Here is a 56,278-nt window from a genome sequence, read left to right as displayed (position 1 = left end):
GCCGGCCGCTGGCGGACGATCCGGCGTTTGCGGCACGCATGGCGCGCGTCGAGATCGATCTGGAGAACATGAAGACCACCAACCTGCGCGTCATCGCGGCGGTGGCGGGCGGCGGCGTACCGGGCGCGGAGAGTTCGATGCTGAAGATTCGCGGCACCGAGATCCGCCAGGAGATCTCCTCGCTCACGCGCCGCGCGATGGGAGCGTATGCGCAGCCGTTCGTCGAGGAAGCCTTGCACGACGGCTTCGAGGGCACGCCGGTCGGCCCCGACGAAGCCGCGAGCGCCGCTTCGCTGTACTTCAACAACCGCAAGCTGTCGATCTTCGGCGGTTCCAACGAAATCCAGAAGAACATCATTTCCAAAATGATCCTGGGACTGTAAGGGGCAAACGCCATGAATTTCCAGCACACCGAAGACCGCCGCATGCTGGCGGATACGCTGAACCGGTTTGTCAGCGAGCAATACGGCTTCGCGACGCGCGACCGGATCGCAGGCTCGCCTGAAGGGTTCAGCGCCGAACTGTGGACCCGCTTCGCGGAACTCGGCATCATCGGCGCGTTGTTCGATGAAACGCAGGGTGGTTTTGGCGGCGGCGGCTTCGATATCGCCGTCGTGTTCGAAAGCCTGGGCCGCGGCCTCGTGGTCGAACCGTTTCTCGATACGCTGATCGTCGGCCAGGCGATTGCACGTAGCGGCGGCGATGCGCAGAAAGCCCTGCTTGCCGAGCTGATCGACGGCTCGCGTCTGGTTGCGCTCGCGCATGGCGAGCCGGACAGCCACTACGAACTCGCGCGCGTCACGACGCGTGCGCAGCGCAGCGGGAACGCGTGGCGATTAAACGGCGCGAAGGCGGTGGTTCAGCACGGTGAGACCGCTTCGCTCTTTCTGGTCTCCGCGCGCACGGCTGGCGCCGACGACGCCGAAGACGGCATCACGCTCTTTCTCGTCCCGCGCGACGCCGCGGGTGTCAGCGTGCGCGGCTATCGCAAGATCGACGGCGGCCGCGCGGCCGAGGTCACGTTCGACAATGTCACGCTTGACGATGACGCATTGCTCGGGACCGGCGGAGAAGGATTCGCGACGCTCGAATACGCAATCGCCTGCGGCGTGCTCGCGTTGTGTTCCGAAGCAGTCGGCGCGATGGACGTCGCGAAAGACTACACGCTCGAGTATCTGCGCACGCGCAAGCAGTTCGGCGTGCCGATCGGCAGCTTCCAGGCATTGCAGCACCGGATGGCGGATCTGCTGCTCGAGATCGAGCAGGCACGTTCGGCGGTGATCAACGCCGCGGCGGCGTTGGGGGCTGCGCGTACGGTGCGGGAACGGGCGGTTTCCGCGGCAAAGTACAGTATTGGGAGGATCGGCGCGCGGGTCGCCGAAGAGTGCATTCAGTTGCATGGCGGTATCGGCATGACGTGGGAGCTGCCGCTTGCCCACTATGCCAAGCGATTGGTCATGATCGATCATCAGCTTGGGGATGAGGATCATCACCTTGAGCGGTTTGTCGTTCTCGGGAGAGGGTGAGGCCCGGTCTCCAGCCTTCTCCGCGTAAGCGGCGCCATGGCGATTGCGCACGGTGGCGTCGCCCTCGTCCCCTCGACATCGTAGGCCTAGCGAATTTCTCTGGCCACGGTCTGCAACCGCCTGAAAGCGCGAAACCGTGCCTCGTGCAATGCCGCAATGTCACCCGTGTGCGGCTCGTAGATCTTACTGATCTGCGACATCCTGGCCATCGCCGAGCGCACGTCGTCGAATAGGCCGCCAGCCACGCCGCCCAGCATCGCCGCGCCCAGCAGCACGGGCTCTTCCGCCTGCGTGGCAAGCACCGGCTTTCCCGTCGCATCGGCGAGTAGTTGCCGAACGAGATCGAGTCGCCCGGCGCCCCCACTGATCATCACGCGCTCGATTGGTGCACCGGCCACCGCCTGCGCTTCGATGATCTGCCGAAGGCCGTAACCGATACTGCAAATGCCGGCAATGTAGAGCGCAACCAGGCTGTTCAGGTCGCTTTCCATTCCAAGACCGGCAATCACGGCTCTTGCGTGGGGGTCGGCCAGCGGGGCGCGGTTTCCGAGGAACTCCGGGACGACATGCAGGCCATTTGCCAGCAACACCGTTCCTGATAGTCCGCCCGCCGTCTCCTCTGCGAGACCGCCGAGCATCACCGGCAGGGACCGGCCCTCGTGCTCCGCGCGACGTCGGGCGTCGGGGGCTGCGGGGTGCATGGAAAGCAGTCGTTCGATCGCCGCGCCGGCCACCGATTGCCCCCCCTCGTTGAGCCATGCATCCGGCACCATCGCCGAAAAATAGGGCCCCCACACGCCCGGCACGAAGACCGGACTCCGGGTCGTGGTCATCGTGCACGATGAGGTGCCGAAAACGTAGGCGAGGCAGGATTCGGGCTCACCATCGGCGCCAACCGTGCCGATTCCCCCCGCATGGGCATCGATCACACCTGTGGCAACCGGCGTTCCGGCGCGCAGGCCGAGCTCGGCGGCGGCGTTTGCCGTCAAGCCGCTTCCCAGCGGCGTACCCGGGTCGACGACGGTCTGGCCGATGCGCGCAAAGGCCTCGTCCGCCAGCACGCCGAGGCCGACGCTTCGGAAGTAGCTCTCGTCCCAGCGCCGTTCGTGCGCCAGATAGGTCCATTTGCAGGTGACCGTGCAGGTCGATCTGGACAGATCCCCGGTCGCGCGCCAGGTCAGGAAGTCGGTCAGATCGAAGAATTGCCATGCCGCCGCGAAGACGCTCGGCCTGTTCTCGAGGAGCCACAGCAGCTTCGGTGTCTCCATTTCCGGCGAGATCTTGCCGCCGACAAACTTCAGCACCTCGTGGCCCGTCGCGTTGATGCGCTCCGCCTGCGTCACGGCGCGGTGGTCCATCCAGACGATGATGTCGCGTTCGGCTTGCTCCGAGGGGCCCACGGGCAAGGGCTGGCCGCCCGCGCCCAGCACGACGAGCGAACAGGTGGCGTCAAACCCGATGCCGGCGACCTGATCGGGCGACACTGCCGCCTGCGACAGCGCGTCCTTCACGGCATGGCAGACGGCGTTCCAGATCTCGCCGCTCGACTGCTCGACGATGGAGCCGCTCGCCTGGAACAGGGTGATGTCATGTTTTGCCGAGGCCACCATGCGGCCGGCAAGGTCGAAAATTCCGGCCCGGGCGCTGCCCGTGCCCACGTCCACGCCGATGACATAACGCGGGCTGTCTGTCGCGTCGGGGGTTGGGTTGTCCGAGGTCATAGCTTACTGTCTGCTCACTGTCTGTTAGGGGAGGCGTTTCAGGTCGACGGGGAGCCACACTACCGCGCCCGCGTCTGTCACGCGTTTCAGAGATCGACGTTGTTTGGAAGAATCACAAGATCGCGGATGGTCACGTTGGGCGGCCGCGTCAGCATGAAGAGCACCGCATCGGCGACCTCTCTCGGCTGCATCAGGCTGCCCGAGGCGAGCGCTTCGTCCATCTTCGCCTTCGGCCAGTCGTCGAGCAGCGCCGTCACGACCGGACCCGGGGCCACCGCGCCGACCCGCACGCCATGCCTCGCGAGCTGGCGGCGGGTCGTGTGAACGAAGGCCTGCACCGCGAATTTGGACGCGGTGTAGATCGGCTCCCACACGACCGGGACGATCCCCGCGATGGAACTGGTGAAGATGATGTCGCCCGATTTCTGCGCGACCAGGTGCGGCAGCACAGCGTGGACCGATCGGAACGCGGCATTGACGTTCAGGTTCAGCACGCGATCCCACTCGTCCGGATTTCCGTCCAGCACGTCGCCGCCGACGTAGGCGCCGGCATTGGCATGGAAGATGTCGAGGCCGCCGGCAAGTTCGATAATTTTCGGCAGCAGCGCAGACACCTCCGACGGCTGCAGCAGATCCACGACCAGTGGCAGAGCGTTTGGCCCCAGTTCCGCGCAGAGTTGCTCGAGCCGGTCTTTTGCACGGTCGATCAGAACCACCTTCGCGCCTTCCGCGACCAGGACGCGCGCGCACTCAAGGCCGATACCCGATGCCGCACCCGTGATGGCGGCAACCTTTCCCTTTATGGATTCACTCATTCACTGTTCTCCCATGCAATAGGGTTGCTGGATTGCTCGAATTACGCGCGACCATGCGAGACACGCGACTGCCGGGCGAGCGAGTCGACGATCACCGCGATCGCCAGCACCGCGCCGGTGATCATGAAGCGCAGCGAGGACGACAGGTTCAATAGCGTCAGGCCGCTGGCAATCGACTGGATCACGATAATGCCCAGCACCGCCGAATACGCGCTGCCGCGACCGCCGAACAGGCTGGTGCCGCCGATCACGGCTGCGGCGATGGCGTTCAGGTTCACGTCGCCGCTGCCGGCCTGCTGGCTGGCGGACGCGAGCCGTGCCGCGGTCAGCACGCCGCCGAGCGCGGCGAGACTGGCGCACAGCACGAAGGCGCTGGTGTAGATGGCGCTGACATTGATGCCCGCCCGCCTTGCGGCCTCGTGATTGCCGCCGACCGCGTTCATCGACCGGCCCCATCGCGTCCTCTTAAGCGCATAGTCCATCGCGACCGCGAGGCCCAGGAAGACGCCGAACATCAGCGGAACGCCTCGTCCCCGGTTAAGGTAGGCAACCACCACCTCCAACAGTATGGTGATGGCGAGGCTGCGCACGAGCAGACTGCCCACCGAGGGCGCAGAAAGATTGGACGCCCGGCGGCGCTCGCGCGTGCGCAGCCCGACCACCAGAATCACGGCACCCGGTACCAGCGCAATGAGATACGAAACGGCGGCGGGGATGATGATGAGTTGCCCGAGATTCACCATCGTCGAGCCGTAGGGCAGGTTGATCGACCCGGTAGCGCCGAGGACATAGAGCTGCATCCCGAGGATCGCGAGCAGCCCGGCCAGCGTCGCGACGAAGCTCGGCATGCCGAGCCGGTTGAGCAGCAGCGCGTACACGGCGCCGACCACTGCGCCCACGGCGACGGCAGCGACGATGGCCAGCAGCACCGGCCAGCCATGATTGACCCAGAGCATCCCTACCAGGGCCGAAGCGAAGCCACTCATCGACCCCACCGACAGGTCGATTTGTCCCACCATCAGCACGCAGACGATGCCCAGCGAGATCACGCCGACCGTCGAGCAGTCGAACAGCAGATTCACCAGGTTGTCGGCCGAGAGGAACACCGGGTTCAGGCTGGTGAACACGGTCCAGATGATGACCAACCCCGCGATGACCGGCAGCGATCCCAGATCGCCCGAACGCACCCGTTCGACGAAGGCGGCAACCGTGCCGCCGATCCCGGCGGCGTGCTTGACGCGGACATCGCTGCGGTCGAGCAGCGTGGACGGCTGCGAAGGGTCTTGCGGTTCAGGCTGCGGGGCGCCTTGAATTTCATTGCTCATGATCGTTCCTTTGTCCAGGCGCCCGGTTCGGCCAGGCGCCGGCCGGCGCGGCGCGACACCGCGTTCTCGGTGGCGCCGGTGATCGCGGCCACCAGCTCCTCATTCGACGAGTCGGGATAGAAGACGCCGTTGTTGCGGCCGAGCCGCAGCACGACGATCCGGTCCGCCACGGCGCGGACGTCCTCCATGTTGTGGCTGATCATGATGACCGCGTGGCCGCGGTCGCGCACCCGCTCGATCAGGTTCAGCACCTCCGCGGTCTGGGCCACGCCCAGCGCCGCCGTCGGCTCGTCGAGCATGATCAGCTTCGGGTCCAGCAGCAGCGAGCGAGCGATCGCCACGGTCTGACGTTGGCCGCCCGACAGCGAGGCGACCACGTCGCGCACGCTCGGGATGCGCGCCGACAGTTCGTTCAGAAGCGTCCAGGCGCGCACTTCCATGGCGACCTCGTCGAGGCGGAGCGGATTCAGCTCGCGCCCAAGGTAGATATTCGCGACGACATCGAGGTTTTCGCACAGCGCGAGGTCCTGGAACACCGTGGCGATGCCGAGATCGAGCGCCGCGCCCGGATCGGGCAGCGTGACCTCCTTGCCACCGAAGGTGATCGTGCCGGTACTGGGTTGATGGACCCCGGCGAGAACCTTCACCAGGGTTGATTTCCCGGCCCCGTTGTCGCCCACCAGGGCGACCACTTCGCCGGCATGGACGTCGAGCTCGATGTCCGTCAGGGCCGAGACCGCTCCGAAGTGCTTCGAGACGCCACGCAGGCTCAGTACTAGTTCGCCAGGCCTCGCCCGGATTGTGGAGTTGTCAGTCATGGGACGGATACCTCATCAGAGTAGAGGGACCCGGCACGAGCCGGATCCCGCCCGGCGTCGCGCCGGATCAGTACGTGATTCCCAGCTTCTTGCACCCTTCGGCATAGCGGTCGGTGCACAACTCCTTGCCGCTCGCGAATCCCTTGTCGACGACCTCCGCCTTGAGGTTCTTCGCCGTGATTACCGCGGGCTTGAAGAGCTGGGTCGGCGTGTTGAAGAGCGTCGTTTCAGCCTTCGGGGACTGGCCGGACAGGAAGCCGACAGCCACCTTCGCCGCCGCGGCCGCGACAACCTCGCTCGGCTTCAGGATCGTGTTGTACTCGTCACCCGCGATGATCAGCTGCAATCCCGCGAGCGTCGCGTCGTTGCCGGTCACTGGCGGCACCGGGTTGACGCCCGCTGCCTTGAACGCTGCGACAGCCCCGCCGCCCGTGCCGTCGTTGGCGGCCACCACACCGACAATCTGCGAACCGAAGCGCGTGATCTGTCCGCTGACCCACTGCTGAGCCTTCGGGGGAGCCCAATCCGGCGTGTCGTATTCGGCCAGCGTCTTGTAGCCGCTACCCTGCAGTCCGGCGTGGATGCCCTTCTTGATCAGCCCCGCCGCCGCGTCGGTCGGCGAACCGTTGACCTCGAGCACGCCGCCTTTGCTGGCCGGTACGCCTGAGTCTTTCAGGTGCTGGACGAGCGACTGCGCGATGGCACGGCCGATGCCTTCGTTGTCGAACGATACATAGTAGTTGGCCGGCGTCGAGGGCACAGGCCGGTCATAGGCGATAACCTTGATACCCTGGCCCTGCGCCATATGGACCAACGACGCGGCGGCCGTCGAGTCCACCGGGTCGAGGACGATCACCTTGGCGCCTTGCGCGATCACGGAGTTGAACTGCTGCTGTTGCGTCGCGACGTCGGCATTGGCGTTCTGGTAGAGCACCTTGCAGTCGGGGCAGAGCTTGCTCATTTCGGCCTTGAAGCCGGGGAAGTCATGTTGTTCGTAGCGCGTCGACGCCTGGTCGGGCATCAGAAAGGCAACCGTGCCACTGGGTGCGGCCCATGCCGCGGTGCTGCTCAACATGCTCAGGGTCAGGGCGCTGGCGCCTATTAACTGGTTCGAAAGTCTGGTCATCGAATGTCTCCGTTTTTTAGAAAAATTCCGGCACAGGTGCTGCTGTGGTTGGGCCGCGGGTGAGCTCCTTTGAAGATCGTTAGTTTGCTAGCACTATCCAGATGATTGCCCATCATGCGCCTCAATTGCGTCAGCGCGGACGCGGACCAATAGTTGCGTCATGATTCATATCCTATGTAGTACACAATACATCCATTCAGACTGCAGACAAACCCAGTTCGCCGGAGGCGGCGTTTCGTCAAGGCGCCACGGTCTGGGTGATTTCCGTGAGACACGCGCTATCCGGACGCTTGCGAGACGTGCGCGGCTTCAGCCGATTCAGTAGCGCTAGCCGCATTGAGTTGTTGATATGCGCGCCATCGCGAAGGCGACATGCCCTTCAGGGAAAGGAACTGGCGATTAAAATTCGAGAGGTTATTAAAGCCGACCTGATAGCAGATATCGGTGATATTCAGCTCGCCCGACATCAGCAATTGACACGCGAGATTAATGCGCAGCCGGTTCACATACTGCACGAAGGGCACGCCGGTGTGCCGGCGAAAATATCGCGAGAAGGCACTGACACTCTGCCCCACGAGTTCGGCCAACTCGCTTTCGCGCAACGCTTGTGACAGGTTCTTGCCAATATAGGAAAGCACGTGATTGATGCGAGACTCGGCATAGCGTGCCGGGTCCGCACAATAAGCAGCGCTCGCCAGCTTCACCGGCGCGACGCTTTGCACGAGCAGGTCAAACAAAGCGAGAAACAACGTGAGGCGCCGCATGCCTTTCGCGCTCAGCATCTCGTGCATGATCGGTTCAGCGGCCCCACCCGTTTCAGGTGTGAACAGCACGCCCCAACGCGATGCATCGAGTAACAACTCCACGCGTTTGAACTCTGGGAAAGCCTCGATCGCGCGCGCAACGAACCCCGTATCGAACTGCAGAATAAGACAGCGTTCATTCACATGGTCGCCCTGGGACAGATTGCTGACCCAGTTGTGCGGCAGATTCGATCCCACCATCACAAGATTGCCGGGCGCGAAATTGCCAATGTAATCGCCTACGAAGTATTTGCCCGTCGTCGACGTAATCAGCTGAATTTCATACTCAGGATGGAAGTGCCAGCGCACCGTGCGATAGGGATACCCATGCGACCAGATCTTGAACGACTCATCGCGCGGCACCGCCACGAGTTCGAGATCCGGCTGGACGATTCTGGCGTCGCGGACATGCGTGCGCGCCCCGCCACCCAGCGTCGTATGCATCTGTCTTCCTCCAGAACCCATTCTGCTTTTTGCGGGTCGCGCACATCGTGCCGCGTCCGCCGTAAGAGAAAGTTAGTCCTGTCGCGGATATCTCGCCACTGAAAATAAGACCGCAAACCGATACTTTATTGCTCTCGGGTCAAGCCATATGACGTTCAGCATCAATTTTTGTGCGACGCAACAGCTTTCGACCAGCACTTCGGGCCGGCGAAACGCGCCAAAGGTGCCAAGGGTGCCGACCAAGACGGGTGACCGCAATGAGGAGCGGCCACCCGGCACAGAGAACTTGCGACGAGTGGCCGATAGAGCCGATGCTCCACCTGATGTCGTGCTCCAACGATCCGCTGCTGTCCGCGCTCAAACCGAGTTTTCCAACGGGCAGCGCAGCGGTGTGGAGAAACGTTACCAGGTGGCCGCGTATTGTAGATTTTAGAGCGGACGCGTGCGACCTCGGCTGAAAAGTCGCAGGATAGCGAGCAGGATGACTGCGCCGATCAGCGCTGTAATCAGTGAGCCGATGATGCCGCCTCCCAGGTGCAGCCCCAGCACCCCACCCAGCCAACCGCCTATGAAGGCGCCGACAATACCCACAATGATGTCGACTACGATGCCAAAGCCGCCACCGTCGACGATACGACCGGCCAAAGCGCCAGCAATACCGCCGATGATTAGCCAGAAAATAATTCCATGCGAGACCGGATCCATAATTTCTTCTCCTGAAGAGTTCAACCGGGGTTAGCGGCGAGCAAGCATTCCAATAATGAGTCCGCCGATGAGCGCCATCGTGACCGCTTTCCACGGCGCCTCATGAACGTAATCGTCGGTCGATTCAGAGACGACACGGTACTTCGTCTTAACCACCTCCTGTGCACCCGCAATCTTTTCCTTCAGGTCAGACAGCGTCCGAACACCGGTTGCCCGGTCTCCGTCGGCACCGCTGGACCTCGCTGTAAAGCCGTCGCCCTGTTGAGATGAACCGGCGGAGCCGGCCGGGTCAGACGCACTGAGCGAGGACCCGGCTGCCGGCGTGGTGGGTTGGTGCAACTCGACCATTTGAACCTCCATCGTTTGTGTGAATGGTCTAAGGGTGAGCAAGCGCCGTGCCTCACCGCGGACATTCAGCGCGCGTGAAGGTCGCCCTCAGCGGCGGTCGCGACGATTGGGCCTCGCGCCGTGCTGGAGTTTCCGAAGTCATGCACCCTCTCGTTAATCTACACTCGAAGCTGATAGGATTACTATATGTCACTTTATGATATGGATGAGGGAACTCACCGCAGTGCGATCGACGCCGATAGGGGGCGTCGTGAATGATGCGAATGGTGGCGGCAGCGCCGCGGCATGATCGCCAGTCGCATCTTGATTCGGACGCGCAATGGACGCGTGAGAACGGGGCGCGGTTTGCACGAAAATCGGGCCCGGAGGGTGGTTGCCGCCCGCGCCGGAGGATTGTGACATTGCCTGAAGGAGACAGCGTCCATGATGCTTCCCAGCCTTTTGCGGCACCCTGCCGAACACCAGATCGCCAGCCTGCCACTCCCCTGCTCCGTTCAGCTTCCGGACGGCGAGCGCATCGGCGCGGCTCAGCCCCGGCTGTCGTTCGTCATCCGGGATGTTCGAACGCTTCTGCATCTGACGCAGGGGGCGATCGGGCGACTGGCGGAAGACTATGTGGAGGGCCGACTGGAGATCGAGGGGGATATGCATGACCTCATGGCCACTGCCCCCGCGCTGCTGCGGCGCAACCCAACCCAGGAGGCGCACGGATGGCTGCTGGCTCGTGTCAATCGCGCCCGCCTCGCCGTCTGGGAACGCACCCACCACAGTCGAGCCATGGACGCCGCACAGATTCAGCATCACTACGACGTCTCCGATGATTTCTACGCCCTGTGGCTCGACCCGCTGCGGGTGTACTCGTGCGCGTACTTTTCGGCGCCCAACATGTCGCTGGCAGACGCCCAGCAAGCTAAGCTCGATCACATCTGCAGGAAGCTGATGCTGCGTCCCGGCGAACGTTTTCTCGACGTGGGCGCCGGTTGGGGTGCGCTGCTGTTTTGGGCTGCCGAGCACTATGGCGTTGCCGCGACAGGCATCACCCTGTCGAAAAACCAGTACACGTACGTCAACCGTCTTATCGACCAAAAGGGGCTGCAGGGTCGCGTCCGGATGCTGCTGCAGGACTACCGCGATATCGACGAGTCCAGGCCATTCGACAAAATTGCTTCGGTGGGCATGTGCGAACACGTTGGGCGCCCGAACCTGTATCGCTACTTCGCAAAGATGCGCCGTCTGCTTCGGCCGGGCGGCCTCATGATGAATCACTGCATTACCGCCGGCGGCGCTGACAATCCGCAACTCGATGGCGGCATAGGTGATTTCATCGACAGATATATTTTCCCCGGCGGTCAACTGGTGCACGTGAGCGTATTGATGGCTGCCATGACTCGAGGCAACCTCGAACCCGTGGACGCCGAGTGTCTTCGCCCGCATTACGCGCGCACGCTATGGCAGTGGGCCGACGCCCTGGAGGCTTGTCTTGACGAGGCGCGCCGGATACTGGGCAGCGACGCGGAACGGATCATCCGCGCGTACCGACTCTATCTGGCAGGGTCCGCCATGGGATTTGAACGAGGGTGGACGTCGCTGTTCCAGATTCTCGTGTCGCGGCCGCCTGACATGACCGAACAGCCTAATCGTTCCGCTCATTGTCGGCTCGCCGAGCGACATGAATATCCGTTCAATCGCGCGTACATGTATGCGCGGAATCCAGGCGCCGCAGCAACGGACCCGGGACGCGATACAGCACGCACCGAAAACCGGCGATAGTTTTTCGGAACGCTTCTTACGCACGCTGCCGCGCGGCATCGAAGCCGCATTGTCTGCAGCGCAGCAGCACGACAGGCGGGTGACGACTCCGCATTTCGCGATCGAGCGCAAGCGGCCGCCTAATGAGAAGCGCGGTTCGCCGCAGCTCGCCGCTGCCTTCTCTTCTTCGTGATGCCTGCATCCACACTCGCCAGACGGCCCAGTGCCCGTGCTGCAGAAGACGACCTACTCAAAAGGATGAATTTGTGACACGTTAAAAGCCGGCAAATATGGCCGGCACGGATCGCACAATCAGATTAATTGCTGCCCCGATCAACACAATCCACAGAAGCGTCAGGACATTGGCGGTCGAAATCGCATTACGCAATCTTGCGCCGATCAAAAGGCCGATCGTACCGCAAGGCAATAGCCACCCCGCCAGGTGCAATACGGCTGGATTGCGATACAAACCTGACATGCTGAAAAGGAGTAGTCGCGCAATTGCAGTCAAGGTAATCAGCGTACTGATCGTTGCGCGTCTTTGATCCGCATCGCTCAGGCGTCCTGCCAGATAAATGGTGTACACCGGGCCGCCCGTGCCGAATACGGCAGTCAGGCAGCCTCCGAAGAAACCCAGTGGAAGCGCCCAGCCACCGCCAATCCGCCGGAATTCGCCGTGTGAGCGCACCCGCCATAACGAGTAGGACAGCAGGCAGACGCCAAGCAGGAGTTCAAGGGGCTTCTCCGGCACCGAAACCAGGACTGTCACGCCGAGCACAAGGCCGATGCACAGCCACGGTCCCAGGCGGCATAACTCCTGGGCCTGGACAGCCTTAAGATTGCGCAGTCCGACAAGCATTCCGGCTACCAGGTCGAGTACCAGCATCACTGGTGTGGCAGTACGGAGGGGAATAAGCTGCGTCAGCATCGGAATGGCGACGATCGAGGAGCCAAAACCCGTCATGCCATATACCAGATACGACAGCGTGATGATGGCGCCCGCCGCGAACATCGAGGTGATATCGATTCCAGTACTGGCAAGTTCCATTTGCGCATGCAGCCAGGCAATCATCGGAAATAGGCCTCGTCCGTGTAGCATTCAAAATTGCCGGGGATAGTGTTGCGGCGCGATTCTGACAGCGCGGCGATGATGCGGCCCGTACTGCCCCAAGCATTATGCTCGCGGCCCCGATAAAGAAAAACGCAGTAATGGTTTTCACGAGGCCAAGAAAAACTTTATGTTCCCTATCATGTGGCAGGCGCATCGGGGACCTGCAGCAAAGCCGGAACGATGCGGTCCATCCGTGCATGGAAACGCTTCCTGTCGTTCGCACGACGCTCATGTGCGTCGGAACTGGGAATCCCCCGCCATCGAAAGCCCCCCCACAAACGGTACCGCGGTCTAATCCTGGGTTGCTGCATCACACCAGGCGCTCCGAGTTTTGCATGACTTCGGGTTCTCTTTTGCGCGGCATTGCGTTTTTCCGCGCCGTCGCCGCCGGTATAGTGACCCAGTTATCAACGAAGCTCGGAATGGCAATGAAGGCAGTGCAAATATGGGCCCGCAGCTTCACTTGCGGTGATTGACCAGACGGGGCCTTCACTCGTTTAGACTTGCTGTGTCATATGTGTTCGCGAGCTACTGCTTTACCAATTTGCAGCGGAAGATAGCCGCAGGTTCACGAGGCGGTACGCTGTAATGCGGTACGCGATCCGCGGATATCAGTGCGATCCACCGTCGACGTGACTGCTGCGATTCGCGCGGCGGCGGGTCAGGAGGCTGACCAGTACGGCGATGGCCGCAGTGGCTGCGTAGCCGGCGAGGCGAATGGCGTCTTCGCTCGAAAGACGCAAGATCAACACAATGACAATGACAATGGCGATTGCAAGCAGAGCCGGGACTACGATTGCCCTTTTCATCTGAGTCTCCACTGAAGTTCAATGTACGGCCCGGAGCGCATGGCTATTTCGCAGTTTTTGTTAAGCCGAAAGCTAAGTACCGGTGCTGTCCGGCCTTCTCTCCTCAAGTTCCCACCGGCCGCTCCGGGGAGAACAGAATACGCCCCACGTTGCGCTCAGGCACCGGCAGAGCCACGGCTGACTTCTGGCGCCGTGGCCAAGCGGCCACCCCGGTACGTGACAAGCAGTTGGCGTGGCATCGTTGGCCTTTTCTATCATTTGCGCTTTCCCGGTAACCATCGTGGCGAGTGACCGCTGCGCGGCAAATGAAACGTGCCAGGCGCACGACAGCGTGGTCCGGTTGCAGCAGCGTATCCAGCGACCGACGTTGGTGACGGCTGGGGACGCCGATCCGGCTTGTTCGCCGACTGCGACCGCCAGGCTGTCAGAAGGTTTGCCTCACGCTCGCACCGAAATGTTTGAGAGGGCGAGCCATTTTTTTCTCATGGAGCAACCCGCAAAGTTCGAACGCTTGCTCGTTGACTGGCTGAAGAAACACGCCTGACGTCTGCGTGAGATTCTCCAGCGACGCGGACGGCTCTGTCGCATTAACGCGCGGGAGATAAAATTCGAGTACGACGGACGCTTGAGATTGCGAAGACTCAGCGATTAGGCAACCTACTCACTCACGACAAAACCGAATCTGCAAAAGAAAAACCGCCACCAGGCATTGAAGGTATTTCTTGACGATAGCCAGCACAGAGAGAAGTCCTGGAAACATCGAACTCAATAAGTCGGTGTCGCGTCCCGCAATCCTTTACTTCGCGTCAAGCATCATCGGTAGGCGCTTCACGAAATGCGTTGACAGTCCCGGATCGCCAAGGTACTGTGGGCTTCGAAATATTCAAGAAGCCTGATTGCTGATCACCATTTTCCGCCTCTTCTGCGCGGTACTCGCTATCCTCTCCTCTTCCTTGAAGTTTTTGTCGCTCCGCAACGGAGCCATTGTTTTTATTTCAAGGAATTCTCATGGATACCGGTACTGTTAAGTGGTTCAACGATAGCAAAGGCTTTGGCTTCGTTACTCCTGATACTGGCGGCGACGATCTCTTCGCTCGCTTCCCGGAAGTTCGGGGCGACGGATTCAAGACGCTCGCAGAAAACCACCAAGTGAGCTACGAGACAAAGCACGGCCCGAAGGGTTTGCAGGCCGCGAATATCTCGCCACAGTAACGTATCTCAAGGGCCGGTCTACCGGCCTTTTTCTTGTCTGCCCGACCAGGCTCTTTGTACATTTGCCGAAAGGTGTCCACCTGTCTTTTGCGCGAGCGGGACAGGATCACCGGACGCGGCATGTCGAGCACCTGTTCGCCCCACTCTGAATTCTCAGCGCTGCACGCAAGTAAAACAATTTTAAGCGACACCGAATGCTCGGTGCCGCAGGTCAACTATCAGGGAAAGAAAATGAAAAATATTGAGTATGCCGCTGCATCAGCGTCGAACCGAGGTTGCACATGACCCATTTTCGGCTTTTCGGCAAACGACTGACCTGGTTGACGGCGTTGCTGCTTATAGCACTGACGGCAGGGTGCGACGGCGGCTCTTCGGGTACGGACCTGGCCACGACATCAGGCACGACTCAAGACGCGACCCGGCCTGCCGTCAGCTCCGCGGTGCCCTTGCCCGGCGCCACAGGTGTGGGAACGACCACGAAGATCATCGCCACCTTCGGCAAAGACATGAACCCGGCAACGATCTCCGGGTCGAGCTTTACCGTTGCCGGCCCCGGAGGTGCCCCGATTGCGGGCACGGTGAGTTACATCGTGGGTGCGAAAGCCGCGGTGTTCGCTCCCGCGAACCCGCTGCCTATAAACACCGCCCTTACGGCAACGATAACGAGCGCTGCACAGGACTTGTCGGGTAACGCACTGTCAGGCAACTTCGTGTGGACGTTCACCACGGGGGCCACCACAGACGTGACCCCTCCCACGGTGTTGCTCAGCGTACCTGCGGCGGGTGCGACAAATAGCGCCCTGAACACCCACATTTCGGTGACGTTCAGCGAGGACATGGATCCTTCAACGATAACGGCGACCAGCTTCACGCTGACTGGATCTGACGGCACGCCGGTCGTGGGCACGGTGTCTTACGCGGCGGGCGCAAAAAGTGCGATCTTCACCCCGACTGCGCCGGCGACCCTGACTGCGGGAACCGTCTACAAAGCTACCGTTACAACGACGGCCAAGGATCTTTCCGGCAATGCCCTCGTGAGCAGCTTTGCGTGGACGTTCACCACGGGAAGCAGCGCGAACACGACGCCGCCCTCGATCGTGTCGACGAACCCGGCTAACGCCGCAACTGGCGTCTGCACCAACAAGTCGGTCAACGTCACTTTCAGCGAGGCCATGGACCCGTCGACCCTCAATACGGCGACTTTCACCGTCGCGGCCTCGACCGCGCCGGGCACGCCACTCGCAGGCACCATTGCTTATAGCGTCCCGGACAACGTCGCGACCTTCACTGCATCCAGCGCCCTGACAGCCAACGCGAGCTATGTCGTCACGATCACGACCGGCGCAAAGGACCTGGCGGGTAATGCCCTCGCAGCCGCTTTCGTGACGAATTTCACAACGAATTCGTCCCTGTGCACGACAGCGCCCGCTCTCGGAGGTGCCCAGCCTTTCGGCTCGTTCGGCGGTAATGCCACGGTCACGAATGCCGGACTGAATACGGTCATTCACGGCGATCTGGGTGTGAACGCAGCTTCAACGAAGATAACGGGACTGCACGACTCCGGCGGCAACGTCTACACGGTGACGCCCAACAATAACGGACTGGTAACCGGCCTCGTGTACACCCTGACCGCGCCCCCGGGTTCGGTCGCAGGCGCTGCCGTCTCGCAGGCAAGCCTGGATGCGACGAAAGCGTTCAACGCGCTCTCACCGGGCTCATTGCCGGGTGGCATCAACGTGTCAGATCCGGCGCAATGTGCCAGTTGCGGCGGAGCTGGAGGCGGCGCCGACGAGTTGGCAGGCCGTACGCTTCCGCCTGGCGTGTATCGCTCAGCCGCAGGCACCTTCGACATTGGCGGAGCGGGACGCACGACCGCCAATCTGACGTTGGATGCTGGCGGTGACGCCAACGCCGTGTGGGTCTTCCAGACAGCAGCGAACACAGGCACCTTGAATGTGGGAGTGACCGGGCCGGCTACACCGGCGGTGCCGATCCAGGTATTGCTGGTGAACGGCGCGCAGTCGAAGAACGTGTTCTGGTATGTTCCGGGCGGTGCGGTTATCGGCACGGGATCGACGATGACCGGAACGATGTTGTCCAACGCATCGATCACCTTTTCGACAGCCGGAGGGACCCCGCCGACCGCGGTCGTCACAACGCTCAACGGCCGCGCGATTGCGTTGACTGCCGCAGTGACAATGGTCAACACGGTTATTAACGTTCCTGCACCTTAACAATACCGGCGCAGCGCTTAAGTGGGCTGCGCCATAATCCGTTGGGCGTTCCAATTTGATCTGTGTTCCAGTGCATTGCCGACATGTCCTACCTCGTGTGGCAACGAGCAATCGACGTGGGCATGCTGCTCGAGACGCAGGTCACCGACACGACGATACGGTTCAAGCCATCGAAGACGGCCGGCACAAGCGGCAAGGCGCTCGATGTCGAGAGCACACCGCAGATCCGCGCGGTGACTGACCGCGCGAAGGAGCGCGCCAGCGTGACTGACGGCTTCCAGTTCAAAGACCTGCGCGCGCTCGGCGCAACGACGCAGCGAAGGCCGGCAAGGGGCGTGCAGAGATCCAGACACGGCTCGCGCACACGACCGGAAAGACGACGGAGATCTACATCAAAGAGGCTATTCCGGAGACGTCATCGCTCGACCTGGAACTGCCATGGTGACGCTCGGCGTTTAAGACAAATGTCTAATCTTCTGTCTAAAAACCACTGTACGAACGCACAGTGAGGCGGTAAATGAAAAACCCGCACAGCCTTAAGCTGTGCGGGTTTGAATTTGGTCGGGGCGAGAGGATTTGAACCTCCGACCACCTGCACCCCATGCAGGTACGCTACCAGGCTGCGCTACGCCCCGAACAGCTAAAAATTATAACAGACACTTCCTTCGATTAGAACCGCTCTGCGCTAACAAAGCGAACTAGTGGCCCAACAAATCGATCACATGCAGCAATTCCTTGCGCAACTGCTCGACGTCCACTGCGGCTGTTGCAGCCGCCGGCGCCGCTGCGCCCTCGCCTTCCCCGAGATCATCAGCCGCCGCACCATGCGCGCCACCGCCATGTGAATCAAGCCGGTTACGCGCACCGTTGATCGTGAAACCCTGCTCATACAGCAACTCACGAATCCGCCGGATCAACAGCACCTCGTGATGCTGGTAGTACCGTCGATTGCCGCGCCGCTTGACCGGCCGCAACTGCGTGAACTCCTGTTCCCAATAGCGCAGCACATGCGGTTTCACGCCGCATAGTTCGCTGACCTCACCAATCGTGAAGTAGCGCTTCGCCGGGATCGGAGGCAAGACGACTTTTTCGATCGTCGCTGTCATCGTCAGTTAGCCGTCGTGGTGGGTTGCGCAGGAACGCGCCAGTCAATCAGCGCGCGAAGCTCGCTTCAGCGCCGTTCTCGACCAGCGCTTTCAGCTTTTGACTTGCATGGAACGTCACAACGCGGCGCGCGGCGATTGGAATCGCCTCGCCGGTCTTCGGGTTTCTGCCAGGACGCTGGGGCTTGTCGCGCAACTGGAAGTTGCCGAACCCCGACAGCTTCACGCTATCGCCACTCTCCAGCGCATCGCGGATCACCTCGAAGAACGCTTCGACCATGTCTTTCGCTTCCCGCTTGTTGAGCCCGACATTGTCGAACAGCAACTCGGCAAGTTCAGCCTTGGTAAGCGTCGGCGTTTCGGTGGAAACGGCCGCGGGTGATGTCGGAATATCGCGAATCATGGCGCTGCGTTGCGCCGTAAGAAGAGCTTCGAAATCACTCGAGTTCATTTCATTCATATCTATCAAATGGCGCGTCAAGCAGAAACGGAAGTTGCGGAAAAATGCCGTGCAAATGTTAATTGCGGGTTATCCACGCAACCGTGCGCCATATACTCGAGCCAGACGTTCCACCAGAGTTTGAATGGCCAGATCGACCGTTTCATCCTGAAGGGTCCCGCCAGTATCTTGCAAGGTCACACGGAACGCAAGGCTTTTCTCGTGAGCCGCCAGGCCCCCGGAAGTGTTTGATTTTGGACGGAATTCGTCAAAAAGCGCAACCTTCTGGACGGTCTTGCAGGCCGCTTCGGATTGAGCCTTCTGGAGCTCGTCCAGCAGCGCCTGCACCTCGATTTTCTGATCGACGACCACCGCAATATCGCGGCGCACCGGCGGGAATTTAGACACGTCCGTCGGAGTCGGCAATACGCGTTGCATTAATGCTTCCGCTTCGATTTCAAACAGAATCGGTGCATGCGACAAATCATATTTTTGCATCCAGCGCGGGTGCAATTCGCCAATCCAGCCCACCGCGCGGCCATTCAGTTCAATACGCGCGCTACGGCCCGGATGCAATGCCGGATGCGCCGCTTTCACGAAGCGCGCCAACGCCGGCGCCAGTACTGCTTCCAGATCGCCCTTCATATCGAAGTAGTCAACTGAGCGGGTTTGCGCGCCCCACTGCTCGTCGAGCGCAGGACCGTAGGCGAGCGCGCCGATCATCTTCGGCTGGGCGAAACCCTCAACCGCCAATTCGCCTGCCTTGATCGACGGATCATGCAGGAACACGCGGCCCGCTTCGAACACGCGCACGCGATCGGCGGCACGACGGTTCAGGTTCGTGCGCAGCACATTGATCAGGCTACCGAACAGCGTGGTCCGCATCACCGACAATTGGCTGGCAATCGGATTCAACAGACGTACCGGCTTGTAGTTGCCGGCGAAGTCCTGCTCCCACTCCGCGTCGACGAAACTGAAGTTGACCGTTTCCGCGTAGTCGCGCGCGGCGAGCGCGTGGCGGATCACGTGGATCGAGCGCTGCGTTTCGTCGGTCGGCAGCATTTCGCTGGTCGCGACCGGCGGACGTGCGGGGATCTTTTCGAAGCCATAGATACGCGCGACTTCTTCGATCAGGTCTTCTTCGATTTCAATGTCGAAGCGGTACGACGGCGGCATCACCGAGAACGTATCGCCGTCGCGTTCGAACGTGAGGCCGAGGCGCGTGAAGATCTGCGCGATTTCGTCCGCATCGATCTTGATGCCAATGATGCGGTTTGCACGCGAGACGCGCATCTTCACCGGCTCACGCTTCGGCACGTTGACGATCTGATCGTCGACCGGGCCGGCTTCGCCGCCGCAGATGTCGAGGATCAATTGCGTGATGCGTTCGATGTGTTCGACGGTGGTCGCGTAGTCCACGCCGCGTTCGAAACGATGGCCCGCATCGGTCGAGAAGTTGTACTTGCGCGAGCGGCCACGAATGCTATCCGGCCACCAGAAAGCGGCTTCCAGATAGATGTTGGTCGTGTCGAGCGTGACTGCCGTGCTGTCGCCGCCCATGATGCCGGCGAGGCTCTCGATGTGCTGTTCGTCCGCAATGACGCCGACGGTTTCATCGAGTTCGACAGTGTTGCCGTTCAACAGCTTGAGCGTTTCGCCCTTGCGGCCCCAACGCACGTCCATGCCGCCGTGGATCTTGTCCAGATCGAACACGTGCGACGGACGGCCAAGTTCGAGCATCACATAGTTCGAGATGTCGACGAGCGCGGAAATGCTGCGTTGGCCCGAACGCTCCAGACGCTGCACCATCCATTGCGGCGATTTCGCGCGCGCGTTCACGCCGCGAATCACGCGGCCCGAAAAACGGCCGCACAGATCGGGCGCCGAAATCTTGACGGGCAGTGTTTCGTTGAGCTTGACGTCGACCGGCTTGATCTCGAGCGGGCGCAACGGCGCGCCCGTGATCGCGGACGTCTCGCGCGCCACGCCGAACACCGAGAGGCAGTCCGCCTTGTTCGGCGTCAGCTTGATTTCGAAAACCGTGTCGTCGAGTTTGAGCGTTTCGCGGATATCCTGGCCGATCGGCGTATCTTCCGGCAGAATCATCAGGCCGCTATGATCTTCCGACAGCTTCAGTTCGCGTGCCGAGCACAGCATCCCCTGGCTTTCCACGCCGCGTAGTTTCGACAGCCTGATCGCGAACGGCGCGCCACCCTCTTCGGCCGGCGGTAACTGCGCGCCCACCAGGGCGACCGGCACCTTGATGCCCGGCGCGACATTCGGTGCGCCGCACACGATGTTCAGCGTCGCGCCCGTGCCGGCGTCGACCTGACACACGTTGAGCTTGTCCGCGTCAGGGTGCTTGACGACTTCCAGCACCTGGCCGACGACGATCTTCGAGGTCGGCGGCGCGGCCGGCCGCAGGTCTTCGACTTCGAGACCCGCCATCGTCAACGCGTGCGACAGCTCATCGGTCGTCAGTTGCGGATCGACAAAGGTTCTCAGCCAGGATTCCGGGAATTGCATGGTTCTGTGTACGTTCTGATCAGGTTAGGTCCAGGTCCGGCCGGTGCATCGCGCGTTTCAGTATTCGTGATTCGCCGGGCACTGCCGGGGACGCTGCTGGCGGCACTGCACGCAGTGCCGCGCTCTATGCTTGTCGCGTTCGTACGCGCCGGTTCACGCGAATTGACGCAGGAAACGCAGGTCGTTTTCGAAGAACAGACGCAGGTCTTGCACGCCGTAACGCAGCATGGTGAGCCGCTCGAGGCCGCTGCCGAAAGCAAAGCCGATATAGCGCTCGGGGTCGAGGCCCATGTTGCGGATCACCGTTGGGTGAACCTGGCCGGAGCCCGAAATTTCGAGCCACTTGCCGGCGTTCTTGCCCGTTTCGAACAGCATGTCGATTTCGGCCGACGGTTCGGTGAACGGAAAATACGACGGACGGAAGCGTACGAGAATATCGTCGCGCTCGAAGAATTTTTTGAGGAAGTCGGTATAGACGCCCTTCAGGTCGGCGAAGCTGATGTTCTCATCGATCCACAGGCCTTCGACCTGATTGAACATCGGCGAATGCGTCGCGTCGCTATCCACACGATACGTGCGGCCCGGCACGATCACTTTGATCGGCGGCGTGTTGGTGCGCGCGTAACGCACCTGCATCGGGCTGGTATGCGTGCGCAGCAGCAATGGGCGTCCGTCGGCATCTTTGCCGTCGACGTAGAAGGTGTCCTGCATGGAACGCGCCGGATGGTTTTCCGGACTGTTCAGCGAGGTGAAGTTGTACCAGTCGGTTTCGATTTCGGGGCCGTCGGCCACGTCGAATCCGATCGACCGGAAAATCTGTTCGACGCGCTCCCACGTGCGCATCACCGGGTGCAGGCTGCCTGCGCCGGTGCCGCGGCCGGGCAGCGTCACATCAATAGCTTCAGCGGCGAGGCGCTGGTTCAGCAACGCGTCGGCCAGCGCCTGGCGGCGGGCCGTCAACGCGGCTTCCACGTGTTGCTTGACGAGGTTGATCCGTGCGCCTTCGGTCTTGCGCGTTTCGGGATCGAGTTTGCCAAGGCCCTTCAATAGCTCGGTCAGCGCACCCGATTTGCCGAGAAAGCGCGCTTTCTCGTTCTCGAGGGTGGTGACGTCTGAGGCTTCTGCGAAGGCTTTTTGCGCGTCGGCGACAATCTGGTCCAGATCCATTGATCCCATCATTTCAGCGTCAGTGTTCAATCGAAGCAAAACTGGTTCTACCAACAAAAACGGGGCTCGGTGAGGAGCCCCGTTTTTGTTGCAGCGGCACCGAGACTACCGGATGCTCGCTGCAACGAACCACGCAGTTTAATTGCCCAAAGCGCAATCAGGCTGCAACGGCGGCTTTCACCTGCTGAACGATCGCAGCAAAAGCAGCCTTGTCGAACACAGCCATGTCGGCCAGCACCTTGCGGTCGAGTTCGATCGAAGCCTTCTTCAGGCCGTTGATGAACACGCTGTACGTCATGTCGTGCTGACGCACCGCCGCGTTGATACGCGTGATCCACAATGCACGGAACACACGCTTCTTGTTGCGGCGATCGCGGTAGGCGTACTGGCCTGCGCGCATGACCGCCTGCTTGGCGATGCGATAGACGTTATTGCGACGGCCGCGGTAACCCTTGGCCAGCTTGATGATCTTCTTGTGACGGGCCCGTGCGGTAACCCCACGTTTTACTCGAGGCATATCTTGCTCCTATGAGTGTCGGTTAAGGGTTAAGCGAACGGCAGCATTGCGCGCACGGAGTTCATATCGGCTTCATGAACTGACGTCGAACCGCGCAAATGGCGTTTGTTCTTGGTGGTCTTCTTGGTAAGAATGTGGCGCTTGAAGGCTTGACCGCGCTTGACGGTACCGCCCGGACGCACCACGAAGCGCTTTGCAGCACTCTTCTTGGTCTTCATCTTCGGCATGACAACTCCATTATTAGATGGATATGGGTGTGCGGTCGGCCAGATGGCCATTACCCGCCCTTCGAAACCCACTCCACTTGGTATGCAGACCGCCGATACTGCCGGCAGCCGCTTTTCAGGAAGCGACGCTCACTTGCATAAGCGCCGTTCCGAAACCTGCCGACACCGCGCCGGATACCCGGCATAGCATCGCTTCAATCTTTCACAACCGGAGCACGCGCCACATGGCGCGCCGCCACTCCAGCTGCTTACTTCTTTTTCTTCGGCGCGATCACCATAATCATCTGGCGCCCTTCCATTTTCGGCATCTGCTCGACCTGACCGACTTCGTCGAGGTCCGTGCGCAGGCGCTCGAGCACGCGCATACCGATTTCCTGGTGAGCCATTTCGCGGCCACGGAAACGCAACGTGATTTTCGTCTTGTCGCCGTCATCGAGGAAGCGAATGAGGTTGCGCAGTTTGACGTTGTAATCGCCGTCGTCGGTACCCGGGCGGAATTTGACTTCCTTAACCTGGACGACCTTCTGCTTGAGCTTGGCCTCGTGTTGCTTCTTCGCTTCCGAGTACTTGAACTTGCCGTAGTCCATCAAGCGGCAAACCGGCGGAACCGCTTGCGGAGCGATTTCGACCAGATCCACATCTTGCTGTTCCGACATGCGGAACGCATCAGCGAGTTTCACGATGCCGAGCGGTTCGTTCTCGACGCCGACCAGACGCACCTCGGGTGCCGTAATTTCACCGTTGATGCGGTGCGCAGACTTATCAGTAGCGATGTTACGTTTCCTCTAAAAATTAAAAAAACGAGCCGGGCTGCCAAGTGGCTCAGTTGAACGACTGCACATCCTGGCGCAGACGCTCAATGAAGGTATCGAGAGGCATTACACCCAGATCGACACCACCACGGGCACGCACGGCTACCGTTTGGGCTTCACGCTCTTTGTCGCCGACCACAAGCAGATACGGCACCTTTTCCAGCGTGTGCTCGCGTATTTTATAGCTAATCTTCTCGTTGCGCAAATCGGCCTCTACTCTAACCCCTTGTTTTTGCAACGATTGGGCTAGCGACCGTGCATATTCGGTCTGACTTTCCGCGATATTCATCACCACAACCTGCATGGGCGCGAGCCACGACGGCATTGCACCAGCATGGTGCTCGATCAGAATGCCGAGAAAACGCTCCATCGATCCGACGATTGCCCGGTGCAGCATGATCGGGCGGCGACGGCTGTTGTCTTCCGCGACATACTCAGCGCCCAGACGCTCCGGCAGAACCATATCAAGCTGCAACGTGCCGCATTGCCACGAGCGGCCGAGCGCGTCCTTGATGTGATATTCGACCTTCGGACCATAGAACGCGCCCTCGCCCGGCAATTCTTCCCACGTCACGCCGCAAGCCGTCAGCGCGTCGCGCAGACCCTGTTCGGCACGATCCCACGTCTCATCCGTACCGGCGCGCGCATCCGGACGCAGGGACAGCTTGATCTCGACGTCGTCGAAGCCAAAATCCTTGTAGACGCTCATCGCCAACGTATTGAACGCAATCGATTCGCTGATGAACTGGTCTTCGGTACAGAAAATATGGGCGTCGTCCTGCACGAAACCACGCACGCGCATCAGGCCATGCAGAGCACCCGACGATTCATTGCGGTGGCACGAGCCAAATTCGGCGTAACGCAGGGGCAGATCGCGATACGAGCGCAGACCGTGGTTGAACACCTGCACGTGACCCGGACAGTTCATCGGTTTGATCGCGTAGTCGCGCTTTTCCGATTCCGTTGTGAACATGTTTTCACGGTAGTTCTGCCAGTGGCCCGACGCTTCCCACAGCGAGCGGTCCATGATCATCGGCGTCTTGATTTCAAGGTAACCGGCATCGTTCACGCGGCGGCGCATGTATTGCTCGACCTGCTGCCAAAGCGTCCAGCCACGCGGATGCCAGAACACCATGCCCGGCGACTCGTCTTGCATGTGAAACAGATCGAGTTGCTTGCCGAGCTTGCGGTGATCGCGCTTCTCCGCTTCCTCGAGCATGTGGAGGTACGCTTCCTGGTCTTCTTTTTTGGCCCAGGCCGTGCCGTAGATACGCTGCAGTTGCTCGTTCTTCGAGTCGCCGCGCCAGTACGCGCCGGCCAGCTTCATCAGCTTGAAGACCTTCAGCTTGCCGGTAGACGGCACGTGCGGGCCGCGGCACAGATCGGTGAAGCCACCATGCGAGTACAGCTTGATTTCGTCGGTAGTCGGAATCGATTCGATGATCTCGGCCTTGTACTTCTCGCCGATGCTCTTGAAGTAGTCCACGGCTTCGCCGCGCGACACTACGCGGCGCGAGACCGGTTCGTCTTTCTTCGCGAGCTCCTGCATGCGCTTTTCGATCTTCTCGAGATCTTCCGGCGTGAAGGGACGGTTGTATGCGAAGTCGTAGTAGAAGCCGCTGTCGATCACCGGACCGATCGTGACCTGCGCTTCCGGATACAGATCCTTCACCGCGTAAGCGAGCAAGTGCGCCGCGGAGTGGCGAATGATGTCGAGACCATCGGCGTCTTTCTCGGTGACGATGGCAAGCGCCACGTCGTGATCGATCAGCGTGGACGTGTCGACCAGCTCACCGTCGATCTTGCCGCCGAGCGCGGCCTTCGCGAGGCCGGGACCGATCGAGGCGGCCACTTCGGCGACGGTCACCGGATGCTCGTACTGTCGAACAGAACCGTCAGGCAGACGTATCGAAACCATTGCGTTCTCCGTGGTGCCGACCGGCGGCGGCACATACAACCAGGTCAAAAAACCAAAAAAAATGCGGCCCCGCTTTCGAGGGGCCGCATTCACATTTCCTGCAAACTACATTGGCGAAAGTGGTCCTCGACTAGCGTCGCTCCGAAGTAGTTTCGGTCAACGTTCGCGGTGCCATAACCGTATTTGCCTTTTGCGCCGAGGCGCTTACTGCAGTTTGCGAAACCCCGGTAAAACCGGAATTTCTCTTTCGTTGGTAGGCTCGATTGGACTCGAACCAACGACCCCCACCATGTCAAGGTGGTGCTCTAACCAGCTGAGCTACGAGCCTGAAGAAACGAGATTATATGGAGCCCCACACCGCTTGGCAAGTACTTTTATGTACCGACTTTAAATTTCCATGCACACACTCGAGCGCATCAACGGATGCCCACTGGCACTTGCCGCCTCGCCCGCGCATCAGCTCTTGCGTGAAGCGCGCACCACGCCCGTTACTTCACCGAGCAACGCACACGCGCGCTGAATTTGCGCGGCGCTCGACACCTCGACAGTAAATTGCATGAATGCGGCGTTACGACGCGTCTGCGTTTTCACGCCGATCACATTCATCTTCTCGCGCGCGAACACTTCGGAAATATCGCGCAGCAAGCCTTGCCGATCCGTTGCGTCGATGGTGAGATCGACGGGATAGACGGACTGGCCGCGGCCGCTCATCACATCCGCCGACCACGCGGTTTGCAAGACACGCTCCGGCGCACGATCGGCCATGCGCAGGAAAGTCGGGCAATCGCTGCGGTGGATCGACATGCCCTTGCCCCGCGTGACAAACCCGCAGATGTCGTCAGGCGGTGCGGGCCGGCAGCAGCGCGCAAGTTGCGTGAGCAAGGCGTCGACGCCGACCACCAGCACACCCGTGGAAGCCCCGCGCGCAACGCTCGCGCCGCTGCTGCGCTTCTCGAACTGCTCAGGCGCTTCGACTACCGGCTCGGGCGGCGGCGCATCGTGGAGCGCCTGCTCGACGAGCCGAAGACTGAACTCTTCTTTGCCGACCACCGAGAACAGATCGTCGGTGGTCTTGAAGCCCAGTTTCGCCGCGAGCTGATCGAGATTGACGGATGTCTTGCCCTCGCGCTGCAAGGTCTTTTCGACCATCGCACGGCCGCTCGCGATGTGCTCCTGCACTTCGACCGCGTTAAACCACGCGCGCACTTTCTGCCGTGCCCGATGGCTCTGCAGATACCCAAGTTGCGGATTGAGCCAGTCACGCGACGGACCGCCCTCTTTCACTGCGACGATCTCGACCGTCTGTCCGTTTTGCAACGGCGTGTTGAGCGGCACCATCGCACCGTCGACTCGCGCGCCGCGGCAGCGATGCCCCAGTTCGCTATGCAGGTGATACGCGAAATCCACCGGCGTCGCGCCGTGCGGCAACGGAATCACGCGCGCTTGCGGCGTCAGCACGTAGATGTGGTCGTCGTCGAGCGTGGCCTGGCGCAGTTGCTCCCACGGCTGAGCGGCGCGTTTCTCGCCGTGATCGCCTTCGGACACTTCGTCTTTCCACGCGAGCAGCTGACGCAACCACGCAATCTTCTCGTCGTACTTCTCATTGGCGCTGAACTGACCGCCGTAGCCCCGCGTGCCCGCTTCCTTATAGCGCCAGTGCGCCGCCACGCCGTACTCGGCGAACTGATGCATCTCCTGCGTGCGAATCTGCACTTCGAACGCACGGCCGTCGTCGCCGATCACGACAGTGTGCAGCGATTTGTAGCCGTTCGGCTTCGGCCGCGAGATGTAGTCGTCGAACTCCTTCGGCACCGGCTGCCACAGGTTGTGCACGATGCCGAGCACGGTGTAGCAATCCTTGATGTCCGGCACGATCACGCGAAACGCTCTCACGTCGTACAGTTCGGCAAAATCCAGTTCCTTGCCGCGCATCTTGCGCCAGATGCTGTAGATATGTTTCGGCCGGCCGCTGACTTCGGCTTGCACATGCGCCGCAGCCAGTTCCTGCTGCAGGCGCTCGATCGCCTCCGCAACATAGCTCTCGCGCTCGACGCGCTTCTCGTCGAGCAGCCTGGCAATGCGCTTGTAAGTGACCGGCTCTTCGAAGCGGAACGCGAGATCCTCGAGCTCCCACTTCAGTTGCCAGATGCCCAGACGATTGGCGAGCGGCGCATAAATATCGAGCGTCTCCCGCGCGACATCAGGCGAGGGCGTGACTTTCGCCGCCGCGTAATAGCGCAGCGATTGCAATCGCGACGCGAGCCGGATCAGCACCACGCGAATGTCTTGCGCAAAAGCAAGCAACATCTTGCGCAACGCCTCGACCTGCGAGCGGCGCGCCGCCTGAGCATCACGCCCGGCTTCGGGCATCGCATTCTGGGCGGCGCGCAGACTCACCGTGCCAAGGCGCAGCAACTTGCGCACGTCGCCGACCAGTTGCGCGACTTCTTCGCCGAAGTTGTCGGCGATCACGCGCTCCGGGTCTTGCAGATGCGGTGTCAGCGCAAATAAGGCCGCCGCCAGCACAGCGGGCGGATCGACGTTGAGCGTGCGCATGATCGACGCCGTACCCGCCGCATGATCCGCCAGCAACTCGCCCGAGGAGAGCCGCACCTCGCCGGCATGTTCGCGCACGAACGCCATCGCTTCGTCGAAAGAAGGGATAGGTGTCGGGGTGCTCGTAACGATTTCGGTAGTCATGGTGCGACGGCCCACCAGGCCATACGGATCAACGGAATTCCAACAACAACTGCGAGAACTGCAAGGCCAGGCTTAGCTGCGCTGCGCCGCGACCACGACGACTTCGACGAGGCACTTCGGGTTCGCGAGCTTCGCTTCGACGGTAGCGCGCGGCGGCGTGGCGCCCGGTGCGACCCACTCGTCCCACACTGCGTTCATGCCGGCAAAATGCACCATGTCCGAAATGAATATCTGCACGGACAGCAAATGCGACTTGTCGCTGTTCGCTTCACCCAGCAGACGGTCGATGTGGCCGAGCACTTCGCGCGTCTGCCCCGTGATGTCCTGATCCGCGTCTTCGGCGATCTGGCCCGCGAGGTACACGGTGCCGTTGTGCACGGCGATTTCCGAGAGGCGCTTGCCGACGTGATGACGAATGACTGCCATAAAGAATCCTGAGGTTGGTTGAAAATTGATCGAAGATGCGTTCCGCATTGCGCCCGGTCAAGGACACCGCGCAGAACTGCATATTATGACGCGTCGGCCGCTGAGCCGATAAAGAACTGCCTCGCAATGTCGATCTGATCGGCCGACAGAAACGCCGGCGCATGCCCGACGCCCGCGATCTCCGCGCTCGATACGGCGCGCCCGGTCTCCACCATCTTCGCGACGGTTTCGCGCGAGAGCAGATCTGATTGCTCGCCGCGCACCACCAGTACCGGCCCCTGAAATGCAGCCAGCGAATGCCACAGCGCAGCCTCGCCGAGTTTTGCCGCCTCCTCGGTGGTCGCGGCAAACGGCTCTGCAATGCGCGGGTCGTAGCGAAGCAACCATGCGCCATCCTGCTCGCGCAGGAGCGGCGTGTTGATCTCTCGCCATTCCTCCGGCGTGAGCGGACCAAAAGTCTGTGCGAGCAACGCGGCGTAATCGATGCCCTGTTGCAGCGTTTCGAAACGCACTGGCCTGCCGAGATAATCGCCGATGCGCTGCACCGCTACCGGCTCAAGATGCGGACCTACATCGTTCAGCAGCATCTTGCGGATCGGCGTGTCCCGCAGGCCGGCCAGGGCGAGCCCGATCAGGCCGCCCATCGACGTGCCGAACCAGTCGACCGTCTCGACGTTCAGGCGCGCGATCAGCGTGACCATGTCGGCGACATATTGCGGCACGCTATAGAAGTTGGGGTTGGCGAGCCACGATGACAAGCCCCGCCCCGCCACATCCGGACACACCACGCGGTACGTGCCGGCGAATTCCGCAGCGAGCCGGTCGAAATCCCGCCCGGAGCGCGTCAAGCCGTGCACGCACAGGAGCACGCGCGGATTGGCCGGGTCGCCCCACTCGGTGTAGGCAATGCGGTGCAAGCCACCGGCGCTCGCGCACTGCACATAACGCTGGCGCGGCGCGGGCTGCCCGGCGGGGAAAGCGGACGTTGCGGTCATCTGGGTTCCTTGCAAAAGCACTGCGGATTCGGCCTGGGCATGGCAGGGATCAATAAGCGTCCAATCTTCAAACGATTGTAAACCGCTTTGCCGCGTGGCAAGGATCGGCCAAACGGCCTAGGACCGCTAGGACGAACCATCACAAACACTCGCCACAAACGCCCGCCGCACAAAACAAAGCGGGCGAGACTCACGCCTCGCCCGCCCTGCACCACGCCCTGTCGCCCGCCCACCGGTCACTTACATCCGGACCGCGGCCGGCTCACAAGCTCACAAGCTCATTCAGCTCACCGCGCTCACATCGAGCGGCGCGCCCGTCTTCGCCTTGATTTCCTCGACGCTGACGCCCGGCGCAAGCTCAGTCACCTTCAGACCGTCTTCCGTTACTTCGATCACGCCGAGGTCGGTGATGATCTGATCGACCACGCCCACGCCCGTGAGCGGCAACGTGCATTCTTCGAGGATCTTGTGCTGGTCGCCCTTGGCGACGTGCTCCATCAGCACGACCACGCGCTTGACGCCCGCGACCAGATCCATCGCGCCGCCCATACCCTTGATCATCTTGCCCGGGATCATCCAGTTGGCGAGATCGCCCTTCTTGCTGATCTGCATCGCGCCAAGGATCGCCAGATTGATGTGGCCGCCGCGAATCATCGCGAACGAATCCGCCGACGAGAAAATCGACGAACCCGGCAGCGTGGTCACCGTCTGCTTGCCGGCGTTGATCAGATCGGCATCCACTTCTTCTTCGGTCGGCGAGGGGCCGATGCCGAGCAGACCGTTTTCCGACTGCAACCACACTTCGACGCCCGCCGGTACGTGGTTGGCCACCAGCGTCGGCAAGCCGATACCGAGGTTCACATAGAAACCGTCCTGCAATTCCTTCGCCGCGCGCGCGGCCATTTCGTCACGAGTCCATGCCATGATCAGTTTCCTTTCGCGCGAACGACGCGTTGTTCGATGCGTTTTTCCGGATGCGCATTGAGCACAATGCGCTGCACGAAAATGCCCGGCGTGTGGATTGCGTCGGGATCGAGTTCGCCCACTTCGACAATTTCTTCCACTTCCACGACCGTGATCTTGCCGGCCATCGCGCACATCGGATTGAAGTTGCGCGCGGTGCGGCGGTAGATCAGGTTGCCCGATTTGTCGGCTTTCCATGCTTTGACGAGCGCGACGTCGGCCGTCAGCGAATGTTCGAGCACGTAGTGGTTCTCGCCGAACTGGCGGGTTTCCTTGCCTTCTGCGATCAGCGTGCCGTAGCCGGTGTTCGTGAAGAACGCCGGAATGCCCGAGCCGCCGGCGCGCAGCTTCTCGGCCAGCGTGCCTTGCGGCGTGAATTCCAGCTCGAGTTCGCCGGCCAGAAACTGGCGCTCGAACTCCTTGTTCTCGCCCACATACGACGAAATCATCTTCTTGACCTGGCGCGTTTCGAGCAGCAGACCGAGGCCGAAACCGTCGACGCCCGCGTTGTTGCTGATGCAGGTGAGGCCCTGCACCTTCGAATCGCGCAGCGCCGCGATCAGCGCCTCCGGAATGCCGCACAGCCCGAAGCCGCCGACGGCAAACGTCTGCCCGTCCTTGACGATGTCTTTCAGCGCCTCGGCGGCGCCTGGATAGACCTTGTTCATCAGTATGTCCCTTCCTTTATGGAAACCCGAAACCGGATCGTTGCAGCTGGTATGACGTTAAGCGGGCGAGGCCCGACACGTCATTCTAGTCATCCGCGGCGGGCCGTGCGCTCAGGTTGCCCTGCTTTGCGTCAATGCCCGCTGCGAACGCTTCGCCGCGTTGTGATGTGCCTGAAAGAGTACGCTGGGCGAGCCATACGGCACAATACGCAAAAATACATAAGTACTTGCCGCCAGCCATGCCCGCACTGGATTACCAAACCGCTTTTCACCTCGCCCCGATCGGACTCGTGCTGTCGCGCGAACGAATCATCGAAGACTGCAACGACCAGCTGGCGTCGATCTTCGGCTGCCCGCGCGAGGCGCTGCTCGGTCAATCGTTTCAGGTGCTGTATCCGTCGACGGACGAATTCGAGCGGATCGGCGCGCGGATTCCGCCAATCATGACCGCGCAGGGCAGTTACGCGGACGACCGCATCATGAAACGGGCGAACGGAGAATTGTTCTGGTGCCACGTCACCGGCCGCGCGCAGCAACGCGCCGACGCGCATGCGGCCGGCGTGTGGACCTTCGAGGATTTGAGCGCGACACGGCGCGTCGCGGTCGAGTTGACGCCGCGCGAGCGGGAAATCGCCGCGCAGCTGGTGACGGGAAAAACCAGTAAGCAGATCGGCCGAGCGCTGGAGATCAGCCCGCGCACGGTCGATGTCTACCGCGCGCGGTTGATGCGCAAATACGATACGGGGAATGCGACCGAGCTGTTGCAGCGTTTGCTCGGGCATTGAGACGCGGCCCTGAAGCGGTCCGCAATGGGTCTGCCACGCCAAGGCGGCGGCTCGCGCCGCGGGTTTGGCGCTTACGCCGCCTTGACCAGCGCGGCGCGCTCGATCGTCGCGCGAAGCAGATCGGGAACCGGCACCGACTTGCCGGCTGCGTAGTCAATCCACACGCAGCGGGCAGCGCCACGGGCATAGACGGTATTCGGATCGTCGGCACGCACGAGTTCGAACCCCGTGTCAAAGCTGCTGCGGCCGGGCGTGGCCACGGTCATCCGGCCGATTACATCGCCGGGATAGTGCAACTGCTTGAGAAACTCCATCGACGCATTGACGATCACGGGCCCGTGCCCCTCGCCGTTGCCGCCCGCAACAATGCCGAGCTGTTCGAACCAGGAAATCCGCACCTGCTCCATGTAACGGAAATAGACCGTGTTGTTCACATGGCCAAATGCGTCCATGTCGCCCCAGCGGATCGGCATCGACATCTCAAAAACGGCGTGGAAATCGCTCATGTACTTCTTTTACGGGTTTGAAGGGTTAAACGAGGTTGAAGCCGGTGCGCGGGTCAGCGCAGAAATGACAGCCAAGATAACGCGGGCCTTCCCTCGGCAGAAGCCCGCTGCGCGTAAAACAGTTTCTTCGATCTAGAGGCAATTCGACGCCGTACTCATCCAATGCGCCGCAAAATCGCACAAAGCAGTCCAACGACAGCGCCAGGCCGCGTTCAGGCGAGCCCGAACCCATCGTCGGCGGCGATCACCGAACCGTTGATAAACTGCGATTCGTCCGCCGCCAGCAGGAGCAGCAGTCCGTCCAGGTCCTCCGGTTTGCCGACGCGATGACGCGGCAACATCGATACCAGTTTCTGTCCCTGCTCGGTCGACCAGTGATGATGGTTGATCTCGGTATCGATATAGCCCGGGCAGATCGCGTTCACGTTGATGCCGTGCCTGCCCCACTCCAGCGCCATGGCTTTCGTCATATGGACGACGGCCGCCTTGCTCATCGAATACAGGCCGATCTGCGGCAGGACGCGCAAGCCCGCCACCGACGCGATATTGATGATCCGGTACGACGGCTTCTGCGCGCCATTGCCGCGCATGATCATGCGTTTGGCGACCTCCTGGGCGACGAAGAACGCGCCGCGCGTGTTCGTATCGAACACATATTCGAAGTCGGCCGGCGTGACCTCCGAAAGCTTCTGCGTGGTCGACACGCCCGAATTGTTCACCAGTATGTCGATCGTGCCCGCCTCGGTTTCCGCGTGGGCGACGGCTGACTTGATGCTCTGATAATCCGTAACGTCGAGCGAAACGACGTGCGCCGCGCCGCCGGAGGCTTCGATTTCGGCGCGCAATTCCTTCAGACGCTCGGTGCGACGGCTTGCCAGCACGACCTTGGCGCCCGCCTGCGACAACACTTGAGCAAAGCGCTTCCCCAACCCGCTCGAGGCGCCAGTGATCAGCGCGACCTTGCCTTCCAGATTGATCGAACGGCCCATTGTCGTTCCTTGTTCGGTTGGTGTTACAGATGCGGTTGACGGGTACGGTAAGACCGTCGCTGCGGGTCATACCGTATCACATAAATAGAACGATCGTGCTAATCTCTGTTCATTTGGTTGCAGTGCGGGAATCGATCGCCCACAATACGATCCCGAAAAAGCATTCTAACGGTAAGAGGAGCATCAATGACCCCCGCAAGTCTCATTGAGCAGTACGGCCCGCGCGAGTCGATGGAATACGACGTGGTGATCGTCGGCGGCGGCCCGGCTGGCCTGTCCGCGGCGATCCGCCTGAAGCAGCTGGCGGCGGAAAAAGGCGTCGAGCTTGGCGTGTGCGTACTGGAAAAAGGCTCGGAGATCGGGGCGCATATCCTGTCGGGCGCGGTGATGGATCCACGCGCCATCACCGAGCTGATCCCCGACTGGAAGGAAAAAGGCGCGCCGCTGACGGTCGACGTGACCGAAGACCGCTTCCTGTTCCTGACCGAAACCGGTTCGAAGAGCGTGCCGACCTGGGCGCTGCCGGACAACTTCAAGAACCACGGCAACTACGTGATCAGCCTCGCGAACGTGACGCGCTGGCTCGGTCAGCAGGCGGAAGCCGCGGGTGTCGAGATTTTCCCGGGCTTTCCGGCCGCTGAAATCCTCTACAACGACGACGGCTCGGTCAAAGGTGTTGCCACCGGCAACCTGGGCATCGGCAAGGATGGCGAGCCGACCGAAAACTTCCAGCTCGGCATGGAGTTGCACGCCAAGTACACGTTGTTCTGCGAAGGCGCGCGTGGGCATCTGGGCCGTCAACTGAACGACAGGTTCAAACTACGCGAAGGCGTCGATCCGCAGGTCTACGGCATCGGCATCAAGGAACTGTGGGAAATCGATCCGGGCAAGCACAAGCCGGGTCTGGTGATGCATACGGCCGGCTGGCCTCTGCAGAGCGACACGTACGGCGGCTCGTTCCTCTATCACATGGATAACAACCAGGTGGTGGTGGGCTTCGTGGTCGGCCTTGGCTACACCAACCCGTACCTGTCGCCGTTCGAGGAGTTCCAGCGCTACAAGACGCACCCCGCGATCCGCGCGTTTCTGGACGGCGGCAAGCGCGTGTCGTATGGCGCGCGGGCGATTACCGCGGGCGGCCTGATGTCGTTGCCGAAGCTTGTGTTCCCGGGTGGCGCGCTGGTGGGCGACGACGCGGGCTTCCTGAACGCGTCGCGGATCAAAGGTTCGCACGCGGCGATCAAGACCGGCATGCTGGCTGCCGATGCGGCATTCGATGCCGTGCAGGCGGGCCGTCAGGCGGATGAGCTGACGGCGTATCCGGAGTCGTTCAAGACTTCGTGGCTGCACACCGAGTTGCATCGTGCGCGCAATTTCAAGCAGTGGATGAGCAAGGGCCTGTACCTCGGGACGTTGATGGTCGGCGTCGAGCAGAAGCTGCTGGGTGGCAACGTGCCCTGGACGCTGCATCATCAGCACTCCGATCATGAAATGCTCAAGCCCGCATCGCAGTGCCAGCCGATTGTTTATCCGAAGCCGGATGGGAAGCTGACATTTGATCGCCTGTCGTCGGTGTTCATTTCCAACACCAATCATGAAGAGAACCAGCCGGCTCACCTGACGCTGAAAGATCCTTCGGTGCCGGTGAATGTGAACTGGCAGACGTATGCCGGTCCGGAAGCGCGTTATTGCCCGGCCGCGGTTTATGAGTTCGTCAAGAACGCTGATGGCAGCGAGAGGCTGGTGATCAACGCGCAGAATTGCGTCCACTGCAAGACGTGCGATATCAAGGACCCGACCCAGAACATCGTTTGGGTGACGCCAGAGGGTGGTGGCGGTCCCAACTATCCGAATATGTGACTGGTTTTTTGTTTGCCGTGCGCGGCGCTTCTTTGTCTATCCGCGTGCGGCACGCAGACAAAAATGCGCCGGGCAGGCAAAAGATGAAGGAAGAGGCAATGGACGAAGGCGTACCCCCAATGCCAATGCCAACGCGCTAAAAAACCTCAAACACTCCGCATCGTTTCGATCCGCTCTCGCACTTTAGCCAGCACCGGCGCCCACGCGCCGACGCCAGGCTGTCGAAACAGCTCGATAGAATCGTACCAAGCCGTAGTTTGCGCTTCATCACCCCAAAACCATGCCGACACATGATCGATCATCAGACACGTCGGCACGCCGAGCGCCCCCGCCAAATGCGCGGGCCCGCTATCAATCGTGACGATCAGATCGAGATTCGACAGCAACGCAGCGACATCGTCGAATCCGGACCGAAAATGGTGGGTTAAATCGACAACGTCGAGACCGTTAGCCCGCCACAGCGCTACCGTTTCGCTCCGCCCCGGCGACAACGCAAAATAGGTCACGCCGGGCACGCTCAACAGCGGCTCGAGTAGTTCGACGGGCACCGACCGCCGCAGGTCGCGGATGTGGTCAGGATTTCCGTTCCACACCAAACCAACTTTGCGATTGCCCGGTTTGCCGGCTGTGTGCGCTTCTACTCGCTCGCGCCACGCCTGCACACGCGCGGGCTCGGCGCTCAGATACGGCGCCCCCCACCCCGTTGCATCGAAGACGCCAAGCCGCAGCGGCAAGCTCATCAATCCGCAATGGAAATCAGGCTGCGTCTCGAGGCTTGTTTCGAGCGGCAAGTCGGCAGGCAGCATCCGTTCGAACAAATGCCGCAACGGTCCATCGTGACCGAAAATCACCCGGCCACCCTCGCGCCTCGCCTGCTCGGCCAGCAGTGGCAGGAAGCGCACCGCCCACAGGCAGTCGCCGTTGCCTTGTTCGCCATACACGATCAGCGTTTTGCCTGCCAGCGATTCACCCTGCCAATGCGCGCTGATTGCGGCGAGCGCATGCTGGGCGCTATTCAGATCGTCGCCGAACGCGACGCGTGATTCGTAGTGCGCCCAACCTTCGGCGAAACGTCCGGTGCGAATTTCAAGTTCCGAAAGATCGAAGAGCGCGTGCGCGTTATTCGGCGACAACACCAGCACCTGCCTGAGCAACGCTTCCGCTTCGGCAAAACGCGCCTGCTCCTTGATGCACAACGCGAGCTTGTGGAGCGCCACCGGATTGCCGGGCACGACGCGCACCGCTTCGCGCAGCAGCCGCTCTGCCGTGTCGAAGTCGTCGCGCTGTTGCACGGCGGCCGCACGCCAGACCAAGGCGTTCGCGTCGTCGGCATTCTGTTCGAGAAGCAGCGTAGTGGCGGAGTCGACTAGCACCCAATCGCGCACGATGAACGCCGTCTGCGCCATCGTGTTAAGCAGTGTAGGTTCGCAGGCGGGATCGAGCTGGTAGGCGCGCACCAACGCGGCAAGCGCTTCGCGTTGGCGGGCTTTGTCGCGACCGGCGTGTTGCAGGAGCGTTTGTCCGAATGCGAGGCAGTCGGCCGCGCCGGCTTGCGGCGCGGCGGCACGCGCACGCAGGCCGGCGAGTTGGCTATCTGCTGGCTCGATGTTCGGATCGATCATTGAGACGATGCTGCGCGCGTAGTGCGGATAAGAAGGCGCTCAAAGAGCGCCCTTTACGGTGCGCTCGACGCGATCTTCGGCGTGCTCACGGCGACGTCGCCGCATTGCGCACGGTGGCGCAGCGCGTGGTCGATCAACACCAGCGCGAGCATCGATTCGGCGATCGGCGTGGCACGGATACCGACGCACGGGTCATGACGCCCGAACGTTTCGACGATTGCCGGCTGCCCTGCCTTGTCGATCGAGCGGCGCGGCGTGCGGATGCTCGAGGTCGGCTTGATCGCGATCGATACCGTGATGTCTTGCCCGGTAGAAATACCGCCAAGCACGCCGCCCGCGTGATTGCCGACGAAGCCCTCCGGGGTCAGCTCATCCCCGTGCACCGAGCCGCGTTGCGCGATGCTGGCGAAGCCCGCGCCGATCTCGACGCCCTTCACCGCGTTGATGCCCATCATGGCGTGCGCGATGTCCGCATCGAGACGGTCGAACAGCGGCTCGCCGAGCCCCACCGGCACACCGGAAGCCACGACGTTGATGCGCGCGCCGATCGAATCGCCGTCCTTGCGCAATGCGTCCATGTAGCTTTCGAGTTGCGGCACGATGTCCGCATTGGGCACGAAGAACGGGTTCTCACGCACGTGCGCCCAGTCGACGAACGGCACGTCGATCTCGCCTAGCGCCGCCATATAACCGCGGATCTCGGTACCGAACTTTTCACGCAGCCATTTCTTCGCGACCGCGCCGGCCGCCACCGTCGGCGCCGTCAGACGGGCCGACGAGCGGCCGCCGCCGCGATGGTCGCGAATGCCGTATTTCTGCCAGTAGGTGTAGTCGGCGTGACCCGGACGGAAGGTGTCGGCGATGTTGCCGTAGTCCTTGCTGCGCTGGTCCGTGTTGCGGATCAGCAGCGCGATCGGCGCGCCGGTGGTCCGGCCTTCGAACACGCCCGACAGAATCTCGACCTTGTCTTCTTCCTGACGCTGCGTGACGTGGCGCGACGTGCCGGGTTTGCGGCGGTCGAGTTCGAGCTGGATGTCCGCTTCGCCAAGCGCCATGCCCGGCGGGCAGCCGTCGATCACGCAGCCGATAGCGGGGCCGTGCGATTCGCCGAAGGTCGTGACAGTGAAAAGCGTACCGAGCGTGTTGCCGGACATGGGCGTCGTCCAAAGAAATGCGGGGAAGGCGTCATTATGCCAGCCCCAAGGGAGCCAGGGCCGGGTTGCGCGCCGGCCTATGCCTTCTGGACAAGTCGTGGGCGTGCACGGGGCCGTGCGTTGGGCGAGCAGAAACGCCGCTCTACTTCCGCGCCCCGCGCAGTTCCGTGACGATCTGCTGCAGCATCTCCGGCGTCGCCTCAGCCGGCTCGATCGGCTCACCCACTGCGAGCGTCAGCCGGCTCATCACGCCCTTCTGGATCGGCCGCGGCCAGCGGGCGTCGTTGGCGCGCGAAAACACGCTGCCCCACAGTCCGCGCAGCGCGATCGGTATCACCGGCGCCGGCGTGCGGCGGATGATCTCGATCACGCCGTGGCGGAACGGATTCATCTCGCCGGTCGTCGTGAGCTTGCCCTCCGGGAAGATGCAGACCAGTTCGCCCTCGGCAAGCGCCTGCGCGCAGCGCTCATAGGCGCGCGTCAGCAGCTCCGGATCCTGATGGGCGGGCGCAATCGGAATCGCTTTCGCCTGCCGGAACACCCAGCCGGCGAACGGCGTCTTGAAGATCTGGTGGTCCATCACGAAGCGGATCGGCCGCGGGCTCTCAGCCATGATGACGATCGCGTCGACAAAGCTCACGTGGTTGCACACCAGCACGGCCGCGCCTTCTTCCGGAAGGCGTTCGGCATGCACCAGACGAATCCGGTAGAACGTATGCACCAGCACCCAGGCTATGAACCGCAGCAAAAACTCGGGCACCAGCGAATAGATATAGGTCGCGACAACGATATTCAGCAGTGCGGTGACGAGGAAAATTGCCGGAATGCTGAAGCCCGCCGCGGTCAACCCCATCGCCATCAACGCCGAGACAATCATGAACAGCGAATTGAGAATGTTGTTCGCGGCGATGATGCGCGCCCGGTGGCTCGGCTGACTGCGGCTCTGGATCAGCGCATAGAGCGGCACGCTATAGAAGCCGCCGAACATGGCCAGCAGGAACAGATCGGCCAGCACGCGCCAATGGGCGGCCCGCGCGAGGAATTCGCCGACGCTCAGGAGATGCCCGACGGCCGGCAGCGCGTGGCTCGCGAAAAACAGATCGATTGCGAACACGCTCATGCCGATCGAGCCAAGCGGCACGAGGCCGATTTCGATGCGCCGCTTCGAGAGCTTTTCGCAGAGCAGCGAGCCGAAGCCGATGCCGATCGAGAACGTACCGAGCAGCACCGTCACGACGTCCGGGTCGGCGGACAGCACATTTTTTGCGAAGCTGAAAAACGACGACAGAAAGGTCGCGCCGACGAACCACAGCCAGGAAATCCCCAGCAGACTCAGAAACACCGTCCGGTTCTCACGCGCCAGCTTCAGGTTGCGCCACGTTTCGCTGAACGGATTCCAGTTGATGCGCAAATCGGGCTGGGGCGCAGCCGTGACAGGCACGAAGCTCGACATGAGCCGTCCTGCCAGCGCGATCGCGACGCATGCGCAGGCCAGCACCGCCGCGCCGTGCTCGACGAAACCCGCGCCCGCGCCGCCCACGATCGTGCCGATCAGGATCGCGACGAAGGTGCCCATCTCGACCATCCCGTTGCCGCCGACCAGTTCCGATTTCGACAGATGCTGCGGCAGGTACGAATACTTGACCGGTCCGAACACAGTGGAATGGACGCCCATCAGAAACGTGCACAGATACAGCAGCGGTGCGCTATGCAGCCAGAAGCCCGCGCCGCCGATCAGCATGACGGCGATTTCGAAGCTCTTGACGAAGCGCGTGAGCATCGCCTTGTCGTACTTGTCGGCGATCTGGCCGGAGGTGGCCGACAGCAGTACGAAAGGCAGAATGAAGATCGCCGAGATCAGGAACGCCGCCGTTTTCGGATCGACACCGGAAAAGCGCGCCGCCTGATACGTCACCAGCGAGGTGAAGCCGATCTTGAAGACGTTGTCGTTCATCGCGCCGAGGAACTGGGTCCAGAAAAACGGCGCGAAGCGGCGCTGCCCGAGCAGGCGGAACTGGGATTCGCGCGCCTCGATAGTACGGGCGGCACGACGGGCGGCGGGTAACGGACGATCGCTCATGAAGTTCGTAGAACGGGCCAGGAGAGCAACAAAGTAGAAAGGGCGGGGCACAAAAAAAGCGCACGCTTTCGCGCGCGCCTTGACCGCATATTCAGACTCACAGCAACGGTTCGAGCGCCGCGGTGAGCCACCGCGCGTTAGCGCGCCGGATGCTGTTCCTGCTGTTCTTCCGGCCAGTCGCGGATATACGCCTTGAGCATGCGGTTTTCGAAGCCCTGCTCTTCCACCACCGCTTTCGCGACGTCGTAGAACGAGATCACGCCCATCAGCGTGCGGCTTTCCATCACCGGCAAATAGCGCACGTGGTGTTCGAGCATCATGCGGCGGACTTCGTTGACGTCCGTTTCGGGCGTGCAGGTAAGGGGATGGTCGTCCATCAACTTGCGGATCGTGGAGGTGCCGAGGCTGCCGCCGTGCTTGCTCAAAGTCAGAATAATTTCGCGAAACGTCAGCATGCCGACGAGGTCGCCGTATTCCATCACGACCAGCGAGCCGATATCGTGCTCGGCCATTGTATTGACGGCGTCGTGCAGCATGGTATCCGGCGTGACCGTGAAAAGGGTGTTGCCTTTGACTTTAAGAATGTCGCTGACTCGCATGATCTGTCTCCCGTGATACCGCTAAGCTGATAACGCCTGAATGACTTTCGATCCTAGCGGAAAGGCCCATAAAAGGAAAGCGGGCCGCCCACCAAGGCGCAACGGGCGTTCGCACGCCGCGCCCGGGCGCAATTCCGGCTGCGCGCATCGGGAAAACCGCGCTTGAAGCGATTTACGCCAGTGATAGGATGGCTGCCACTTTCACCTTTCGCGAGGCCGTTCGTGGCCTTGCCGCCCAGGATGTCCGCCAACCGATTCGATACGCTTGCGCTGCACGCCGGCGCCGCGCCCGACCCCACCACCGGCGCGCGCGCCACCCCTATTTACCAGACTACCTCGTTTTCGTTCCGCGACTCTGACCACGCTGCGGCGCTCTTTAATATGGAGCGCGCCGGCCACGTCTATTCGCGTATCTCGAATCCGACCGTGGCCGTGTTCGAGGAACGCGTTGCCGCGCTGGAAAATGGCGCGGGCGCGATCGGCACGGCCAGCGGCCAGGCTGCCTTGCATCTGGCGATCGCCACCCTGATGGGCGCAGGCGCCCATATCGTCGCCTCCAGCGCACTGTATGGCGGCTCGCACAGCCTGCTGCACTACACGCTGCGGCGCTTCGGCATCGAGACGACCTTCGTCAAGCCGGGCGACCTCGACGCGTGGCGCGCCGCGCTGCGCCCAAACACGCGTCTGCTGTTCGGCGAGACGCTCGGCAATCCCGGCCTCGACGTGCTCGATATCGCCGCGGTGGCGCAGATCGCGCATGAGCACCGCGTGCCGCTGCTGGTCGACTCGACTTTCACCACGCCCTACCTGCTCAAGCCGTTCGAGCACGGCGCCGACTTCGTCTATCACTCGGCGACCAAATTCCTCGGCGGCCACGGCACTACGATCGGCGGCGTACTTGTGGACGGCGGCACGTTCGATTTCGACGCATCGGGCCGCTTCCCCGAATTCACGGAGCCTTACGAGGGCTTTCACGGCATGGTGTTCACCGAGGAAAGCACCGTCGCGCCGTTCCTGTTGCGCGCGCGGCGTGAGGGCCTACGCGACTTCGGCGCGTGTTTGCATCCACAGGCCGCCTGGCAACTCCTGCAGGGTATCGAGACGCTGCCGCTGCGCATGGAACGGCATGTCGCGAATACTCGCCGCGTGGTCGAATTCCTGGCCGGCCATGCTGCCGTCGAAGCCGTCGCCTACCCTGAGCTGCCGACGCATCCGGACCATGCGCTCGCGAAGCGTCTGTTGCCGCGCGGCGCGGGCGCAGTGTTCAGCTTCAACCTGCGTGGCGACCGCGCCGCCGGACGCAGCTTCATCGAAGCGCTGTCGCTGTTCTCACATCTCGCGAACGTCGGCGACGCCCGCTCGCTGGTGATCCATCCTGCATCGACGACGCACTTTCGCATGGACGCCGCCGCGCTCGCCGCAGCCGGCATCGCCGAAGGCACGATCCGCCTGTCGATCGGCCTTGAAGATCCCGACGATCTGATCGACGACCTCAAGCGCGCGCTGAAAGCCGCGCAGAAAACGCGCGGGTCAACCGCACCCAGAAGCGGGCCGTCCGGTTCATCTAGCGCGGCCCAAAGCGGCCCCTCCAGTTCACCCGCTACGCCTGCCCACAGCAGCCCGTCGGGCCCGTCTGCCGATGCCGCCAAACCCCGCCCGGAGTCCGCATGATCCTCACCGTTCAAGGCAAATCCGCCTACGCCTACACCGGCGGCAAACCATTCGACGCCAGCCTGCCGACCGCCGTGTTCATCCACGGCGCCGAGCACGACCATAGCGTGTGGGCATTGCAAACGCGTTACTTCGCGCATCACGGCTTTGGCGTACTGGCGGTCGATCTGCCCGGACATTGCCGCAGCGACGGCCCGGCGCTCACCACCGTGGCGGCGATGGCGGACTGGCTGGCCGCCCTGCTCGACGCCGCCGGCGTACAGCGCGTGTTCGTGGCCGGCCACAGCATGGGCTCGCTGATCGCGCTCGACTTCGCCGGCCGCTACCCGGAACGCGTGACGCACCTCGCCCTGCTCGCCACCGCCGTGCCCATGACCGTTTCCGACGCCTTGCTGGACGCCGCCCTGCATCGCGAGCCCGACGCGATCGGCATGGTCAATCAATGGTCGCATTCGACACTTGCCGCCAAGCCATCGTGCCCGGGCCCCGGCTTCTGGCTGCACGGCATGAACCAGCGACTGATGGAGCGTGTCTCGGCGAGCGGCGAGCCGCACCTGTTTCACACCGACTTCACTGCCTGCAATACCTACGCGGACGGTCTCTCGCGCGCCGCTCAGGTGCGTTGCCCGACGCGGCTGGTGGTCGGCCGGCGCGATGCGATGACGCCGCCGCGCGCGGCTAGGGCGCTCGCCGACGCACTCGCGCAAGCCGGCGTACCGGTTGAGACGGTCACGCTCGAAGCCGGCCACGCACTGATGACCGAGCAGCCCGATGCCACCCTCGACGCGCTGTTCAGCTTCGCCTCGACGTCCACAAACGCCGTTCAGTAGTCACTGCGAGTCGCCACGATAGCCGCTCAAACCCATGCGCGCCATCGGCCGAATGGCCAGGTTGCGCGCATGGCCCGATAGCCGCACAATGGGTCAAGCCTGTCCTGTTTCGAGCACGCGTCAAGCATGTCGGCGCGCGGCGAAGCAACCTGGGAGCGACAGGCACGGAATCGAGTAGCGTCGAAATTCGGAGGTCGTGATGGCTCAAACCGCGCACACCGATCACTTCGCAAGCTTCGCGGAGTTCTATCCGTACTATCTGAGCGAGCATCGCAACACGGTATCGCGGCGGCTGCATTTCGTGGGTTCGCTCGGCGTGATCGGCTGTCTCGCCATGGCGCTCGCCACCGGCGACTGGCTATGGCTGCCGGCCGCCGTGATCTGCGGATATGGCTTTGCCTGGGTCGGGCATTTCTTCTTCGAGAAGAACCGGCCGGCAACCTTCCGGCATCCGCTCTACAGCCTGATGGGCGACTGGGTGATGTTCAAGGACATCTGCGTCGGCAAGATTTCGCTGTAGGTTTGTCGGCGCGTTGGCGTTGGTTCGCCCCCGCTTTGCGCCGTCATTTCCGTCTTCGCGTTGAGGCAGTTTTCCTGGCGCATCAGGCGGCCTGAAACGGCATTCGTATCGCACCAGTCTCACTGCGCTTTCAGGCTGCCTGATGCGGCATTGAAGCAGTACCCCGCTCGCTTTCCTGCGCGCGCGCTGCCCGCGCGGCAGCACGCGCCGCCAGCAGCGCGGCGAGCGTCACTTTCAGCTTGTCGTTTTCGAGCGCCGTCAGAAGCGCGCCGCCATCCACACGCGTAGAGTCCAGTTCGAGTTGATATTCGAGCTCCGCGTGGTCGATCACGAAAAGGTCGAAGAGGCGCTCAACCGTGATCTGCGCCGGATTCGCCAGCAGCAGGAAGTGCGGACGCATGCCGTCTTCATGCAAGCGCGCGATCCACTCGATCTCCTCGAGCTTTTGCAGCAGGTTGATCGTGGTGTCCATGTCACGGCGAAGCATCCGCGAGAGCTCGGGCACCGTGTAGCCACGCTTGCCGGCGTCGCGCGCTTCCGAGAGCCGCGCGAGCAGTTCGAGCGAGTCGAACAGATTGCTGCCCTCGAAAGTCGGCCGATGAAACTGGCCAATGCGGATCGCCGGCAACGCCGACGCGATCATCGCGCCGGCCAGCGCGATGAACCAGCATAAGTACATCCACAGCAGGAACAGCGGGACCGCGGCAAATGCCCCGTACACCGCGGTGTAGGTGGGAATGCGGCGCACGTAATAGCCGAAGCCGCGTTTGGAGAGCTCGAAGGCGATCGCAGCCGTAATCCCGCCGATCACCGCGTCACGCCATTCCACGCGGCAGTTCGGCAAAAACACGTAAAGCATCGTGAAGGCGAGCGCTGTCAAGGGCAGCGAGGCGCCGGTAAGCGCCCAGTCGATCACCGGCGGAATATGTTGAGCGCCCGCGAACGCCATGGACCGCGTGAACAGGTAGGATGAAATCGACAGGCTCACGCCGATCAGAATCGGACCGAGGGTGATGATCGCCCAGTAGACCAGAATGCGCTGCGCGATCGGCCGCGCCTTGCGCACCCGCCAGATCACGTTGAAGGCGGACTCCACGGTCATCATCGTCATCACGGCGGTGACGAACAGAAAGATCATGCCGATGGTCGTGAGGCCCTTGGCCTTCGAAGCAAACTGATTCAGATAATTGAAAATCTGACTGTTGAGCTGCGCAGGCATCAGATGATCGGCAAGAAAGATCTGCAACGACATCTGAAACGAACTGAAAATCGGAAACGCGGTGAACAGCGCAAACGCCACCGTGGCGAGCGGCACGAGCGCGAGCATGGTCGTGAACGTGAGACTGCCGGCCACCTGCGGAATACGGTCTTCGCTACTTCGGTTCGCGGCGAACTGCGCGAGCCGTTTGAGCGTGTCGAGATCGAAACGCACCCTGGACAACAAACCCCACCTCCTTGCTTCGTGAACCGGTGTTGCAGGACCGTGCGCGGGGCCTGGCCGAATGGCTATGGATGGCCTGTGCAGCGGACCCAGCCCCTATAATACCCGTTCACCGATGAGGCCTATGAAAGACATTCTCGTGCTCTATTACAGCCGTCACGGCGCCACGCGCGAGCTTGCGCTGGCGATCGCGCACGGCGTCGACAGCGTCCCCGGCACGCAGGCGCGCGTGCGCACCGTGCCGGCGGTTTCCACTGTCTGCGAAGCAACCCAGCCGGATATTCCCGCTGAAGGCCCGCCTTACGTCGAACTGCGCGACCTCGAAGAATGCGCCGGTCTCGCGCTCGGTTCGCCCACCCGTTTCGGCAACATGGCCGCGTCGCTCAAATACTTTCTCGACGGCACTACGCCGCAGTGGCTCTCGGGTGCGCTGTCCGGCAAGCCGGCCTGCGTGTTTACATCCACCGGCAGTCTGCACGGCGGCCAGGAGTCCACTTTGCTGTCCATGATGCTGCCGCTTCTGCATCACGGCATGCTGATCGTCGGCATTCCGTACACCGAGAGCGCGCTCTCCACCACGCAAACCGGCGGCACGCCATACGGCGCGTCGCACTTCGCGCGCGCGGGCTCGGCCGAGCAAGGCATCTCCGCCGACGAGCGAACGCTCGCCATCGCGCTGGGTGCACGCGTCGCGCGCACGGCGGCGTCCATGAGCGAGCGGCCGTGAGCGAGCCGCATGCCCCAAAGACCGTGAGCGGCCACAACGCGCCACCAACCGGCACGTCGGCGGCAAACGTCGCGGCAAATGCGTCCATGGCCACAACCGCCATGCCTGTTCGGCACAAAACTGCGTTTGCCCTCGGCGCCACAGCCGCGTTGCTCGCGCTGATCGTCTTGTCCGTCGCGTGGGAATGGTGGCTCGCCCCGTTGCGATCCGGCGGCTCGGCGTTAGTGCTAAAAGCCGTGCCGTTGCTGCTCGCGCTGCCCGGCGTCTGGCGGCACCGGCTTTACACGCTGCAGTGGGCGTCGATGTTGATCCTGCTGTATTTTGCCGAGGGCATCGTCCGCGGGTGGAGCGACCACGGTTTGAGCGCCCGTCTCGGCTGGCTGGAAACCGCGCTCGCCGTGGTTTTTTTCGTCTGCGCGCTGGCGTACGTCGCGCCTTTCAAGCGCGCGGCAAAACGAGCCGCAAAGCAGGCCAAGGCGAACGCCTCGTGAGAACAACGCGCCCGGCCTAACATTTCCGCCCGAACACGCTGACCGACCAACATGACCCACGCCGCTTTCCTCACCGCCTGCCGCGATGCCATCGGCGCCGCCCAGGTGCTGACCGACCCGCACGACACCACGTCCTATCTCAGCGACTGGCGCCGCCGCTACACCGGCGCGGCCTGCGCGGTGCTCTGCCCGGCCACGCCTGACGAAGTCGCGGCACTCGTCAAACTTGCCGTCGAGCATCGCATCGCGCTGGTGCCGCAAGGCGGCAACACCGGCCTCGCCGGCGGCGCCACACCGGATGCCAGCGGCGAGCAAGCAGTCATCAGCCTGCGCCGTCTGAATCGCGTGCGCGACATCGATCCGCACAACAACACGATCACCGTCGAAGCCGGCGTCATTCTCGCCGAAGTGCAAAAGCATGCCGAACAAGCCGGTCGTCTATTCCCCTTGAGCCTCGCCGCCGAAGGCAGCTGCACGATCGGCGGCAATCTCGCCACCAACGCGGGGGGCACCGGCGTGCTGCGCTACGGCAACACGCGCGAGCTATGCCTGGGGCTCGAAGTGGTCACGCCGCAAGGCGAACTGTGGGACGGCCTGCGCGGACTGCGCAAGGACAACACCGGCTACGACCTGCGCGATCTGTTCATCGGCGCGGAAGGCACGCTCGGCATCATCACCGCAGCCGTGCTCAAGCTGCATCCGCAGCCGGCCGCGCGCGTCACGGCGCTCGCCGCGCTGGCTTCGCCGCATGCCGCACTCGATTTCCTGTCGCTTACGCAACGCATCGCCGGGCCGCTTCTGACCGGCTTCGAATTGATGTCGGATTTCTGCCTGCGGCTGGTCGGCCGGCATTTCGAGCAGATGCGCTACCCGTTCGCCCAGCCGCACGCGCAAGTGGTGCTGCTCGAATTGTCGGACAGCGAGAGCGAGGAACATGCGCGCGGACTGTTCGAGCGCCTGATGGAAACCTCGCTCGAAGAAGGCCTGGTCGAAGACGCGGTGGTCGCGGAAAACCTCACGCAGTCGCGGGCATTCTGGAATCTGCGTGAGCACATTCCGCTCGCCCAGGCTGAAGAAGGCCTGAACATCAAGCACGATATCGCAGTGCCGATTTCGCGCATCGGCCACTTCATCGAGGAAACCGATGCGGCGATCGCCCACGCGGTGCCGGGCGCGCGCATGGTCACGTTCGGCCATCTCGGCGACGGCAATCTGCATTACAACGTGCAGGCGCCCGAGGGCGTCGACGCCAAGGCATTCCTCAAGACCTTCCAGAGCCCGATCAACCAGCTCGTGTACGACAGCGTGCATCGGCATCGCGGCAGCATCAGCGCGGAACACGGGCTCGGCCAGTTGAAGATCGACGAAGCGATGCATTACAAGCAGAACGTCGAGGTGCAGTTGATGCGCGCCGTCAAACGCGCGCTTGATCCGCTGAACCTGATGAATCCGGGCAAGGTGCTACGCTAACGTCTGAAGCCTCGACCTTTCGGTACGAGGCCTATTGCAGGAGTCGTGGTCGTGAAGATTCGAGTGCTGTCCGATTTGCATCTGGAGAACGACGAACCCGAGCTGATTCCGCATGCGCAGGCGGATCTGATCGTGCTGGCCGGCGACATTCACAATCACGCGGCCGGACCGCGTTGGGCCGCGCAGACTTTCGACGGCGCCGTGCCGGTGGTCTACGTGCCCGGCAATCACGAGTACTACGACGGCGAATTCGGCGCGCTCGAAGCGGCCCTGTACGACGCGGCCGCCCAGGTCGACAACGTGTATGTGCTGAACAACGCCGCGCTGGTCGATCCGCAAGGCCGTTGGCGTGTACTCGGCACCACCTTGTGGACCGACTTCGCGTTATACGGCACGGACCCCGAAACGCTCGCCGAGTCCATCAATGCATCGCGCCGCGCGATGCTCGACTTCCGCGGCCTGATCCAGATGAACTGGCCGCACGATACTCAAGACTCGCCGCGCGACTTCACCCCTGACGATTCCCTCGCGCTGCACCGGCAGGCACGCGCGTGGCTCGAAGGCGAGCTCGCCAAACCGTTCGAGGGCAAGACGATCGTCGTCACGCACCACGCGCCGCATCGGCTGAGTCTGGCCGAGCGCTATGCGGAAGACCGCGTGTCGGCCGGTTTCGTCAATCATTTGCCGGAACTGGTGCGCGCGCCCGTCGCGCTGTGGATTCACGGCCATACGCATACGCACTTCGATTACATCGTGAACGGCACGCGCGTGGTCTGCAATCCGCGTGGCTATCTCGACCGGCGCACCCGTCAGCCGGAGAATCCGCAGTTCGCGTGGGATAAGGTCGTCGAGATCTAGCGTCCGCGGGGCGATCCCGGTAGCGAGGCGGGGCGGCATGCACTACGCTGTTGTCGTCGGCTGGCAGGCGAGCGACGCGTGACCCGGGCGCTCCGTAGCGGAAGCCGTCGCGCCGGTTCCCTCGGTTATCTCCGGAGGTCGCTCATGTGTGGTCGAATCAGCCAGTACCGCGATCCGCATCTCTATGCCCAGCACCTCGGCCTCGCCGATCCGCTGATGCTGTTCGACGCCGCCGACCGCCGCCCCGGCTACAACCTCGCACCCGGCACTCACCCGCTCGCGATTTACCCCGACCAATCGGTCCATGGCATCCACTGGGGCTATTGCCCGGATTGGGCACGCGAGCAGCATCTGCCGCAGACGATCAACGCGCGCGCGGAAACCGCGCCGCATACGCGCTACTTCAAAGACCTGTGGAAAATGGGACGGGTATTGGTGCCAGCAGACGGCTGGTTCGAATGGCGCAGGGAAGTGGCGCCCGCAACATCAAGCGGAGATAACACAACGGATGCCGACACAACGGTCCGCCAGCCCTACTTCGTGCACCTGAAAAGCGACGCACCGATGTACCTCGCGGCCTTATCGAGCGTGCGCGGCACCGAGCCACAAACGGAAGGCATGGGATTGGTGATCGTGACGGCCACGGCGGATGCGGGCCTGATCGACGTACACGACCGCCGCCCGCTGGTATTAGCGCCCGATGCGGCGCGCCGCTGGCTGGACCAGGCGCTACAGCCCGAGGAACTCGAGCAGCTCGCGCGCCGCGCCTGCGTGCCGACCGGCCGATTTCGCTGGCACCGGGTGAGTCTTGAGGTAGACCGCACGCTCAATGACGAGCCGGGTCTGATTGAAGCGCTGCATTGATCACACGGAAGACCCGCGGATCGCACTAAAGCTGACAACAGAGACCTGACAGCCCCGCGCTCAATAACGGAGCGCCATGACCAGGTTCAACGATCTCGCCGTTGTCCCTGCAAATCAGGGCGCTCCACCCTGATCGGCACCAGTTGCGGCTGCTGTTCGCGCAGGCGGCGCAACAAATCGCGCGATCCGGCGATTCCGATCAATCCAAACATGACGGCCACGCCGATCATCAGATGCGTATCCATGAATCCCTCGTCCTTCCAGTTATTGCGATTTGCCGAACGGCGGCGAATTTCACGCGTCCGGCTCAATGCCGCAGCGCATGTACGACACGTTAGCAAATCGACCGCGATGCAGAAGTAAGGAAATGTTGCGACGCGGCACTTGTGTAACAGGCTGCCATGTCGTACCTGCTTCGCATCGTCACCAAGGGTCAACCGCCCGCATGACGCTGCTTCAGCTGCGCGCGAACTGGCGCAATTCTTCCTGATCGACGGCCAGCGTGGCGGGCAGTTCGTCGCGCAAAAATTCGACCCAGGTGCGGATTTTTGCGTCCAGATACTGCCGGGACGGATACAACGCGTACAGATTCATCTCCTGCGACGTGTATTCCGGCAACAGCCACACGAGTTTGCCGCTACGCAACCCGCTGATTGCCGAGTAGATCGGAATCAGCCCGACGCCCATGCCGCTGCACGCTGCGACGGCCATCGCTTCGGCGACATTCACCTGGAAGGTGGCCGGACCCAGGGTGATCGTTTCCTCGCCATTCGGCCCGTCGAAAATCCATTTGTCGCTCGGAAACACCGGTGTGACCATTTGCAGGCAGGTGTGGCGCACGAGGTCCGAGGGTGTTTGCGGCACGCCGTGGCGCTCCAGATAAGCCGGCGACGCGCACGCAATGCTGAAGGCGCTGCCCAGCCGTTGCGACACCAGCCCCGAATCCGGCAAACCGGTTGCCAGCGTCAGCGACACGTCAAAGCCTTCGTCGAGCAGATCGGGCATGCGCTGCGCGAGCGTCAGTTCGATGTGCACGTCTGGATAGCGGTTCTGATAGCGGCCGACCGCAGGCACCACGTAGTGCTGGCCGAAGCTCGTCATCGCGTGAACCTTGAGCTTGCCGGACGGGCGCGCGTGGGCGTCGCTCGCCTCCGCTTCCGCCTGATCCACGTACGCAAGAATCTGTTCGCAGCGTTGCAGATAGCGCTCGCCGGCCTCGGTCAGCGCGATGCGGCGCGTGGTGCGGTTCAGCAGCCGCGTGCGTAGATGCGCTTCCAGATCCGAAACCGCACGCGACGCGTACGCCGTGGTCGTGTTCAGGTGCTGCGCGGCACCCGTAAAGCTGCCCGCTTCGACGACGCGGACAAATACGCGCATGTTTTGAAGCGTATCCATACTTTTCCATACAACATAGTTGCAATTGATCCGAACCGATTGTTGCACGATTCGCAAAGGCGATTGTCTCATATCGCGTAAAAATGCCTTGCATCCTTACCGGTTATTCCCCAATCAATCAAAAAATATAATGACCACCAAGCTTCTATAGTCATTCTTGGAGGAAATCGTGCAGTCTCCGGTACCGAAAGGGATCGCCGCAGCCGCGGTTTTTACGATCCTATTAACAATCGCCGGCTGTGCCAGTACCGGAGGCATCGCGCCGCAAGACCGCGGAATCGAGCCCTCGTCGCTCGACGCAGGCAACGCCATCCGGGCTGCCAACGCGGACGCCCAATGGCCGGCCGCCGACTGGTGGCGCGCCTATAACGATCCGCAGCTGAATGAGTGGATTGAAGCCGCGCAGGCGGGCAATCCGACGCTGGCCATGGCGCAGGCGCGCGTACGCGAAGCGGTGTCGATGGCGGGCGTCGCCCGTTCGGCGTTGTCGCCGCAAGTAAACGGCAGCCTGTCGATCCAGCGTCAGAAATGGGCCGACAACGTCTATTACGGCCCCGGCCCGCTGGCCGGCGAGCAGTCGTGGAACAACACCGGCACGCTGGGTCTGTCGTATCACCTCGATATCTGGGGCAAGGACAAGAACGCCGCCGAACGCGCGCTCGACGCCGCTCACGCAAGTGCGGCCGACTTCCGCGCCGCCCAGCTCGAACTGGAAGGCAATGTGGTGCGCACGTACATCGAAATGTCGATGAACTACGCGCTGCTCGACATCGCCAGGTCCACGCTGCGGCAACAGCAGCAGATCGTCGACCTGGCGAACCGGCGTCTGAAGGGTGGCATCGGCACGCAGCTCGAAGTGAGCCAGGCCGAAACACCGATGCCGGAATACGAACGCCAGATCGATGCGATCGAGGAAAAGATCGCGCTCGGCCGCAATCAATTGGCCGCGCTGGCCGGCAAGGGTCCGGGCGCGGGTGACGCGATCCAGCGTCCGACGCTCTCGCTCGACAACGCGCCCGCCGGTCTGCCGAGCGCCGTGCCCGCGGACCTGATCGGCCATCGGCCGGACGTGGTCGCCGCGCGCTGGACGGTGGCCGCGCAAGCGCGCGGCATCGACGTCGCCAAGGCCAACTTCTATCCGGACATCAACCTGCTGGCGTCGATCGGCGGGTATGCGGCAATGGGCCCGCTGTTCCAGTTCCTGAAGAACCCGTCGCATAGCTGGAGCGCGGGTCCGGCGCTGTCGCTGCCGATCTTCGAGGGCGGGCGCTTGCGCTCGCAGCTCGGCGCGGCGTCGGCAGGTTACGACGAGGCGGTCGACCGCTATAACCAGTCGATCGTCGGCGCACTGAAGGACATCGCCGATCAGGTGATCCGGATCCGTTCGCTCACGACCCAGGCGCAAGACGCCGACCGGTCGGTTGCGGCGGCTCGCAAGAACTACGACCTGTCGCGCGAAGGGTATCGACGCGGTCTGACCGACTATCTGAACGTGCTGGTCGCGCAAAGCCAGTTGTTGCGCGCGCAGGAAGGTGTCGCGAAGATTCAGGCCGAGCGCCTCGGCGCGCATGCGTCGCTGGTCACGGCTTTGGGCGGCGGTCTGGACGAACCGGCCAATGGCCCGCAGGCAAATGAGACGTTGCCGGCGCATGGGAAAGGCAAGGCGGTAGCGGCAGGGTCGACCGCCGCCGCGACCTCCCGCGCAGCCGCGGCTGAGTAAGGAAGCCGACCATGTCAGCCGCCTCCTCTCCCGCTTCACGCCCGGCGTCGTTCGCTGCGTTGTATGCAGCCGCCGCCGACTGGGCGCGTACCGACGGTCTCACGTGGGTCTATCTGTTCAAGGCGCTTGCCGCCTGCTTTCTGGCGCTCGGCATCGCGATGAAACTCGACCTGCCGCAACCGCGCACCGCCATGACCACCGTGTTCATCGTGATGCAGCCGCAAAGCGGGATGGTGTTCGCCAAGAGCTTCTACCGGATTTGCGGCACGCTGGTCGGCCTCGTCGTGATGCTCGCGTTGATCGGCCTGTTCGCGCAGCAGCCGGAATTATTCATCATCTCGACCGCGATCTGGGTCGGCATCTGCACCGCGGGTGCCGCGCGCAACCGTAATTTCAAGTCGTACGGTTTCGTGCTGGCCGGCTATACCGCCGCGCTGATCGGCATTCCGGCTTCGCAGCATCCGGACGGCGCGTTTCTGAGCGCGCTCACGCGGGTGGCCGAAGTGGTGGTCGGCATCGTCTGCGCGGGCGCCGTCAGTGGGCTGGTGTTTCCGCAGTTCGCCGGCTTGCAGATGCGCGGCACCGTGCGCGCACGGTTCTCGGCGTTCGTCGAGTATGTCTCGGCCTCTTTGGCCGGCCGCAACGACCGCGCGCAGATCGAAGCGACCAACGCGCGCTTTGTCGCCGACATCGTCGGTTTCGAAGCCGCGCGTAGTGTCGCCGTGTTCGAAGGTCCTGATTCGCGGATGCGCGGTGGACGTCTTGCGCGCCTGAACAGCGAGTTCATGACCGCGTCGACGCGCTTTCACGCGCTGCATCAGTTGATGAACCGGCTGCGCGATACGAACACGAGCGGCGCGACCGTCGCGATCGAAGCGCTGGAACCGTACTTCAAGGAAATCGCCCCGCTGCTCGCGAAGTCCGGCGAACCCGTGCTGAGCGCCGCGGATGCCGCCCACGCCGCCGCGCAACTCGACGCCTACAAAGCCGAACTGCCCAAACGGGTGCGCGCGACACGCGCCGCACTGGAAACGCTGCCGGACGCACCGCTGCTCGACTTCGACACAGCCGCCGAACTGCTGTACCGCTTCATCGACGATCTGCACGCGTACGCGGCCACGTATGCGTCGCTTGCCGTCGACACGCACGAACGCGAGCGCTGGATCGAGCGTTACGAACCGAAGACGAACGGAATGGCAGCGGGCGTCGCCGGCGTGCGCGCGGCCCTCGTCATGATGGTGCTCGGCGCGTTCTGGATCGCGACCGCGTGGCCGAGCGGCTCGACCTTGACGTTGAACGCCGCGGCAGTGTGCGCGCTGGCGTCGTCTTCGCCGAATCCGAAACGCACCGCGTTTCAGATGGCCGGCGGCACGCTGGCCGCCGCGGTGATGGGGATGATCGCCGTGTACGGCGTGTTTCCGCACATCGACGGTTTTCCGCTGCTGTGCGCCGCGCTCACGCCGTTCCTGCTGCTCGGTGTATTCATGACGACGCGCCCGGCGCTAGCGGGCTACGGCGTCGGCTACTGCATTTTCTTCTGCTTCCTCGCCGGCCCGGACAACGTGATGCATTACGATCCGAGCGGCACCCTTAACGATGCGATAGCGCTGGTGCTGTCGATGCTGGTGTCGTCGATTGCCTTTGCCGTATTGCTGCCGCCGTCGACGCCCTGGCTGCGCAACCGCCTGCTGATCGACCTGCGCCGCCAGGTGGCGCTGGCGAGCCGTGCCGGCATGAGACGGGTGCGTTCGCGCTTCGAGAGCGGCGCGCGCGATCTGATGTTCCAGATCAACGCGCTCGCGCAGAACGAGCCCGAGCTCAAACGCGACACCTTGCGCTGGCTCTTCTCGGTACTCGAAGTGGGCAACGCAGTGATCGACCTGCGCCGCGAAGTGGCCGCCCTGCCCGCCGACGCACGCTACGCGAAGTCGATGCCGTGGCGCGTCTCGCTGCGCGCGATGCGCGATGCGCTGACCACGCTATTCGAGCGGCCGCGTGCGGACCACTTCGACCGGGCGTTGTCCGCGACCGCCGACGCGATCGCCGCGGTTCAACAGATGCTGGCCACCTTCACGCCACCGCGTGAAGAGCGGCAGCAACTGCAACGTATTTTGAGTCAACTGCATTTCATTCGTACCGCGCTGCTCGATCCGCAATCACCGCTTGAACCGCTGATGAGCGGACGAACCGGCGCGTCAGAAGGAGTTCGTCATGCCACGTGACATCGCCGTTTTCGACGCCTACGTGCCGGCCATCGTGCTGCTGTTCATCGCGGGCGCCGCGCTTACCTGGGTGTTGGACCGCGTGATTGCCTATACGGGCTTGTATCGCGTGGTGTGGCATCCGTCCTTGTTCCGGGCCAGCTTGCTCGTGTGTGTGTGCGGCGTGCTGGGTCTCGCCGTTTATCGTTGATCAGAGCCGAAACATGACCATCCGAAATATTGTGGGCTTCGTCGCGACAGCCATTATTTTTATCGTCGCGATTTTGATTGGGCGCGTGTTGTGGGTTCATTACATGGATGCGCCCTGGACACGCGATGGGCGCGTGCGCGCTGAGATTGTGAATGTGGCGCCGGATGTATCGGGCGCGGTCGTCGATTTGCCTGTGAAGGACAATCAATTGGTGAAGAAAGGCGATCTGTTGATGCAGATCGATCCCTCGCACTATGCGATTGCTGTCGAACAGGCGCAGGCGGCGGTTGCGGCTCGCAAGGCCGAGTTGCAGATGAAGCGGGACGATGCGCAACGGCGTGCGGATATGGATGCGTTGGTCGTGTCCAAGGAGAGTCGTGAGAATGCCACGCACACGGCTTCTGCTGCCGAGGCTTCGTATCAGCAAGCGCTGGCTGCGCTCGATGCGGCCAAATTGAATCTCGAACGGACTCGGGTGGTTTCGCCGGTTGATGGCTATGTCACCAACCTGAATGTATTTCGCGGGGACTATGCGACTGCTGGGTCGGCCAAGCTGGCGATTGTCGATAGCCACTCATTCTGGGTTTATGGGTATTTTGAGGAGACTAAGCTTCCTCATGTTCGCATCGGCGATAAGGCTGAAGTTCGGCTGATGAGTGGTGGCACCCTGCAGGGGCACGTCGAGAGCATCTCTCGAGGGATTTATGATCGGGATAATCCGGAAAGCCGCGAGTTGCTGGCGGATGTGAATCCGACTTTTAACTGGGTCAGGTTGGCACAGCGGGTGCCTGTAAGGGTGAAGATTGATTCTGTGCCGGAGGGGGTTGTGCTTGCTGCTGGGATTACTTGTACGGTTGTTGTTAAGTCGAGCTGAGTTTTTTTTTTGCCTTCGCGGCGCTTGTTGTCTGTTTGTCTTTGGTGTTGGCCTTTCCTTGATTTGTTAGTGGTCTATTAGCGTTCCCCCTGTGCGGGGGGGCACCTACTTTTCTTTGCCGCCGCAAAGAAAAGTAGGCAAAAGAAAGCGGCTCAAACCGCTAATGCTAAGCGGCTCCCCCGGCTTGGAGGGGCCAGTGGCCC

The 56,278-nt window shown here is 62.2% G+C and carries 52 protein-coding genes and 2 tRNA genes (1 of these 54 cut by a window edge); 20 read left to right on the top strand and 34 right to left on the bottom strand.

Annotated elements, in window-relative coordinates:
- Both ACAX43_RS24255 and ACAX43_RS24250 read left to right on the top strand, forming a co-directional pair.
- Positions 1–383, top strand: the 3' portion of a protein-coding gene (locus ACAX43_RS24255) for an acyl-CoA dehydrogenase family protein (protein WP_370710945.1). It extends 826 nt beyond the left edge of the window; only the last 383 of its 1,209 coding nucleotides appear in the window; its start codon lies beyond the left edge, outside the window; the stop codon is at positions 381–383.
- 12 nt (positions 384–395) lie between these two features.
- A complete protein-coding gene (locus tag ACAX43_RS24250) occupies positions 396–1,526 on the top strand; it encodes an acyl-CoA dehydrogenase family protein (RefSeq protein ID WP_370710944.1) in 1,131 nt (376 codons plus the stop codon).
- A gap of 86 nt (positions 1,527–1,612) precedes the next feature.
- On the opposite strand, the gene ACAX43_RS24245 is transcribed toward ACAX43_RS24250, so the two are convergent.
- The 8 genes from ACAX43_RS24245 to ACAX43_RS24210 all read right to left on the bottom strand — a co-directional run bounded on the left by ACAX43_RS24245 (position 1,613) and on the right by ACAX43_RS24210 (position 9,631).
- Positions 1,613–3,247: an FGGY-family carbohydrate kinase gene (locus ACAX43_RS24245; RefSeq protein WP_370710943.1), complete on the bottom strand. Its 1,635-nt coding sequence runs from the start codon at positions 3,245–3,247 to the stop codon at positions 1,613–1,615.
- A gap of 86 nt (positions 3,248–3,333) precedes the next feature.
- Positions 3,334–4,062, bottom strand: coding sequence for an SDR family oxidoreductase (locus tag ACAX43_RS24240; protein WP_370710942.1), 729 nt, complete (start codon positions 4,060–4,062; stop codon positions 3,334–3,336).
- 41 nt (positions 4,063–4,103) lie between these two features.
- Positions 4,104–5,387, bottom strand: coding sequence for a sugar ABC transporter permease (locus tag ACAX43_RS24235; RefSeq protein ID WP_370710941.1), 1,284 nt, complete (start codon positions 5,385–5,387; stop codon positions 4,104–4,106).
- Positions 5,384–6,205, bottom strand: a complete 822-nt coding sequence (locus ACAX43_RS24230) for an ATP-binding cassette domain-containing protein (RefSeq protein WP_370710940.1) — start codon at positions 6,203–6,205, stop codon at positions 5,384–5,386. The genes ACAX43_RS24235 and ACAX43_RS24230 overlap by 4 nt, the downstream gene beginning before the upstream one ends.
- A gap of 67 nt (positions 6,206–6,272) precedes the next feature.
- Positions 6,273–7,331: a sugar ABC transporter substrate-binding protein gene (locus ACAX43_RS24225; protein WP_370710939.1), complete on the bottom strand. Its 1,059-nt coding sequence runs from the start codon at positions 7,329–7,331 to the stop codon at positions 6,273–6,275.
- A gap of 278 nt (positions 7,332–7,609) precedes the next feature.
- Positions 7,610–8,578 (bottom strand): AraC family transcriptional regulator, encoded by a 969-nt coding sequence (locus ACAX43_RS24220; protein WP_370710938.1) that lies wholly within the window; start codon positions 8,576–8,578, stop codon positions 7,610–7,612.
- 429 nt (positions 8,579–9,007) lie between these two features.
- A complete protein-coding gene (locus ACAX43_RS24215; RefSeq protein WP_370710937.1) occupies positions 9,008–9,283 on the bottom strand; it encodes a GlsB/YeaQ/YmgE family stress response membrane protein in 276 nt (91 codons plus the stop codon).
- Positions 9,284–9,313: 30 nt separating this feature from the next.
- Positions 9,314–9,631 (bottom strand): YqjD family protein, encoded by a 318-nt coding sequence (locus tag ACAX43_RS24210; RefSeq protein ID WP_370710936.1) that lies wholly within the window; start codon positions 9,629–9,631, stop codon positions 9,314–9,316.
- A 423-nt stretch (positions 9,632–10,054) separates the two neighbouring features.
- Here ACAX43_RS24210 and ACAX43_RS24205 point away from each other — a divergent pair, with 423 nt between their 5' ends.
- A complete protein-coding gene (locus tag ACAX43_RS24205; RefSeq protein ID WP_370710935.1) occupies positions 10,055–11,401 on the top strand; it encodes a class I SAM-dependent methyltransferase in 1,347 nt (448 codons plus the stop codon).
- 253 nt (positions 11,402–11,654) lie between these two features.
- Here the strand turns inward: ACAX43_RS24205 and ACAX43_RS24200 are convergent, their stop codons facing one another.
- Both ACAX43_RS24200 and ACAX43_RS24195 read right to left on the bottom strand, forming a co-directional pair.
- Positions 11,655–12,452, bottom strand: coding sequence for a sulfite exporter TauE/SafE family protein (locus ACAX43_RS24200; RefSeq protein WP_370710934.1), 798 nt, complete (start codon positions 12,450–12,452; stop codon positions 11,655–11,657).
- A 650-nt stretch (positions 12,453–13,102) separates the two neighbouring features.
- A complete protein-coding gene (locus ACAX43_RS24195; RefSeq protein WP_370710933.1) occupies positions 13,103–13,300 on the bottom strand; it encodes a hypothetical protein in 198 nt (65 codons plus the stop codon).
- A gap of 232 nt (positions 13,301–13,532) precedes the next feature.
- Here ACAX43_RS24195 and ACAX43_RS24190 point away from each other — a divergent pair, with 232 nt between their 5' ends.
- From ACAX43_RS24190 to ACAX43_RS24180, 3 genes are all read left to right on the top strand, one after another.
- Complete coding sequence (locus ACAX43_RS24190; RefSeq protein WP_370710932.1) at positions 13,533–13,844, top strand: alpha/beta fold hydrolase; 312 nt, start codon at positions 13,533–13,535, stop codon at positions 13,842–13,844.
- Between the two features lie 464 nt (positions 13,845–14,308).
- Positions 14,309–14,512 carry a cold-shock protein gene (locus ACAX43_RS24185; RefSeq protein ID WP_370710931.1) on the top strand — a complete coding sequence of 68 codons (204 nt, stop codon included), beginning with the start codon at positions 14,309–14,311 and terminating at the stop codon, positions 14,510–14,512.
- A gap of 281 nt (positions 14,513–14,793) precedes the next feature.
- On the top strand, positions 14,794–16,746 hold the full coding sequence (locus tag ACAX43_RS24180; RefSeq protein WP_370710930.1) for an Ig-like domain-containing protein: 1,953 nt from the start codon (positions 14,794–14,796) through the stop codon (positions 16,744–16,746).
- Positions 16,747–17,304: 558 nt separating this feature from the next.
- On the opposite strand, the gene ACAX43_RS24175 is transcribed toward ACAX43_RS24180, so the two are convergent.
- From ACAX43_RS24175 to ACAX43_RS24105, 15 genes are all read right to left on the bottom strand, one after another.
- Positions 17,305–17,381, bottom strand: a tRNA-Pro gene (locus ACAX43_RS24175).
- 63 nt (positions 17,382–17,444) lie between these two features.
- Positions 17,445–17,852, bottom strand: a complete 408-nt coding sequence (locus ACAX43_RS24170) for a MerR family transcriptional regulator (RefSeq protein ID WP_370710929.1) — start codon at positions 17,850–17,852, stop codon at positions 17,445–17,447.
- Positions 17,853–17,898: 46 nt separating this feature from the next.
- Complete coding sequence (locus ACAX43_RS24165; protein ID WP_054040433.1) at positions 17,899–18,309, bottom strand: integration host factor subunit alpha; 411 nt, start codon at positions 18,307–18,309, stop codon at positions 17,899–17,901.
- A 69-nt stretch (positions 18,310–18,378) separates the two neighbouring features.
- Positions 18,379–20,814: a phenylalanine--tRNA ligase subunit beta gene (gene pheT / locus ACAX43_RS24160; RefSeq protein ID WP_370710928.1), complete on the bottom strand. Its 2,436-nt coding sequence runs from the start codon at positions 20,812–20,814 to the stop codon at positions 18,379–18,381.
- A 153-nt stretch (positions 20,815–20,967) separates the two neighbouring features.
- Entirely contained in the window at positions 20,968–21,981 is a 1,014-nt protein-coding gene (pheS, locus tag ACAX43_RS24155; RefSeq protein WP_370710927.1) for a phenylalanine--tRNA ligase subunit alpha, read from the bottom strand.
- 157 nt (positions 21,982–22,138) lie between these two features.
- Complete coding sequence (gene rplT, locus ACAX43_RS24150) at positions 22,139–22,498, bottom strand: 50S ribosomal protein L20 (protein WP_006052502.1); 360 nt, start codon at positions 22,496–22,498, stop codon at positions 22,139–22,141.
- Positions 22,499–22,527: 29 nt separating this feature from the next.
- Positions 22,528–22,725: a 50S ribosomal protein L35 gene (gene rpmI / locus ACAX43_RS24145; protein WP_097389908.1), complete on the bottom strand. Its 198-nt coding sequence runs from the start codon at positions 22,723–22,725 to the stop codon at positions 22,528–22,530.
- A gap of 248 nt (positions 22,726–22,973) precedes the next feature.
- Positions 22,974–23,498, bottom strand: a complete 525-nt coding sequence (gene infC, locus ACAX43_RS24140; protein WP_325044246.1) for a translation initiation factor IF-3 — start codon at positions 23,496–23,498, stop codon at positions 22,974–22,976.
- A 49-nt stretch (positions 23,499–23,547) separates the two neighbouring features.
- Positions 23,548–25,455 carry a threonine--tRNA ligase gene (gene thrS, locus ACAX43_RS24135; RefSeq protein ID WP_370710926.1) on the bottom strand — a complete coding sequence of 636 codons (1,908 nt, stop codon included), beginning with the start codon at positions 25,453–25,455 and terminating at the stop codon, positions 23,548–23,550.
- Positions 25,456–25,706: 251 nt separating this feature from the next.
- Positions 25,707–25,783, bottom strand: a tRNA-Val gene (locus tag ACAX43_RS24130).
- Between the two features lie 128 nt (positions 25,784–25,911).
- A complete protein-coding gene (locus ACAX43_RS24125) occupies positions 25,912–28,155 on the bottom strand; it encodes a bifunctional (p)ppGpp synthetase/guanosine-3',5'-bis(diphosphate) 3'-pyrophosphohydrolase (protein WP_370710925.1) in 2,244 nt (747 codons plus the stop codon).
- A gap of 72 nt (positions 28,156–28,227) precedes the next feature.
- Positions 28,228–28,581 carry a RidA family protein gene (locus tag ACAX43_RS24120; RefSeq protein ID WP_370710924.1) on the bottom strand — a complete coding sequence of 118 codons (354 nt, stop codon included), beginning with the start codon at positions 28,579–28,581 and terminating at the stop codon, positions 28,228–28,230.
- Positions 28,582–28,664: 83 nt separating this feature from the next.
- Complete coding sequence (locus tag ACAX43_RS24115) at positions 28,665–29,576, bottom strand: alpha/beta fold hydrolase (RefSeq protein WP_370710923.1); 912 nt, start codon at positions 29,574–29,576, stop codon at positions 28,665–28,667.
- A gap of 282 nt (positions 29,577–29,858) precedes the next feature.
- Positions 29,859–30,500 (bottom strand): CoA transferase subunit B, encoded by a 642-nt coding sequence (locus ACAX43_RS24110; protein WP_325044238.1) that lies wholly within the window; start codon positions 30,498–30,500, stop codon positions 29,859–29,861.
- Between the two features lie 2 nt (positions 30,501–30,502).
- Positions 30,503–31,207 carry a CoA transferase subunit A gene (locus tag ACAX43_RS24105; RefSeq protein WP_370710922.1) on the bottom strand — a complete coding sequence of 235 codons (705 nt, stop codon included), beginning with the start codon at positions 31,205–31,207 and terminating at the stop codon, positions 30,503–30,505.
- Positions 31,208–31,446: 239 nt separating this feature from the next.
- Between ACAX43_RS24105 and ACAX43_RS24100 the strand changes: the two genes are divergently transcribed.
- The gene (locus ACAX43_RS24100; protein WP_370710921.1) at positions 31,447–31,992 is read left to right on the top strand and encodes a LuxR C-terminal-related transcriptional regulator; all 546 of its coding nucleotides are present in this window, start codon (positions 31,447–31,449) and stop codon (positions 31,990–31,992) included.
- 71 nt (positions 31,993–32,063) lie between these two features.
- Here the strand turns inward: ACAX43_RS24100 and ACAX43_RS24095 are convergent, their stop codons facing one another.
- Positions 32,064–32,498 (bottom strand): acyl-CoA thioesterase, encoded by a 435-nt coding sequence (locus tag ACAX43_RS24095; RefSeq protein ID WP_370710920.1) that lies wholly within the window; start codon positions 32,496–32,498, stop codon positions 32,064–32,066.
- A gap of 212 nt (positions 32,499–32,710) precedes the next feature.
- Positions 32,711–33,487, bottom strand: coding sequence for an SDR family oxidoreductase (locus ACAX43_RS24090; RefSeq protein WP_370710919.1), 777 nt, complete (start codon positions 33,485–33,487; stop codon positions 32,711–32,713).
- Positions 33,488–33,673: 186 nt separating this feature from the next.
- Here ACAX43_RS24090 and ACAX43_RS24085 point away from each other — a divergent pair, with 186 nt between their 5' ends.
- Positions 33,674–35,347, top strand: coding sequence for an electron transfer flavoprotein-ubiquinone oxidoreductase (locus ACAX43_RS24085; protein ID WP_370710918.1), 1,674 nt, complete (start codon positions 33,674–33,676; stop codon positions 35,345–35,347).
- A 146-nt stretch (positions 35,348–35,493) separates the two neighbouring features.
- On the opposite strand, the gene ACAX43_RS24080 is transcribed toward ACAX43_RS24085, so the two are convergent.
- From ACAX43_RS24080 to ACAX43_RS24065, 4 genes are all read right to left on the bottom strand, one after another.
- Positions 35,494–36,969 (bottom strand): tetratricopeptide repeat protein, encoded by a 1,476-nt coding sequence (locus ACAX43_RS24080; RefSeq protein WP_370710917.1) that lies wholly within the window; start codon positions 36,967–36,969, stop codon positions 35,494–35,496.
- A gap of 53 nt (positions 36,970–37,022) precedes the next feature.
- Positions 37,023–38,123: a chorismate synthase gene (gene aroC / locus ACAX43_RS24075; RefSeq protein ID WP_370710916.1), complete on the bottom strand. Its 1,101-nt coding sequence runs from the start codon at positions 38,121–38,123 to the stop codon at positions 37,023–37,025.
- A 142-nt stretch (positions 38,124–38,265) separates the two neighbouring features.
- A complete protein-coding gene (locus ACAX43_RS24070; protein ID WP_370710915.1) occupies positions 38,266–40,203 on the bottom strand; it encodes an MFS transporter in 1,938 nt (645 codons plus the stop codon).
- Positions 40,204–40,340: 137 nt separating this feature from the next.
- Complete coding sequence (locus tag ACAX43_RS24065; protein ID WP_370710914.1) at positions 40,341–40,802, bottom strand: CBS domain-containing protein; 462 nt, start codon at positions 40,800–40,802, stop codon at positions 40,341–40,343.
- 240 nt (positions 40,803–41,042) lie between these two features.
- Between ACAX43_RS24065 and ACAX43_RS24060 the strand changes: the two genes are divergently transcribed.
- The 3 genes from ACAX43_RS24060 to ACAX43_RS24050 all read left to right on the top strand — a co-directional run bounded on the left by ACAX43_RS24060 (position 41,043) and on the right by ACAX43_RS24050 (position 43,823).
- Entirely contained in the window at positions 41,043–42,473 is a 1,431-nt protein-coding gene (locus ACAX43_RS24060) for an O-acetylhomoserine aminocarboxypropyltransferase (protein ID WP_370710913.1), read from the top strand.
- On the top strand, positions 42,470–43,303 hold the full coding sequence (locus tag ACAX43_RS24055) for an alpha/beta fold hydrolase (RefSeq protein WP_370710912.1): 834 nt from the start codon (positions 42,470–42,472) through the stop codon (positions 43,301–43,303). The genes ACAX43_RS24060 and ACAX43_RS24055 overlap by 4 nt, the downstream gene beginning before the upstream one ends.
- A gap of 199 nt (positions 43,304–43,502) precedes the next feature.
- Positions 43,503–43,823, top strand: a complete 321-nt coding sequence (locus tag ACAX43_RS24050; RefSeq protein ID WP_012433756.1) for an Mpo1-like protein — start codon at positions 43,503–43,505, stop codon at positions 43,821–43,823.
- Between the two features lie 130 nt (positions 43,824–43,953).
- On the opposite strand, the gene ACAX43_RS24045 is transcribed toward ACAX43_RS24050, so the two are convergent.
- Positions 43,954–45,267 carry a YihY family inner membrane protein gene (locus tag ACAX43_RS24045; protein WP_370710911.1) on the bottom strand — a complete coding sequence of 438 codons (1,314 nt, stop codon included), beginning with the start codon at positions 45,265–45,267 and terminating at the stop codon, positions 43,954–43,956.
- Positions 45,268–45,388: 121 nt separating this feature from the next.
- Here ACAX43_RS24045 and wrbA point away from each other — a divergent pair, with 121 nt between their 5' ends.
- From wrbA to ACAX43_RS24020, 5 genes are all read left to right on the top strand, one after another.
- Entirely contained in the window at positions 45,389–45,991 is a 603-nt protein-coding gene (wrbA, locus tag ACAX43_RS24040) for an NAD(P)H:quinone oxidoreductase (protein ID WP_370710910.1), read from the top strand.
- Between the two features lie 86 nt (positions 45,992–46,077).
- Positions 46,078–46,482 carry a DUF2069 domain-containing protein gene (locus ACAX43_RS24035; RefSeq protein WP_370711129.1) on the top strand — a complete coding sequence of 135 codons (405 nt, stop codon included), beginning with the start codon at positions 46,078–46,080 and terminating at the stop codon, positions 46,480–46,482.
- A gap of 51 nt (positions 46,483–46,533) precedes the next feature.
- The gene (locus ACAX43_RS24030; protein ID WP_370710909.1) at positions 46,534–47,952 is read left to right on the top strand and encodes an FAD-binding oxidoreductase; all 1,419 of its coding nucleotides are present in this window, start codon (positions 46,534–46,536) and stop codon (positions 47,950–47,952) included.
- A gap of 51 nt (positions 47,953–48,003) precedes the next feature.
- The gene (locus ACAX43_RS24025; protein ID WP_370710908.1) at positions 48,004–48,810 is read left to right on the top strand and encodes a metallophosphoesterase; all 807 of its coding nucleotides are present in this window, start codon (positions 48,004–48,006) and stop codon (positions 48,808–48,810) included.
- Positions 48,811–48,954: 144 nt separating this feature from the next.
- On the top strand, positions 48,955–49,674 hold the full coding sequence (locus ACAX43_RS24020; protein ID WP_370710907.1) for an SOS response-associated peptidase: 720 nt from the start codon (positions 48,955–48,957) through the stop codon (positions 49,672–49,674).
- An 86-nt stretch (positions 49,675–49,760) separates the two neighbouring features.
- Here the strand turns inward: ACAX43_RS24020 and ACAX43_RS24015 are convergent, their stop codons facing one another.
- Entirely contained in the window at positions 49,761–49,919 is a 159-nt protein-coding gene (locus ACAX43_RS24015; protein WP_370710906.1) for a hypothetical protein, read from the bottom strand.
- A gap of 211 nt (positions 49,920–50,130) precedes the next feature.
- The gene (locus ACAX43_RS24010) at positions 50,131–51,069 is read right to left on the bottom strand and encodes a LysR family transcriptional regulator (protein WP_370710905.1); all 939 of its coding nucleotides are present in this window, start codon (positions 51,067–51,069) and stop codon (positions 50,131–50,133) included.
- 169 nt (positions 51,070–51,238) lie between these two features.
- Here ACAX43_RS24010 and ACAX43_RS24005 point away from each other — a divergent pair, with 169 nt between their 5' ends.
- The 4 genes from ACAX43_RS24005 to ACAX43_RS23990 are packed head-to-tail and all read left to right on the top strand — an operon-like array spanning position 51,239 to position 56,075.
- The gene (locus tag ACAX43_RS24005; RefSeq protein ID WP_370710904.1) at positions 51,239–52,789 is read left to right on the top strand and encodes an efflux transporter outer membrane subunit; all 1,551 of its coding nucleotides are present in this window, start codon (positions 51,239–51,241) and stop codon (positions 52,787–52,789) included.
- Between the two features lie 11 nt (positions 52,790–52,800).
- Positions 52,801–55,011 carry an FUSC family protein gene (locus tag ACAX43_RS24000; protein ID WP_370710903.1) on the top strand — a complete coding sequence of 737 codons (2,211 nt, stop codon included), beginning with the start codon at positions 52,801–52,803 and terminating at the stop codon, positions 55,009–55,011.
- Positions 55,001–55,201 (top strand): DUF1656 domain-containing protein, encoded by a 201-nt coding sequence (locus tag ACAX43_RS23995; protein WP_063496755.1) that lies wholly within the window; start codon positions 55,001–55,003, stop codon positions 55,199–55,201. The genes ACAX43_RS24000 and ACAX43_RS23995 overlap by 11 nt, the downstream gene beginning before the upstream one ends.
- Positions 55,202–55,214: 13 nt before the next feature.
- Entirely contained in the window at positions 55,215–56,075 is an 861-nt protein-coding gene (locus ACAX43_RS23990; protein WP_370710902.1) for an efflux RND transporter periplasmic adaptor subunit, read from the top strand.
- Positions 56,076–56,278 lie beyond the last annotated feature (203 nt).

Source organism: Paraburkholderia sp. IW21, assembly GCF_041321145.1.
In the GTDB taxonomy this organism is placed as follows: domain Bacteria; phylum Pseudomonadota; class Gammaproteobacteria; order Burkholderiales; family Burkholderiaceae; genus Paraburkholderia.
The sequence above is the reverse complement of the archived record's forward strand: the minus strand, read 5'-3'. Positions and strand labels throughout refer to the sequence as shown.

Excerpts from the sequence above, each read along its gene's own strand:
- ACAX43_RS24250 (WP_370710944.1), top strand. The coding sequence starts at position 396 with ATGAATTTCCAGCACACCGAAGACCGCCGCATGCTGGCGGATACGCTG.
- ACAX43_RS24245 (WP_370710943.1), bottom strand. The coding sequence starts at position 3,247 with ATGACCTCGGACAACCCAACCCCCGACGCGACAGACAGCCCGCGTTAT.
- ACAX43_RS24240 (WP_370710942.1), bottom strand. The coding sequence starts at position 4,062 with ATGAGTGAATCCATAAAGGGAAAGGTTGCCGCCATCACGGGTGCGGCA.
- ACAX43_RS24235 (WP_370710941.1), bottom strand. The coding sequence starts at position 5,387 with ATGAGCAATGAAATTCAAGGCGCCCCGCAGCCTGAACCGCAAGACCCT.
- ACAX43_RS24230 (WP_370710940.1), bottom strand. The coding sequence starts at position 6,205 with ATGACTGACAACTCCACAATCCGGGCGAGGCCTGGCGAACTAGTACTG.
- ACAX43_RS24225 (WP_370710939.1), bottom strand. The coding sequence starts at position 7,331 with ATGACCAGACTTTCGAACCAGTTAATAGGCGCCAGCGCCCTGACCCTG.
- ACAX43_RS24220 (WP_370710938.1), bottom strand. The coding sequence starts at position 8,578 with ATGCATACGACGCTGGGTGGCGGGGCGCGCACGCATGTCCGCGACGCC.
- ACAX43_RS24215 (WP_370710937.1), bottom strand. The coding sequence starts at position 9,283 with ATGGATCCGGTCTCGCATGGAATTATTTTCTGGCTAATCATCGGCGGT.
- ACAX43_RS24210 (WP_370710936.1), bottom strand. The coding sequence starts at position 9,631 with ATGGTCGAGTTGCACCAACCCACCACGCCGGCAGCCGGGTCCTCGCTC.
- ACAX43_RS24205 (WP_370710935.1), top strand. The coding sequence starts at position 10,055 with ATGATGCTTCCCAGCCTTTTGCGGCACCCTGCCGAACACCAGATCGCC.
- ACAX43_RS24200 (WP_370710934.1), bottom strand. The coding sequence starts at position 12,452 with ATGATTGCCTGGCTGCATGCGCAAATGGAACTTGCCAGTACTGGAATC.
- ACAX43_RS24195 (WP_370710933.1), bottom strand. The coding sequence starts at position 13,300 with ATGAAAAGGGCAATCGTAGTCCCGGCTCTGCTTGCAATCGCCATTGTC.
- ACAX43_RS24185 (WP_370710931.1), top strand. The coding sequence starts at position 14,309 with ATGGATACCGGTACTGTTAAGTGGTTCAACGATAGCAAAGGCTTTGGC.
- ACAX43_RS24180 (WP_370710930.1), top strand. The coding sequence starts at position 14,794 with ATGACCCATTTTCGGCTTTTCGGCAAACGACTGACCTGGTTGACGGCG.
- ACAX43_RS24170 (WP_370710929.1), bottom strand. The coding sequence starts at position 17,852 with ATGACAGCGACGATCGAAAAAGTCGTCTTGCCTCCGATCCCGGCGAAG.
- ACAX43_RS24165 (WP_054040433.1), bottom strand. The coding sequence starts at position 18,309 with ATGAATGAAATGAACTCGAGTGATTTCGAAGCTCTTCTTACGGCGCAA.
- pheT (WP_370710928.1), bottom strand. The coding sequence starts at position 20,814 with ATGCAATTCCCGGAATCCTGGCTGAGAACCTTTGTCGATCCGCAACTG.
- pheS (WP_370710927.1), bottom strand. The coding sequence starts at position 21,981 with ATGGATCTGGACCAGATTGTCGCCGACGCGCAAAAAGCCTTCGCAGAA.
- rplT (WP_006052502.1), bottom strand. The coding sequence starts at position 22,498 with ATGCCTCGAGTAAAACGTGGGGTTACCGCACGGGCCCGTCACAAGAAG.
- rpmI (WP_097389908.1), bottom strand. The coding sequence starts at position 22,725 with ATGCCGAAGATGAAGACCAAGAAGAGTGCTGCAAAGCGCTTCGTGGTG.
- thrS (WP_370710926.1), bottom strand. The coding sequence starts at position 25,455 with ATGGTTTCGATACGTCTGCCTGACGGTTCTGTTCGACAGTACGAGCAT.
- ACAX43_RS24125 (WP_370710925.1), bottom strand. The coding sequence starts at position 28,155 with ATGACTACCGAAATCGTTACGAGCACCCCGACACCTATCCCTTCTTTC.
- ACAX43_RS24120 (WP_370710924.1), bottom strand. The coding sequence starts at position 28,581 with ATGGCAGTCATTCGTCATCACGTCGGCAAGCGCCTCTCGGAAATCGCC.
- ACAX43_RS24115 (WP_370710923.1), bottom strand. The coding sequence starts at position 29,576 with ATGACCGCAACGTCCGCTTTCCCCGCCGGGCAGCCCGCGCCGCGCCAG.
- ACAX43_RS24110 (WP_325044238.1), bottom strand. The coding sequence starts at position 30,500 with ATGGCATGGACTCGTGACGAAATGGCCGCGCGCGCGGCGAAGGAATTG.
- ACAX43_RS24105 (WP_370710922.1), bottom strand. The coding sequence starts at position 31,207 with ATGAACAAGGTCTATCCAGGCGCCGCCGAGGCGCTGAAAGACATCGTC.
- ACAX43_RS24100 (WP_370710921.1), top strand. The coding sequence starts at position 31,447 with ATGCCCGCACTGGATTACCAAACCGCTTTTCACCTCGCCCCGATCGGA.
- ACAX43_RS24095 (WP_370710920.1), bottom strand. The coding sequence starts at position 32,498 with ATGAGCGATTTCCACGCCGTTTTTGAGATGTCGATGCCGATCCGCTGG.
- ACAX43_RS24090 (WP_370710919.1), bottom strand. The coding sequence starts at position 33,487 with ATGGGCCGTTCGATCAATCTGGAAGGCAAGGTCGCGCTGATCACTGGC.
- ACAX43_RS24085 (WP_370710918.1), top strand. The coding sequence starts at position 33,674 with ATGACCCCCGCAAGTCTCATTGAGCAGTACGGCCCGCGCGAGTCGATG.
- ACAX43_RS24080 (WP_370710917.1), bottom strand. The coding sequence starts at position 36,969 with ATGATCGATCCGAACATCGAGCCAGCAGATAGCCAACTCGCCGGCCTG.
- aroC (WP_370710916.1), bottom strand. The coding sequence starts at position 38,123 with ATGTCCGGCAACACGCTCGGTACGCTTTTCACTGTCACGACCTTCGGC.
- ACAX43_RS24070 (WP_370710915.1), bottom strand. The coding sequence starts at position 40,203 with ATGAGCGATCGTCCGTTACCCGCCGCCCGTCGTGCCGCCCGTACTATC.
- ACAX43_RS24065 (WP_370710914.1), bottom strand. The coding sequence starts at position 40,802 with ATGCGAGTCAGCGACATTCTTAAAGTCAAAGGCAACACCCTTTTCACG.
- ACAX43_RS24060 (WP_370710913.1), top strand. The coding sequence starts at position 41,043 with ATGTCCGCCAACCGATTCGATACGCTTGCGCTGCACGCCGGCGCCGCG.
- ACAX43_RS24055 (WP_370710912.1), top strand. The coding sequence starts at position 42,470 with ATGATCCTCACCGTTCAAGGCAAATCCGCCTACGCCTACACCGGCGGC.
- ACAX43_RS24050 (WP_012433756.1), top strand. The coding sequence starts at position 43,503 with ATGGCTCAAACCGCGCACACCGATCACTTCGCAAGCTTCGCGGAGTTC.
- wrbA (WP_370710910.1), top strand. The coding sequence starts at position 45,389 with ATGAAAGACATTCTCGTGCTCTATTACAGCCGTCACGGCGCCACGCGC.
- ACAX43_RS24035 (WP_370711129.1), top strand. The coding sequence starts at position 46,078 with ATGGCCACAACCGCCATGCCTGTTCGGCACAAAACTGCGTTTGCCCTC.
- ACAX43_RS24030 (WP_370710909.1), top strand. The coding sequence starts at position 46,534 with ATGACCCACGCCGCTTTCCTCACCGCCTGCCGCGATGCCATCGGCGCC.
- ACAX43_RS24020 (WP_370710907.1), top strand. The coding sequence starts at position 48,955 with ATGTGTGGTCGAATCAGCCAGTACCGCGATCCGCATCTCTATGCCCAG.
- ACAX43_RS24015 (WP_370710906.1), bottom strand. The coding sequence starts at position 49,919 with ATGGATACGCATCTGATGATCGGCGTGGCCGTCATGTTTGGATTGATC.
- ACAX43_RS24010 (WP_370710905.1), bottom strand. The coding sequence starts at position 51,069 with ATGGATACGCTTCAAAACATGCGCGTATTTGTCCGCGTCGTCGAAGCG.
- ACAX43_RS24000 (WP_370710903.1), top strand. The coding sequence starts at position 52,801 with ATGTCAGCCGCCTCCTCTCCCGCTTCACGCCCGGCGTCGTTCGCTGCG.
- ACAX43_RS23995 (WP_063496755.1), top strand. The coding sequence starts at position 55,001 with ATGCCACGTGACATCGCCGTTTTCGACGCCTACGTGCCGGCCATCGTG.
- ACAX43_RS23990 (WP_370710902.1), top strand. The coding sequence starts at position 55,215 with ATGACCATCCGAAATATTGTGGGCTTCGTCGCGACAGCCATTATTTTT.